Source organism: Actinomadura formosensis NBRC 14204, from assembly GCF_001552155.1.
Classification (GTDB): domain Bacteria; phylum Actinomycetota; class Actinomycetes; order Streptosporangiales; family Streptosporangiaceae; genus Spirillospora; species Spirillospora formosensis.
The window spans coordinates 1-57,671 of record NZ_BCQQ01000017.1 but is presented as its reverse complement, the minus strand read 5'-3'; the positions used below and the strand labels follow the sequence as shown (position 1 = coordinate 57,671).

The following is a 57,671-nucleotide window of genomic DNA, read 5'->3' as shown; positions in this document are numbered from 1 at the left end:
CGCCCGATTCGGCGTAGCACGGGGTCCGGGAGAGGATCACTTCGAGTTCGTCGCCCTCGGCCGCGCCGCGCAGTTCGCCGCCCGGGCCGAGGAGTGCGAGCACGGTTGTTTCCGCTGTTTCCGCGGCGTGGCCGACGAAGTCCGTGAGGCCGTGTTCGGCGGTGACGCGGCGGTAGACCTCCTGGCGGGCGACCGCGTCGCCCTTCCGGTCCTGGCCCGCCCGGTGCGCCTGGCGGCGCTGCTCGTCGAGGAGTTCCGCGAACGCGTCGGTGTCGACGGTGAGGCCCGCCGAGCGCGCCGCGTCGATGGTCAGGTCGATCGGGAAGCCGTAGGTGTCGTGCAGCTCGAACGCGGTGCGGCCGGAGATCGTCGAGGTCGTGCGGGTGATCGCCGCGTCGAGGAGCCGGGAGCCCTGGCGCAGCGTCCGCTCGAAGCCCTCCTCCTCGGCCGTGACCACCTGGCGGATCAGCTCGGACCGCCGGGTCAGTTCCGGCCACGTCCCGCCGAGGGTGCCGATCACGCTGGACGTCAGGTCCGGCAGCGCCGGGTCGATGCCGAGCCGGCGCGCGTGCCGGATCGCGCGGCGCATCAGCCGGCGCAGCACGTAGCCGCGGCCGTCGCGTGCGGGCATGACGCCGTCGGCGATGAGGAACGCGATCGACCGGGAGTGTTCCGCGACGATGCGGAAAGAGCTGGAGTCGTCGCTGCCGTCCCGTCCGGGATAGGGGCGTCCCGCCATTTCCTGGACGAGCTGGAAAGTGGGTGAGAGGAGGTCGGTTTCGCAGACCGTGTCCACGTCCTGCAATACAGCCGCGAGACGGTCGAGACCGAGCCCCGTGTCGATGTTCCGCGTGGGAAGTTCCCCCAGAATCGGATACTCGCCCTTGCCGGACCCCTCCCCGCGGAGGTTCTGCATGAAGACGAGATTCCACAGTTCCTGGTAGCGCTCGCCGTCCACCGCGGGTCCGCCCTCTCGCCCGAAGGACGGGCCCCGGTCGTAGTGCAGTTCGGTGGACGGCCCACATGGGCCGGGTATGCCCATTGACCAGTGGTTGTCCCCCATGCCGAGCCGCTGAATCCGCTCCGAGGGGACGCCGATGCGCCGCCAGAGCCGCACGGACTCCTCGTCGTCCAGGTACACGGTGACCCATAGGCGTTCCGGGTCGAGGTTGTAATGCCGGGTGAACAGCTCCCACGCCCAGGCGATCGTCTCCGCCTTGAAGTAGTCGCCGAACGAGAAGTTGCCGAGCATTTCGAAGAACGTCGCGTGCCGCGTGGTGCGGCCGACGTTTTCGATGTCGGACGTACGCGCGCACTTCTGCACCGATACCGCCCGCGGGTGCTCCGGCGTGGTTTCGCCCAGGAAGTACGGCTTGAACTGGTTCATCCCCGCGTTCGTCAGCAGCAGCGTGGGATCGGACGGAACCAGCGGGCTGGACGGCACGACGCGATGGTCGCGCTCTCGGAAGAAGTCCAGAAAGGTCGAGCGGATGTCAGTCGAAAGCATGGGACGGCCTCACGAGGTCGATGGGATGACGGCGCACACCGCCGAGCCGGGCCGGGCACGACTGCCCGTTCCCCAGCCCGGCGCGGCTAGCTCGCCGTCCCACCTCGTGAATGTCCATCACAGATCACGCTATCCCGCACCTCGCGTGACGGCACATGAATTTCCGGTGATCAGCCGAGGAGCCCGGGAAGGGCGGTCAGGGACGTGATGCGGGTGACCTCCAGGTCGGGCGGAGGATCGCCGGAACGGTCGAGCCATATGCCCCTCAGCCCCGCGGCGGCGGCGCCCCGGGCGTCGGTGACGAGGCGGTCGCCGACGTAGGCGGCCTCGCCGGGCGGGACGCCGAGGCCCGCGCAGGCCGTCCGGAAGATTCCGGCGGCCGGCTTGGCGGAGCCCGCCTCGCTGGACGCCACGACATAGGGCAGCAGGTCCGCGAGGCCCAGCCCTTCGACCTTCGCCCGCTGCTGCGCGGCGTCCCCGTTCGTGATCACCCCGAGCCGCAGGCCGCGTCCCGCCAGGACGTCCAGTGCGGCCCTGACATCGGGAAACGGACGCCACGCCGCCTCATAGAGCGCCACATACTCCGAAAGCCACGCGTCGGCGCGGGCGTCGCCCCACGTTCCGAGGCCCAGTTCCCGGGCGAGCCGGACGATCCGGCTGCGGCGCTGGGCGGTGAAGTCCAGGTCGCCCGCCAGGTACCGGTCGACGGCCTCCTCGGTCAGCTCCATCCAGCGCCGGACGAGCCACCCCGCGTCCGCGTCCGGGAACGACCGGACGATCGCCTCGCCCGCGGCCCCTTCGTGGTCGAGGAGCGTCCCGTCGAGGTCGAACAGCACCGTCGCCAGCACGGGCCCATTGTGCCGGGAGAATGGACGGGCCCCTGACCGGCGTCCGGTTGGTCAGGGGCCCGATGTCTCGGCCGTCTGAGGGGCTGGGGGAGTCCCCTCCTGCGAACAGCCCGGCCGAGACCGCTCATGCGGTCAGCCGAGACCGCCGCGCATCGCGGTGATCAGCTCACCGTCCGGGGTGTCGCCGCTGAGCTCCCAGAAGAAGGCGCCCGCCAGGCCCTGGTCCTTGGCGAAGGCCATCTTCCCGCGGATGGTGGACGGGGTGTCGTAGCTCCACCATTCGCTGCCGCACTTGGCGTAGGCGGTACCGGCGACGGTGCCGGTGGCGGGGCACTTGCCCTTGAGGACCTTGTAGTCCTCGACACCGGCCTCGTAGGTGCCGGGCGCGGTACCGGTCGCGGTGCCGCCGGGTTCGGACTGGGTGACACCCGTCCAGCCGCGGCCGTAGAAGCCGATGCCGAGCAGCAGCTTGCCCGCCGGGACGCCCTTGGCCTTGAGCTTGGCGATCGTGTCGGCCGAGTCGAACCCGGCTTGCGGGATGCCCGGGTAGGACGTGAGCGGCGAGTGCGGCGCCGTCGGTCCCTGGGCGTTCCAGGCGCCGAAGTAGTCGTAGGTCATGGGGTTGTACCAGTCGACGTACTGGGCGGAGCCCGCGTAGTCGGTCGCGTCGATCTTCCCGCCGTCGGCGGCGTCGGCGGCGATCGCGGTCGTGACGAGGTTGCCCGACCCGAACTTGGCCCGGAGCGCGGACATGAGCCTCCTGAACGCGTCCGGTCCGCTGGTGTCGCAGGTCAGGCCGCAGGCGTTCGGGTACTCCCAGTCGATGTCGATGCCGTCGAACACGTCCGCCCAGCGCGGGTCCTCGACCAGGTTGTAGCAGGACTCGGCGAACGCGGCCGGGTTCTGCGCGGCCTCGCCGAAGCCGCCGGACCACGTCCAGCCGCCGAACGACCACAGCACCTTCAGGTTCGGGTGCAGCTTCTTCAGCTTGCGCAGCTGGTTGAAGTTGCCGCGCAGCGGCTGGTCCCAGTTGTCGGCGACGCCGTCGACGCTCTGGTCGGCGGTGTAGGCCTTGTCGTAGGCGGCGAAGCCGTCGCCGACGGCGCACTTGCCGCCGGTGACGTTGCCGAACGAGTAGTTGATGTGGGTCAGCTTGCCGGCGGAGCCGCTCGTCTCGATGTTCTTGATGTGGTAGTTCCGCTGGTAGACGCCCCATTCGGCGAAGTAGCCGATGACCTTGCCGCCGGAGCCGGGGTCCCCGCCGCCGGTGCCGTCGTCGGTGGTGACCGACACGCTGTTGGACGCCGGGGAGGTGTTCCCGGCGGCGTCCTTCGCCTTGACGGTGAAGGTGTAGGCGGTCTTGGCGGACAGCCTGCCGATGGTGGCGCCGGTGCCGGTCACCGACGTCGCCTTGGTGCCGCCGTTGTAGACGTCGTAGCCGGTGACACCGACGTTGTCGGTCGCCGCGTTCCACGACAGCGACACGCTCGTGGCGGTCTTGCCGGTGGACGTGAGGCCGGACGGGGCGGTGGGAGCCTGCGTGTCGTCGCCGGGGGCACCCGACCCGTCGCAGGGCGCACCGTTGATCGTGCAGCCGGTGAACCAGCCGGAGCCGGTGCCGCCGAACCCGAAGCTGGCGCTGGCGCCCGCGGCGATCGTGCCGTTCCAGCTCGCATTGGTGAAGGTGTAGTGGTTCCCGGAGACGGCCTTGGCGGCGTCCCACACGCTCCCGATGGACGTTCCGGACGGCATGTCCGCTTCGAGTTTCCAGCCGTTGACGGCCGAGCCGGTCCCGTTGGTGATGGTGCAGCTTCCCTCGAAGCCGGTGCCCCAGTCGGAACTCTTCTTACAGGTGGCGGTGACGGTCCCCGCCGACGACGCCGGCGGCGCCGTGAGCAGGGCGGTGGCCACCGCCAGTGTTGCTGCGCCGGCGAGCGCGATGGCCCGCCGTCCGCCCGGTCCTGACATGATTCTCCGTTCGTCCGGCCCCCGAGCAAACAGGAATCCCCGCTCAATTCTTAGGAAAGTTTCCTAAGAATTGGAAGGATGGTAACCGGGCGGAACGGCGTGTTCAAGGGCTTGCGGCGAGCCCGTGAACCCCGCCGCGGGTGGTCTGAGCGCTTGCCTGGACCCGTACGGTCGCCGTCCCCGGAGAAGGTTTCCGCGGGAGGTTCAGGCCGTCCCGAACCAGCCGGGCATGTCGAGCCGCCACAGGTCGGCGGGCGTCATCCGGCGCAGGTCGTCCTCCAGGGCCCGGACGCGATCGGCGCCCAGCGCCTGGACCCAGTCGTCCCGGATCCGGTCGAAGATCTGCGCGGACCGGGCCAGCGAGTCCGTCCCGCGCGTGGTCAGCCGGACGATCTTGCGCCGGGCGTCCCGCGGATCGGCGCCGCGCTCGACGTACCCGGCCCGCTCCAGCGACTCGATCATCTTGCCCGCGGCCTGCTTGGACACCCCGAGCCGGCGGCCGAGCTCCACGGCCGTCGTGCCGTCCGGCCCGATGGCCTGGAAGACGAAGCCGTGCATCGGGCGCAGGCCGGGATGCCCTTCGCGGGCCAGTTCGGCGTGCAGCTCGTCGATGATCACGCGGAAGGCGAGGAAGAGCCGCAGCGGCAGCTCGAACCCGGGGGTGTCGCTTGACATGAAAGACAACCTCGTTGACTATATGGACAACCACTTTGTCTAAGTTAGGGGATCGGGGCCATGACGCTCATCCGCAACGCCGACAGCCGCCGTACCGAGACGCCGAACGGCGTCATGACGACGTTCGCCACGCCCACCCAGGGCGGCACCGAGGGTCTCGCCGTGTGGCGCGTCGACATGGCGCCGGGCAAGACCGGCCCGCTGCACGCCTTCGACACCGAGCAGGTGTGGACGTTCCTGGACGGCACCGCGACCATCGACCTGGACGGCCGCGAACTGGAGGCGAGCGCCGGCGACACCGTCGTCCTGCCCGCCGGCCGGCCGCGCCAGATGACCACCGCGGGCACCGGGTTCACCGCCGTCGTCGCCGCCCACGCCGGCTGCCTCGCCTACGACCCGGACGCGATCATCGACCCGGACAAGTGCGACCTCGCGCCCCAGGGGGACGAGCGCATCGTTCCGCCCTGGGCCAGGTGACCGGGAAGGGGGATCAGACGCCGAGATAGGCGAGGACGGCCGGCACCCGCCGGTTGTCGTCCCCGGACGGCGGCAGCCCCAGCTTGCCGAAGATGCTGTTGGTGTGCTTGCCGATCGCCTTCTCGGTGACGACCGGGTGGAGTTACCTCTACCCTCGTGAGCTTCGTTCAGGTGGTGAGGAGACAAGCGGGGCCATTGCCTGGACAATGCTCTGGCGACACTCAGGGGAGAAAGCGAATCCAAGCTGTGACAGCGACCATCAACCAGACGTCCGCCGGGCAGGACACGCCGCCCATTACCCAGCGCATCGCCGACGAGATCGGCGTCCGCGAGGGCCAGGTCCGGGTCGCGGTGGACCTGCTCGACGGCGGGGCGACCGTCCCGTTCATCGCCCGCTACCGCAAGGAGGTGACCGGAGCGCTCGACGACGCGCAGCTCCGCGCGGTGGAGGAGCGGCTGCGCTACCTGCGCGAACTGGACGAGCGCCGCGCCGCGATCCTGGAGTCGATCGAGTCGCAGGGCAAGCTCACCGACGAGCTCAGGGCCCGCATCATGCAGGCCGACTCCAAGGCGCGGCTGGAGGACATCTACCTCCCGTACAAGCCGAAGCGGCGCACCAAGGCGCAGATCGCCCGGGAGGCCGGACTCGAACCGCTCGCCGACCTGCTGCTGGACGACCCGTCCCGCGACCCGCAGGCCGAGGCCGCCGGCTACGTGGACGCCGAGAAGGGCGTCGCGGACGCGGCCGCCGCGCTGGAGGGCGCCCGCGCCGTCCTCGTCGAGCGCTTCGCCGAGGACGCCGACCTCATCGGCGCGCTGCGCGAGCGCATGTGGACCCGGGGACGCATGGTCTCGCGGGTCCGGGAGGGCAAGGAGGAGGCCGGCGCCAAGTTCTCCGACTACTTCGAGTTCTCCGAGCCGCTGGCGAAACTGCCCTCGCACCGCGTCCTCGCGCTGTTCCGGGGCGAGAAGGAAGAGGTCCTCGACCTCGACCTGGAGCCGGAGGAGGCCGGCGACGACCCGGCCGCGCGCAGCTCCTACGAGGTGGAGATCGCGCGCCGGTTCCAGGTCGCCGACCAGGGCCGTCCGGCCGACAGGTGGCTGTCGGACACGGTCCGCTGGGCCTGGCGCACCCGGATCCTCGTCCACCTCGGCATCGACCTGCGCACCCGGCTGCGGCAGGAGGCCGAGGACGAGGCGGTCCGCGTGTTCGCCGCCAACCTGCGCGACCTCCTGCTCGCCGCGCCCGCCGGGACCCGCGCCACCATGGGCCTCGACCCGGGCCTGCGGACCGGCGTGAAGGTCGCCGTCGTGGACGCCACCGGCAAGGTCGTCGCCACCGACACGATCTACCCCCACGAACCGCGCCGCAAGTGGGACGAGTCGATCGAGACGCTCGCCCGCCTCGCCCGCGAGCACAAGGTCGACCTGGTCTCGATCGGCAACGGGACCGCCTCGCGCGAGACCGACAAGCTCGCCGCCGACCTGATCGCCCGGCACCCCGACCTCGGGCTCACCAAGATCATGGTGTCGGAGGCGGGCGCGTCGGTGTACTCGGCGTCGGAGTACGCGGGACGCGAGCTGCCCGGCATGGACGTGTCGCTGCGCGGCGCCGTCTCCATCGCCCGCCGCCTCCAGGACCCGCTCGCCGAGCTGGTCAAGATCGACCCCAAGTCGATCGGCGTCGGCCAGTACCAGCACGACGTGTCCGAGGTGAAGCTGTCCCGATCCCTGGACGCCGTCGTCGAGGACTGCGTGAACGCCGTCGGCGTGGACGTCAACACCGCGTCCGTGCCGCTGCTCACCCGCGTGTCCGGCATCGGCGAGGGCCTCGCGGAGAACATCATCGCGCACCGCGACGCCAACGGCCCGTTCCGCGACCGCGCCGGGCTCAGGGGCGTCCCGCGGCTCGGCCCGAAGGCGTTCGAGCAGTGCGCCGGCTTCCTGCGCATCCCCGGCGGCGACGACCCGCTGGACGCCTCCAGCGTGCACCCGGAGGCGTACCCGGTCGTGCGCCGCATCCTGGACGCGGCCGGCAACGACATCAAGGGGCTCATCGGCAACACCGCCGTCCTGCGCTCCCTGAAGCCGGTGGACTTCGTCGACGACACCTTCGGGCTGCCGACCGTCACCGACATCCTCGCCGAGCTGGAGAAGCCCGGCCGCGACCCGCGCCCGGCGTTCCGGACCGCCACGTTCAAGGAGGGCGTCAACAAGATCGCCGACCTCGAGCCCGGGATGATCCTGGAGGGCGTCGTCACCAACGCCGCCGCGTTCGGCGCGTTCGTGGACGTCGGCGTCCACCAGGACGGCCTCGTCCACATCTCCGCCATGTCGGACAAGTTCGTGCAGGACCCGCGCGACGTCGCCAAGCCCGGCGACATCGTCCGCGTCAAGGTCCTGGACGTCGACCTCCAGCGCAAGCGCATCTCGCTCACGCTGCGTCTGGACGACGAGCCGGGCGGCGGGCGGCAGCAGGGCGGCGGGCGGCGCGGCGAGCAGCGCGACCGTGACGGACGCCCGAACCGCGGCGGCCAGAACCAGCGCGCCGCCGGCCGCGGCGGTCAGGCCCGTGGTGGCCAGGCCCGTGGCGGCCAGAGCCGTGGCGGCCAGGGCCGCGGTGGTCAGGGTGGTGGCGGCCAGGGCGGCGGCTTCTCGGGCGGCGGCGCCATGGCCGACGCCCTCCGCCGCGCGGGCCTCGACAAAGGTCTGCCCGGCAAGGACCGCAAGGGCCGCTGAGACGGACGATCCCCGGCCTCTGACCGGAGGCCGGGGGTCCTCGCGCCGTGGCGGCGCGGGGGCGCCCCGCGCCCCGGCGCGATGATCAGTCGCTGAAGCCGCGCCAGCGTCCGTCCGATCCGGTCTCGGTGGGGCTCTGCGGGCGGACGGGACGGCGCGGCGGCGTCCCGTCCCGGCGGTCGTGCCCGCCCTCCCGCCCCAGCGGCCCGCGTGCGAGCGAGGAACGCCGGGGCGGCACCTGCGCCTGCCCGAGCCGGGGGCCGCCCGGTACCGGACCGCCCAGTACCGGACCGCCGATCGCCGGGTCGCCGAACGGGTCACGCGCGGCGTGCACGTCCTCGCGGGACGCGGCCCGGGGCTCCTGCGCGACCGGCCGGTGCCGGGGGAACTGCAGGACGGCGATCGCCCCCAGCATCAGCGCGCCCAGCCGCATCGCGGAGTGCGCCGGGTCCTGCGGCCAGGGCTCCCCGTACAGGAACGTGCCCATGGTCAGCAGGTAGGACTTGGCGCTCACCGTCATGACCGTCGACACGATCGACACCCGGCAGCGCTGGAACGCCATCACCATGATCCCGAAACCGGCGGCCGCCGCGAGGACGGTCAGGTACGGCCACGGCGTCGCGGCGATCTTCAGGCTGGTGGCGCCGGGGTCGTCGCTCCACCCCTTGATCGCCAGTTCGGCGGTGCCGACCGGGAAACCCGAACCGAGCCCGTAGGCGATGCCGGTGACGGGGCGGGCGTGCCGGCCGTCCGGCCGGTGGTCGCCGAGAACGAAGATCAGCACCGGCACCGCGACCGCCGGGGCGGCCACGACCACGATCTTCCACAGCGGCGCGTCCGCCGAGCCGATCGGCTCGTCCCCGCTCAGCGACGCGGTCAGCAGCAGGATCGCCGCGCCGATCAGCACCAGGCTCAGCCACTCGCGCGGGGTGAGCCGCTCCCCGAAGAACACCAGCGCGATCACCAGCAGCGGCACCATGCCCGACATGAAGATCGGCACGGCGGTGGAGAGCGGCAGCCTGCCCAGCGCGAGGATCTGCAGGCCGAGCCCGCCGAGCACGAGGCCGAGCGCGATCAGGAAGATCCAGTTGCCGGCGGTCGTCCACGCCAGGTGCGGGATGCGGCTGCCTCGTACCGGGGGCATCCGGTCCGCCGCCAGCTTGAAGACGGCGAACCCGAGGTAGTAGAGACCGGTCGCACTGAAAGCCGCGGCTATCCCGTTCATCCCGGACGAGTATGGGGCTTCCGGCTCCTCATGTCACTCCGTGTGCAGGAGTGTTGACGCGGATTCGCCGGCCTTGTGAGCCTCCTATGTCCGCAGCCGGGGCCGCGACCCCATAGACTTGGCGCGCGAAGGCGCGGAGCCCTTCTTCGGCGTGCCCGCGCCCCTGACTGAGCACGCGTCGAACGCCGCGGCCGACACAGCGCCCGATCAAGGAGACCAACCCCAGTGAAGACCGATGTCGAGGAGCTGACCCCCACGAGGGTCAAGCTCACCGTCGAGGTTCCGTTCGACGAGCTCAAGCCGAACCTCGACAAGGCGTACAAGGAGATCTCGCAGCAGGTGCGGATCAAGGGCTTCCGGCCCGGCAAGGTCCCCGCCCCGCTGATCGACAAGTACGTCGGCCGGGGTGCGGTCCTGCAGGAGGCCGTCAACGACGCGCTTCCGGAGCTGTACGGCCGCGCCGTCGAGGAGTCCGAGATCTTCGTGCTCGGGCAGCCCGACGTCGAGGTGACCGAGCTGGAGGACGGCACCCAGTTCGCGTTCACCGCCGAGGTGGACATCCGGCCGAAGTTCGAGGTGCCCGACTACGACGGCCTTGAGGTCGTCGTCGAGGCCGCCGAGGTCACCGACGAGCAGGTCGAGGAGACCATCGGCAACCTGCGCGAGCGGTTCGCGTCCCTCACCACCGCCGAGCGCGCCGTCGAGGAGGGCGACTTCGCCACCGTCGACCTGGCCGCCGAGATCGACGGCGAGGAGGTCGAGGACGCGTCCACGACCGGCTACTCCTACGAGGTCGGCAGCAAGTCGGCGATCGAGGGCCTGGACGAGGCGCTCATCGGCCTGTCCGCCGGCGAGGACAAGACGTTCACCGGCACCCTGCCCGGCGGCGAGCACGCCGGCGAGGAGGCCGAGATCACCGTCACCGTGCAGAGCGTCAAGGTCAAGAACCTGCCCGAGCTGGACGACGAGTTCGCCCAGCTCGCCAGCGAGTTCGACACGATCGGCGAGCTGCGCGACGACGTCCGCACCCGGCTCGGCCGGCAGGTGAGGCTGCAGCAGCTGTCCGAGGCGCGCGACAAGGCCCTTGAGGCCCTGCTGGAGAAGGTCGACATCCCGCTTCCCGAGAAGGTCGTGGAAGAGGAGATCAGCCGCCGCAACCAGCAGCTGGAGCAGCAGCTCCAGATGGCCGGCATGACCAAGGAGGACTACCTCTCCGACGAGGAGAAGTCCGAGGAGGAGTTCGACACCGAGGTCGCCGACGCGGCCCGGCTCGCGGTCAAGGGCGGCTTCGTGCTCGACCAGCTCGCCGTCCAGGAGGAGCTGAGCGTCGAGAACGAGGAGCTCAGCGAGTACGTCGTCACGCAGGCCATGCAGATGGGCGTGCAGCCGCAGCAGCTCGCCGAGTACCTGACGCAGAACAACCAGCTTCCGGCGGTCGTCTCGGAGGTGCTGCGCAGCAAGGCGCTGAACCTCGTCGTCGAGCACGTCACCGTCAAGGACGAGTCGGGCAACGAGATCGACCTCGCCGCCGTGCAGCGCGAGCTGAACGGTGAGACCGCCCAGGCCGAGGAGGAGACCGAGGCCGAGGCCGAGGAGACCCCCGCGGAGACCGCTGAGGCCGCCGCTGAGGAGACTCCCGCCGCGGAACCGGCCGAGGAGAAGGACGCGAAGGACAAGGACGCCTGAGCCGTCCTCCGGCGCATCGAGAACGCCCCGCACCCGTCCCCGGGTGCGGGGCGTTCTGCCATGAGCGGAACGGATCAGGGCTGCGGGGGCGCCGGCCGGGTACGCCCCTGGCGAAAAGGCGGCCCCCCGGGCTTAAGCGGGCCCGCGAGCGCGTTAATGTCCAATCATCCGAACCGATTAAAAAGGACCGGAGGAACACCCGGTGAGCATGCCTCCGACTTTCGACGAGTCGTCGCGGATCCAGGCGCGGGTCGCCGAGGCGCCCCTGTTGCCTCTGGGCGACCAGCTGTTCCAGCGGCTGCTGCGCGAACGCATCGTCTTCCTCGGCCAGCAGGTCGACGACGACATCGCGAACCGCATCTGCGCCGAGCTCCTGCTGCTGTCGGCCGAGGACGGCCGCCGTGACATCACGCTCTACATCAACTCGCCAGGCGGCTCGGTCACCGCCGGCATGGCGATCTACGACATCATGCAGTACGTCCCGAACGACATCGTCACGGTGGGCATGGGGCTCGCCGCGTCGATGGGGCAGTTCCTGCTGTGCGCGGGCGCCCAGGGCAAGCGCTACGCCCTGCCGCACGCGCGCATCATGATGCACCAGCCGTCCGGCGGCATCGGCGGCACGGCCTCCGACATCAAGATCCAGGCCGAGCAGATGCTCTACGTGAAGCGGACGCTCGCCGAGAAGATCGCCGAGCACACCGGCCAGGAGCTCGACCAGATCGAGCGCGACTCCGACCGCGACCGCTGGTTCACCGCCGACGAGGCCAAGGACTACGGGTTCGTCGACCACGTGGTGCTCAGCGCCAACCAGGTGCCCTCCGAGGGCCCCGTCTCCTGACGCCTGAATACTCATCGGAGGCACAACCATGAGCGACCTGATTCGACCCGGTTTCACCGATATCGTCCGACCGGGCGCCGGTCCGATGCCGGTCGACAACCGCTACATCATTCCGTCGTTCGTCGAGCGCACCACGTACGGGGTCAAGGAGATGAACCCGTACAACAAGCTGTTCGAGGAGCGCATCATCTTCCTCGGCGTGCAGATCGACGACGCGTCCGCCAACGACGTCATGGCCCAGCTGATCACGCTGGAGTCCATCGACCCGGACCGTGACATCAGCATCTACATCAACTCGCCCGGCGGCTCCTTCACCGCCATGACGGCGATCTACGACACGATGCAGTTCGTCAAGCCCGACATCCAGACGGTGTGCATCGGCCAGGCGGCGTCCGCCGCGGCCGTGCTGCTCGCCGCCGGCACGCCGGGCAAGCGGGCGGCGCTGCCCAACGCGCGGATGCTGATCCACCAGCCCGCGACCGAGGGCACCTACGGCCAGTCCAGCGACATCGAGATCCAGGCCCGCGAGATCATGCGGATCCGCGAGCTGCTGGAGACGATCCTGGCCGAGCACAGCGGCAGGAGCATCGACCAGGTCCGCCGCGACATCGAGCGCGACAAGATCCTCACGGCGGACGAGGCGAAGGCTTACGGTCTCATCGACGACGTCTTCGCCAGCAGGAAGCGGAAGGCCGAGGTAGTGTCGTCCTGAGACGGCACGAGGACGCGGGAGTCCCAAGCCCGGACGCCACACTTCCGGGCGAGGGGCTTTCCAAGTCCGTTGGAGGCGGTAACGTCGAGTCCAACGTCGAGAGCCTTCGGGACGCAACTGAGCTGCGCCGCATCCTCCAAGGCGGGCGGCCCCACGAAAAGGAGACGGTTGGGTGGCACGCATCGGCGACGGTGGTGATCTGCTCAAGTGCTCGTTCTGCGGGAAGAGCCAGAAGCAGGTCAAGAAGCTCATCGCGGGTCCGGGCGTGTACATCTGCGACGAGTGCATCGATCTCTGTAACGAGATCATCGAGGAGGAGCTCTCCGAGACCTCCGACCTCAAGTGGGACAACCTGCCCAAGCCGCGGGAGATCTACGAGTTCCTCGACTCCTACGTCATCGGGCAGGACACGGCGAAGAAGGCGCTGTCCGTCGCCGTCTACAACCACTACAAGCGGATCCAGTCGGGCGACACGGGCCGGGACGACCCGGTCGAGATCGGCAAGTCGAACATCCTGCTGCTCGGCCCGACCGGATCCGGCAAGACGCTGCTCGCGCAGACGCTCGCCAAACTCCTCAACGTCCCGTTCGCCATCGCGGACGCCACGGCGCTGACGGAGGCGGGATACGTCGGGGAGGACGTCGAGAACATCCTCCTCAAACTGATCCAGGCGGCCGACTACGACGTCAAGAAGGCCGAGACCGGGATCATCTACATCGACGAGGTCGACAAGGTCGCCCGCAAGAGCGAGAACCCGTCGATCACCCGGGACGTCTCCGGAGAGGGCGTCCAGCAGGCCCTGCTGAAGATCCTGGAGGGCACCACCGCGAGCGTCCCGCCGCAGGGCGGCCGCAAGCACCCGCACCAGGAGTTCATTCAGATCGACACCACCAACGTGCTGTTCATCTGCGGCGGCGCGTTCGCCGGGCTGGAGAAGATCGTCGAGTCCCGGGTCGGCAAGCAGGGCATGGGCTTCGGTGCGCAGATCCGCTCCAAGTCCGACTTCGAGGAGTCGTCCGCCGTGCTCGGCGACGTGATGCCCGAGGACCTGCTGAAGTTCGGGATGATCCCCGAGTTCATCGGCCGGCTCCCGGTGATCACGTCCGTGCACAACCTGGACCGCGACGCCCTCATCAACATCCTCACCGAGCCGAAGAACGCGCTGGTCCGCCAGTACCACCGCCTCTTCGAACTCGACGGGGTCGACCTGGAGTTCACCGACGACGCGCTGGAGGCGATCGCCGACCAGGCCATCCTGCGCGGCACCGGGGCCCGCGGCCTGCGCGCCATCATGGAGGAGGTCCTCCTCTCGGTGATGTACGAGGTCCCGAGCCGCCAGGACGTCGCCCGCGTCGTCATCACCCGCGAGGCCGTCCTGGAGCACGTCAACCCGACGCTCGTCCCGCGGGACCGCCCCAAGCGCGAACCGCGGGAGAAGAGCGCGTAAACACGGGGAACGCCCCCGGCCGCCTCGGCCGGGGGCGTTCTCGGTCCCGGTGGTCAGCGGAGGGTGGATTCGCCGAGGCCGGCCTCGCGGGCCTTGACGATGGCCTGGGCGCGGTCCGCGACGTGCAGCTTCATGAAGATGTTCGAGACGTGGTTGCGGACGGTCTTCTGGCTGAGGAAGAGCGTCCCGGCGATCTCGGCGTTGCTGCGGCCCTGCGCGATCAGTTCGAGGACCTCGCGCTCCCGCTCGGTCAGTTCGGGGAACGCGGCCTGCCTCGGGTCGGGCATGTCGGTGAAGTAGGTGAGGACCCGGCGCGCGATCTCCGGCCCGTAGATGGCCTCGCCCGCCGCGACCGCGCGCACCGCGCGGGCGATCTCCTCGGCGCCCGACTCCTTCAGCAGGTAGCCGCGGGCGCCGGCGCGCATCGCCGCGAAGACCGAGTCGTCGTCGCGGAACATGGTGAGCACCAGCACGCCGATGCGCGGGCTGGTGCGGGTGATGGTGCGGGTGGCCTCGATGCCGTTGCCGCCGGGCATGTGCAGGTCCATGACGACGACGTCCGGCTGCAGTTCCGCGGCCAGCTTCACCGCGTCCGGCCCGTTCTCGGCCTCGCCGACGACCTCCACGCCCAGCGCCTGCAGGAGACCCTTCAGGCCCTGCCGGAACACCGGATGGTCGTCGGTGATGAGGACCCGGATGGTCTCCGTCATCTACGCCCGCCTTCTGCCGACCGAAGGACGATGGTACCCGGCGGCGGTCTGCGCGGCGGCGAGCGGCAGCCGGGCGGCGACGATGGTGCCACCGCCGTTCCGGGAGGTGATCACGCAGCTGCCGCCGACCTCGGCCGCCCACTCCTTCATCGCGGCCAGACCGCGGCGCGGCTTCGGCCGGCCGCCGCCCCGCGCGGCGTCCGGCAGGCCCGGCCCGCTGTCGGCGATCATGAGGTGCAGTTCGGTGTCGCGCTTCAGCCGGACGGTCGCGCGGCTCCCGGGCGCGTGCAGCCGGATGTTCGTCAGCGCCTCCTGCGCGATCCGGTACGCCGCGACCTCCACGGCCGCGGGCAGCCCCGCGGGCTCGCCGTCGAACCGGACGTCCACCCGCTCGCAGCAGCCGTCCGCGAACGACTCGATGGCGGCGACGAGACCGAGATCGTCCAGCGCGGGCGGCCGCAGCCCGTGCGCCAGCTCGCGGATCTCGCCGACGGCGGTGGCCAGCCGGTCCCGGACGTCGGCGAGCAGCGGATCGGTCCGCTCCGGTTCGCAGGCGAGGGTGATGCGGGCCGCGTCCAGCGACATGGCGAGGCTCGCCAGCGTCGGCCCGAGCCCGTCGTGCAGGTCGTGCCGCAGCTGCCGGCGCTCCTCCTCCCGGCTGGCGAGGATCTGCTCCCTGGAACGTTGCAGGTCGGCGGTGAGCCGGTGGAGGTGAGGGATGGTCGCAGCACGTGCCGCCACGGCCCCCGCGGTGAACGCGCCGGCAAGCACGGCGGCGCGTGCCAGTACCGCTCGCATCCCGTCCCTCTCTCTCCGCCCCGGTGCGCGGGCCTTCCGCAGCCACCTTTGCGGGTGAGGCGACCCGGTGTCAGGTGACCTGTGTCCCGACCGCGACGGGAAAACGCTCTGGCGCGGGATTCCCGGTCTCCGGCGCCCTCGCGGACGCCGGGCGCCCGCGCACGTCCCCGGGGCGTTCCACCCTTGCCGCCCCCGTAGAATCGTCAGCCGTGACACAGCCCAGCAGTGAGCGCGGCCAGGGGGCCGCCGCGGACGTCGACCTGCCCACCCAGTACCGACCGGCCGAGGTAGAGGGCCGGCTCTACGAGCGGTGGGTATCGGCGGGGCTGTTCACCGCCGACCCCCGGCGCGCGCCGGAGCGTCCCGCGTACTCGATCGTGATCCCGCCGCCGAACGTCACCGGCTCGCTGCACATGGGGCACGCCCTCGACCACTCCATCCAGGACACCCTCATCCGGCGGCGCCGCATGCAGGGGCATGAGACCGTGTGGGTGCCCGGCATGGACCACGCGGGCATCGCCACGCAGAACGTCGTGGAGCGTGAGCTGGCCAAGGAGGGCCTGTCGCGGCACGACCTCGGCCGCGAGGCGTTCGTGGAGCGGGTCTGGCAGTGGAAGGCGGAGTCCGGTGGCCGCATCCTCGGCCAGATGCGCCGCCTCGGCGACAGCGTCGACTGGACGCGCGAGGCGTTCACGATGGACGACGACCGCGCGAAGGCCGTCCGGACGATCTTCAAGCGGCTGTTCGACGACGGGCTGATCTACCGCGCCGAGCGCATCATCAACTGGTGCCCGCGCTGCCTGACCGCCCTGTCCGACATCGAGGTGGAGCACGAGGAGGTCGACGGCGAGCTGGTCTCGATCCGGTACGGCTCCGGCGACGACGAGATCGTCGTCGCGACCACGCGGGCGGAGACGATGCTCGGCGACACCGCCGTGGCCGTCCACCCGGACGACGAGCGGTACGCGCACATGGTCGGCCGGGAGATCGAGCTTCCGCTGACCGGCCGCCGCATCCCGGTCGTCGCGGACGAGCACGTCGACCCGGAGTTCGGGACGGGCGCGGTCAAGGTGACCCCGGCGCACGACCCGAACGACTTCGAGATCGGACGCCGGCACGACCTGCCGTCGGTGTCCGTCATGGACGAGCGCGGCGTCGTCACCGCGTCCGGCCCGTTCGAGGGCCTCGACCGGTTCGAGGCGCGCCCGGCGGTCGTGGCCGCGCTGCGCGAGCAGGGCCGGATCGTCAAGGAGATCCGCCCCTACAAGCATTCGGTCGGGCACTGCCAGCGCTGCGCCACGGTCGTCGAGCCGCGCGTGTCGCTGCAGTGGTTCGTGAAGGTGGAGTCGCTGGCGCGGGCCGCCGGCGACGCCGTCCGCGACGGCCGCGTCGCCATCCACCCGCCGGAGATGGCGCCCCGCTACTTCGAGTGGGTCGACAATATGCACGACTGGTGCATCAGCCGGCAGCTGTGGTGGGGGCACCGCATCCCGGTCTGGTACGGGCCGGACGGCGAGGTCGTCTGCCCCGGGCCGGACGAGGAGCCGCCCGCCGGCTGGACGCGGGACACCGACGTCCTCGACACCTGGTTCTCCTCGGCGCTGTGGCCGTTCTCCACGCTCGGCTGGCCGGACAAGACCCCCGAGCTGGAGCGGTTCTACCCGACGTCCGTGCTGGTGACGGGCTACGACATCCTGTTCTTCTGGGTCGCCCGGATGATGATGTTCGGCCTGTACGCGATGGACGGCGTCCAGCCGTTCCAGACCATCGCCCTGCACGGGATGGTCCGCGACCAGTTCGGCAAGAAGATGTCCAAGTCGTTCGGGAACGTCATCGACCCGCTCGACTGGGTCGACGCGTACGGCGCGGACGCGACCCGTTTCACGCTGCTGCGCGGCGCGAACCCGGGCGGCGACGTCCCGGTGGCCGAGCAGTGGGCGCAGGGCTCGCGCAACTTCTGCAACAAGCTGTGGAACGCGACCCGGTTCGCGCTCATCAACGGCGCGCACGTCCGCGGCGACATGCCGGCGGACGTGACCACGGTGGACGCCTGGATCCTGTCGCGCCTGCAGGCCGTCATCGCCGAGGTGGACGAGCACCTGGAGTCCTACGACTTCGCGAAGGCGTGCGAGGCGCTCTACCACTTCGCGTGGGACGAGGTCTGCGACTGGTACGTGGAGCTGGCGAAGGTCCAGCTGGCCGACGAGCGCGCCGAAGCGACGCGCCGTGTCCTCGGCGAGGTCCTCGACAAGCTGCTGCGGCTGCTGCACCCGGTGATCCCGTTCGTCACCGAGGAGCTGTGGACGTCCCTGACCGGCGGGGACACGATCGTCACCGCGCCGTGGCCGGCCGCCGAGCCGGGCCGCGCCGACCGGGACGCCGAGGCCGTCGTCGAGTCGCTGCAGCGGCTCGTCACCGAGGTCCGCCGCTTCCGCGCCGACCAGGGCCTCAAGCCCGGCCAGCGGGTCGCCGCCGCGCTGGAGTGGCACGGCTCGCCGCTGGCCGCGCACGAGGAGGGCGTCCGCGTCCTGCTGCGGCTCACCGAGCCGGGCGAGGCGTTCGCCGCGACCGCGTCGCTGTCGGTCGAGGGGGCCGCGGTCCGGCTCGACACCGCCGGCGCCATCGACGTCGCCGCCGAGCGCAAGCGGCTGGAGAAGGACCTGGCCGCCGCCCGCAAGGAGGTCGACCAGGCGCGGCGCAAGCTCGGCAACGAGGCGTTCATGGCGAAGGCCCCGGAGGCGGTCGTCGCGAAGAACCGCGATCGGCTGGCCCAGGCGGAGGCCGACATCAGCCGGCTGGAGGCGCAGCTGACCGCGCTGCCGGCGGGCTGAACCGGCCGTCTCGTCATCGGGCAGGTCACGAGCGCGTGAACCGTCGGCGCGGCGGGCCCGCCGCCGTTACGATCCGGTTGGGCCCGCGGGCTTTGGCGGTACATGAACCATCGGGAGTGCAATGGCCGAATCACCCCCTCGGTCCGGCACGCCGGACTTCGCGTCCGGTGATGACCTGGGCGCGGCGGAGGTCAGCGAGGACGGGTCCGCGCCGAGGGCCGCGGCTTCGGCGCCCTGGGGCCGGATGCGCCCGTGGTGGTCGGCCGACATCGGTGAGGCGACGGGCCCGCGTCCGGTGGTGAACGGCACCGGGCCGCAGGTCCTGCCCCGCCCGCCGGGCGGCACGGGCCCGTTTGCGCGGGTGGGCGGCTCGGGCGCGCATCCCGTGGCCGGCACCGGCCCGCCGCCGGTGGCGCCCGGCGGCCCGGCGGCGAGGGAGCGGGGGCTCCCGAGGCTGCTGCCGGTCGCGGGCATCACCGTGGTCGCCGTGGTGCTGCTGCTCGCGGGCGCGCTCGCCTTCCGGGCGGGCGGCGGCGACGCCAAGGACGCCCGCCGGGCGGCCGTCCCCGCGTCCAAGAAGATCATCAATGCCGGTCCGGCGGCCGGTGGGCTGCACAGGGACGGCCTGGTGGCGCCGCAGGCGAGCGCCGCGTACCCGTTCATCGCGGGTGCGGTCGAGGCGGGCGGCGTCCCGGTCGCCGAGCACGGTACGGCCGTTTACGCCGAGGGGCCGGTGCGCGGGATCAACGTCCTGTTCATGGGCGGGACGGGCGCGGTCGGCGACCCGGCGGACTTCCTGCAGAAGGCGCAGCCCACCACGTTCATCGCGGGGCAGGACGCCGCGCCGGGCGGCAGGGGCGGGAAGGCGGTCTGCGGCACGTTCGCCGTCCTGGCCGAGACCCACACGTACTGCGCGTGGGCGACCGCGGACTCCTACGGCATCGTCGCGTCCAACCGGCCGACGCTGAACCCCCAGTTCTCGCTGATGGCCGACGTGATGCACCGGATCAGGAGGGACGTCGAGCGGCCGAGGTGACGAAGAGCCGCTCGGTGTCGGCGCCGACCACGCCGAGGACGCGCCCGGTGAAGTAGCCGGTGCCGAGCACGACCACGCGGTGCCCGAGCGTCGCGAGCGACTCCGGTGTGATGGCGCCCGCGCCGACGACGTCCCAGCCGGGCGGCGTCGGGCGGGTGAAGCGCAGGTGCGGCAGCGGCAGCCGGACGGACGTCACGGGCAGCGCGCCGAGTTCGGCGATGGCCCCGGCGAGGTCCTTGTGGTCGGGGAGGCAGACGACGACGTGGTCGATCGTCCCCCAGGCGTCCCGCGCGGCGGCCAGGGCGGCGGCGACGCCGGCGCGGTCGATGGCGGAGTCGACGAGCAGCCTTGTCGCCGACCCGGGCACGTCGTGCCAGGACAGCCGTCCGGGCAGGACGATCGAGGACATCACCTCCCGCAGCGTCCCGGCCGGCGGTTCGGGCACCTCCGGCATGCGGCGGGCCGCGGCGACGCCGAGTTCGGCGCCGGCCCGTCCGAGCCCGGCGGGCAGCAGGCCGGCGGGCAGCCCGCTGCCTCCCGGCCCGACGATCTCGGCGTCCCGCAGCACCTCGGCGACCCGCGGCGATTGCGGCGCGGACAGCACGACCGTCTCCGGCCCGGCCACGCCGAGTTTCTCCTCCGCGATCTCCGCCTCGGTGTCCCCGAGCACGCCGGCGTGCTCCCGGAAGATCGGCGTGATCGCGGCGACGGCGGGCGGGAACAGGCTCACCTCGTCCGAGCGTCCGCCCATCCCGGCCTCCAGGACGAGCGCGTCGGCGCCGGCCCGCCGCGCGTGCAGGACGCCCGCGAGGGTGAACAGGCCCGACGGCGACAGATAACCGCCCGAGGCCGGCGGAAGAGTGCCGATGGCCGCGTCGAGGGCGCCGGCCAGGAAGGCGAGTTCCTCCGGCGAGACGGCGCGCCCGTCGATCCTGATCCGGTCCCGGTTCGTGCGCAGGCCGGGGCTTGTGACGGTGCATACGCGACGCCCGGCGGCGGCGAGAAAGGCCGACGCGTAGATCGCGGTCGTGCCCTTCCCCTTGGACCCCACGACCGTCAGGACGGGAGCGCCCGGGGCGAGGACGCCCAGCGCGCGGGCCAGGGCGCGGGCCCGTCCGATGTCGCGGGTCTCGCCCGGCGCACGCCGCTCCCATTCCCGGAAGAACACGTCCATGCCTTCCAGTGTGGGGCTTGCGGCATGGGGCCGGACGGAGCCCCGGCCGTCGCCGAGTAGGCTCTGAGACCGTGAGTCAGGGAACCGAACCGGCCGGCTACCGGGCGACCGTAGGCGCGATCATGGCCCGTGGGGTCGAGTGGGAGATCGATCCCACCCTCGACCGCATCCGCGATCTGGTCGATGTCCTGGGGGAACCGCACCGCGCGTATCCGGTGATCCACATCGCCGGGACGAACGGCAAGTCCAGCACGGCCCGGCTCATCGAGTCGCTGCTCCGCGAGCGCGGGCTGCGCACGGGCCTGTACACCAGCCCCGAGCTGACCACGTTGCGCGAGCGCATCGCGATCGACGGGGAGCCGATCAGCGAGGAACGGTTCGTCGAGACGTTCAACGACGTCCTGCCCTACGTGGAGCTGGTCGACGGCAAGCACACGGCGCGGCTGTCGTTCTTCGAGGTCCTGACGGCGATGGCGTTCGCCGCGTTCGCGGACGCGCCGGTCGACGTGGCCGTGGTCGAGGCGGGCATGGGCGGCGCGTGGGACGCCACGAACGTCGCGGACGGCACCGTCGCCGTGATCACCCCGATCGGGCTGGACCACACCCGCTACCTGGGCGACACGCTGGAGGAGATCGCCGGGGAGAAGTCCGGGATCATCAAGACCGGCGCGGTCGTGGTGCTGGCGCAGCAGCCGGTCGAGGCGGCCGAGGTGCTGCTGCGGCGGATCGTGGAGACCGGTGCGGCGGCGGCACGCGAGGGCATCGAGTACGGCGTGCTGAGCCGGGACGTCGCCGTCGGCGGCCAGCAGCTCCGGCTGCAGGGCCTGCACGGCGTCTACGACGAGATCTTCCTGCCGCTGTTCGGCGAGCACCAGGCGGGCAACGCCGCGACGGCCCTCGCCGCCGTGGAGGCGTTCGCGAGCGGCGCGCCGACCAGGGGAGAGGCGGACCTGGAGGCCGCGACCCGCGTCGCGCCCGGCGAGCCCTATCTCGGCGGGAACGAGGGGCAGCTCGATCCGGCGCTGGTGCGCAGCGGCTTCGCCAAGTCGGCCTCGCCGGGACGGCTGGAGGTCGCGCGGACGGGCCCGACCGTCCTGCTGGACTCCTCGCACAACCCGGCCGGGATGGCGGCGACCGTCGCGACGGTCACCGAGTCGTTCGGCTTCACCCGGCTCGCCGGGGTGCTCGCCATCGCCGCCGACAAGGACGTCGCCGGCGTCCTGGACCAGCTCGAACCCGTGCTGGCCGAACTGGTGGTGACCCGTAACTCCTCGCCGCGCTCGATGCCGCCGGAGGAACTGGCCGAGATCGCCGAGGGCGTGTTCGGCCCCGAGCGCGTGCATGTCGCGGCGCGCCTGGACGACGCCATCGACCGGGCGATCGGGTTCGCCGAGGAGACCGGCGAGTACCGGGGCGCCGGGGTGCTGGTCACCGGGTCGGTGGTCACCGCCGGCGACGCCCGAACCCTGCTGCGTGTGGAGGACCGGTCATGAGCTCCGATACCGCCGGGAACCCGGCACGGCGGCTGTTCGCCACGGTGCTGGGATGCGAGGCCATCGTCATCGCGTTGGCGATCCCGGTCGCCGTCGCCGTGCTGAAGGTGGACGGCGCGACCGCCGGCGCTGTGTGCGGGAGCCTCGCGGCCGCCTGCCTGGTGCTGGCCGGGCTGCTGCGCCGCCCGTGGGCGATCCCGGCCGGCACCGGCCTGCAGGTGCTCATCATCGCGACCGGGTTCATGGTGCCGGCGATGTTCTTCCTCGGCGCCGTGTTCGGGGCGCTTTGGGGGACGGCCATTTGGCTCGGCCGCAAGGCGATGAGCGCGCAGCCGCGCTGAGTCCGGCGGGGCGGTGGCCATTTCACCGCTGATTACCGCAAATTACGGTTATCGCCATAATTTGGACACCCCTCTCGTCCGGGAAATGCGCGTCCGGCGGGCGTCCCTCCGCGGGAACCGGCCGCGCCCTCGTCCGCAGGCGAAGACCGGCCGCCCGGCGCGTTCCGGCGTCCCGCACGGCCGTGGCCGTCGCCGCGCCCCCCGACGTGGTCACTCCCCGTGTTCGCGGCGGGACTCCCGGCGTGCGGCGCCCCGGGAATTCCGCCTCCGCTCCGCGAGCCGGGTAGTATTCGCGCGCTCACCGAATCCGAAATTCCGCAAGGAGAACCACCCGTGTCCGAGCGCACTCTTGTCCTGGTCAAGCCCGATGGCGTCCGCCGCGGAGTCATCGGCGAGGTCATCTCCCGGATCGAGCGCAAGGGCCTGAAGCTCGTCGCGCTGGAACTGCGCACCCTCGCCCGCGAGACCGCCGAGGCCCACTACGAGGAGCACGCGAGCAAGCCGTTCTTCGGCGAGCTGGTCGACTTCATCACCGGCGGCCCGCTCGTCGCCATGGTCGTCGAGGGCCCTCGCGCCATCGAGGCGTTCCGCTCCCTGGCCGGTGCCACCGACCCGGTCAGCGCCGCCCCCGGCACCATCCGCGGCGATTTCGCCCTGGAGATCGGTGAGAACATCGTGCACGGTTCCGACTCCACCTACTCCGCCGAGCGCGAGATCAAGCTCTTCTTCCCCGAACTGGGCTGAGGAGCGCCCGGAGGGGCGACGCTCGAGCGCGGGCCGGATCTTCCGGCCCGCGTCTTCTTTAGCCAAAATCGAGCTGGTCAGAACGTGTTTTTTCGGCGACGCGCGACGGCGGGGTGACTGCCCGCGGGTGGGGGCGCACGTTACGATGGACGCGCCGCTATACACGCCCGTCAATCATGAAGGGCTCCCTTTCTTCATGGGCAACAAGCTGTCGTTTCTTGGCCGTGACATGGCCGTCGATCTCGGTACCGCCAACACACTGGTGTACGTGCGCGGGCGTGGCATCGTCCTGAACGAACCCTCCGTGGTGGCGATCAATACCAACACCGGGAAGATCGTCGCGGTGGGCATCGAGGCGAAACGGATGATCGGCCGCACGCCCGGCAACATCGTTGCCGTCCGCCCGCTCAAGGACGGGGTCATCGCCGACTTCGACGTCACCGAGCGCATGCTGCGGTACTTCATCCAGAAGGTCCACAAGCGCCGGCACTTCGCCAAGCCGCGGATCGTCGTGGCCGTCCCGAGCGGGATCACCGGGGTGGAGCAGCGCGCGGTGAAGGAGGCCGGCTACCAGGCCGGCGCCCGCCGCGTCTACATCATCGAGGAGCCGATGGCCGCCGCGATCGGCGCCGGGCTGCCGGTCTACGAGCCGACCGGGAACATGGTCGTCGACATAGGGGGCGGCACCACCGAGGTCGCGATCATCTCGCTCGGCGGCATCGTCACCAGCCAGTCCGTCCGCGTGGGCGGCGACGAGCTGGACCAGGCCGTCATCTCGTTCTCCAAGAAGGAGTACTCCCTGATGCTCGGGGAACGTACCGCCGAGGAGATCAAGATGGCGATCGGGTCGGCCTATCCCGGCGGCGACGAGGAGCCGCACGCCGAGATCCGGGGCCGCGACCTCGTGAGCGGGCTGCCGAAGACCGTGGTGATCTCCGCGGAGGAGGTGCGGCGGGCGATCGAGGAACCGGTCAACGCCGTGGTGGACGCGGTGAAGACCACGCTCGACAAGTGCCCGCCCGAGCTGTCGGGCGACATCATGGATCGCGGCATCGCGCTCACCGGTGGCGGTGCGCTGCTGAAGAACCTCGACGAGCGCCTCCGCGAGGAGACCGGGATGCCCATCCACCTGGTGGACAACCCGCTCGACTCGGTCGTGCTCGGTACCGGCAAGTGCGTGGAGGACTTCGAGTCGCTGCGCCAGGTCCTCGTACCGGAGCCGCGGCACTGAGCTCCCGGCGGACTAGGAAACCGGAGGTCGCTGCGTGAAGGACACCCGGCGCACCCGCATGGTGCTCGGCGGGCTGCTCGTCGTGGCGCTCATGATGATCACTGTCGACTACCGCGGCGGGGCGAACTCCCCGCTGCGCGGCCTGCGCGATTTCGGCGCCACCGTGTTCGGCCCGGTGGAGCGGGTCTCGGCGTCCATCGTCCGGCCGGTGGGCAACACCCTCGGCGCGATCACCGACGCGCCCGGCGAGCGGCGCCGCGCCGACCAGCTCGAACGGCAGAACCAGCGGCTACGCGAGCAGTTGCGCTCCGCCCACCTGGACAAGGACCGGTCGGCGCAGCTGGAGCGGCTGCTCGGCACCGCGGGAATGGGCGGCTACAAGGTCCACGCCGCGCAGGTCATCTCCGCCGGGCAGGGCTTCGAGGACACCGTCACGATCGACGTCGGCAGCAGCAGCGGCATCAAGCCCGACATGACCGTGATGAGCGCGGACGGGCTCGTCGGCCGCGTCACCCGCGTCGGGCCCGCCACCTCGACCGTCCTGCTCGCCACCGACCAGACCTCCTCCATCGGCTCCCGCCTGGAGGACTCCAAGGAGATCGGGATCACCCAGGGCCGCGGCCGCCGCGGCATCGGCCGGGGCGGCGACACGCCGCTGCGGTTCCAGTTGCTGGACGCCGCCGCGCCGATCCACGTCGGCCAGCGGATCGTGACGCTCGGGTCGCAGGGCCAGCGCCCGTACGTGCCCGGCCTCCCGATCGGCGTGGTCGAGCGGATCGAAAAGCCCACCGGCGGGCTGACCCGCACCGCCTACATCCGGCCGTTCGTCCGGTTCACCAGCCTGGACGTCGTCGCCGTCGTGGTCGCCCCGCCGAAGACCGATCCGCGGGACGCGGTGCTGCCGCCGAAGCCGAGCCCGACGGCGACACCGAGCCCGAGCACGAGCCCGAAGGCGAGCGGGAGCCCGAAGGCGAGGCCGCGCGGCTCCAAGAGCCCGACCACGAATCCGACTCCGGGGGAGTGACGTGCTGAACCCGCCCGAGGCGTCGCCGGCCGGCCGCATCGCGGTCACCGCGGTGGTGATCGCCGTAACGCTGATCCTGCAGGTGTCGGTGGCGAACCGCCTCCCGCTGCCCGGCGGCGTCCAGCCCGACCTGGTGCTGCTCGCCGTCGTCGCGCTCGCCCTGGTCGCCGGGTCGATGACCGGCATGGTCGCCGGGTTCCTCGCCGGGCTCGCCGCCGACATCGTCCCGCCCGCCGACCACACCCTCGGCCGGTACGCGCTCGTCTACTGCCTGATCGGGTTCCTGTGCGGCGCCGCGTCCGCCGAGATGGACCGCCAGTCCGTCGTGCCGTTCTTCGCCGTCGCCGCCGGCGCCACCGCCGGGACCGTGCTGTACGCGGCGACCGGGATGATCCTCGGCGACCCGCGCGCCGAGTGGGCGACGGTGTCGAGCATGGTCCCGCTGCAGGTCCTCTACGACGTCCTCGCAAGCCCGTTCGTCGTGTGGGCGGTGCTGCGCGTCACCCGCCGGTACGAGCGCGGCGAACGGTCCCGCGGCGACCGTCTCGCGGTGCCCGCCGCCCGCTACCGCGCGATGTCGGGGCGGGGCGGGAACCTGTGAACCCGAGGACCCACTTCCGTCTCGTCGTCCTCTACGTGCTCGTCGGCGCGATGCTGCTCATCCTGGTCGGACGCATGTGGGCACTGCAGGTCATGGAAGGCGGGCACTACAAGGAGATCGCCGCCCAGAACCGCACCCGCGACATCGTCGTCCCCGCCGTCCGCGGCATGATCCTGGACGACCGGGGCCAGCCCCTCGTCCGCAATCGCAGCGCGCTCGTCGTGTCCGTCAACCGGACGACGCTGATGCGGCGCAAGGACGGGGGCGAGACCGTCCTGAGACGGCTCGCCGGCGTCCTCGGGACGAGTTACCAGGAGATCTCCAAGCGGATCCGGCTGTGCGGGCCCACCGTCAAGCGGCCGTGCTGGCCCGGCTCCCCGTACCAGCCGATCCCCGTCGAGGACCACGTCGACCCCAAGCGCGCCCTGCAGATCATGGAGCGCCAGGAGGACTTCCCCGGTGTCACCGCGCAACTCCAGGCCGTCCGCGACTACCCGGAGCCGGGGGGCGCGAACGCCGCGCAGGTCCTCGGGTACCTGCAGCCCGTCACCCAGGAGGAACTCGACAAGCGCAAGGGCCTGAAGGTCACCGGGTACAGCGGCGTCGACCTCGTCGGGCGCGCCGGGCTGGAGGCGCAGTACGACGCGGCGCTGCGCGGCGAGCCCGGATTCCGCAAGGTTCTCGTCGACAGCCAGGGCCGCGTCACCGGCACCGCCGCCGAGCAGCCGCCGACGTCCGGCAGCAACCTCGTCACCAGCATCGACGCCGGCGTACAGGGTGCGGCGGAGAAGGCGCTCAAGCGTACGATCGACAATGCGCGCAGGGCCGGCCGCCCGGCCGACGCCGGCGCCGCGGTCGTGATGGACGTGCGGACAGGCCGGATGGTCGCGATGGCCAGCTACCCGACCTACAACCCCACCATCTGGACCGGCGGCATCTCCCAGGAGCAGTACGACGCGCTGCTCGGCAAGAAGGAGGGCGAGCCGCTGATCTCCCGGGTCACCCAGGGGCAGTTCGCGCCCGGCTCCACGTTCAAGATCTCCTCGGTGGCCGCGGCGGTGGCGGACGGCAACGGCCTGAACGGCATCTACGACTGCCCCGGCTCCTACAACGTCGGCAACCGCGCGTTCCGCAACTTCGAGGGCGAAGAACTCGGCCCGATGACGCTGCACACGGCGCTGGTGAAGTCCTGCGACACGATCTTCTACCGCTTCGCCTACGAGGAGTGGCAGCGCGACGGCGGGACGAGTCCGAAGAAGAACCCGTCCGACCCGATGGTGAAGATGGCCCGCCGCTTCGGGTTCGGCGCCAAGACCGGCATCGACCTCCCCAGCGAGAGTTTCGGCCGCATCCCCGACCGCGGCTGGAAGAAGGACTTCTGGGAGATCACCAAGAAGGCCAACTGCAAGGGGGCCAAGGAGGGCTACCCCGAGGTCGCGAAGACCGACCCGGCGCGCGCCGCCTACCTGAAGGCGGTCGCGGCGGAGAACTGCGTCGAGGGCTATGTGTGGCGGCCCGGTGACGCCGCGAACTTCTCCGTCGGGCAGGGCGACGTGCTGGTGACGCCGCTGCAGCTCGTCCGCGCGTACGCGGCGGTCGCGAACGGCGGCAAGCTGTTCGCGCCCCGGCTCGGCGTCGCGGTCGTGCGGCCGGACGGCACGCTCGTCCGCAGGATCGACGCGCCGCCGCCGGAGCGGCTGCCCGTCGACGGGAAGGTGCTGAAGTACATGCGCGCCGCCCTGGGGGACGTGACGAAGAGCGGTACGGCGTCCGGCGCGTTCTCCGGGTTCGACTTCAAGCGCGTCGACGTCGGCGGCAAGACCGGTACCGCGGAGGTGTACGGCAAGCAGGACACGTCCTGGTTCGCCTCGTTCGGGCCGGTGAAGGACCCGCGTTTCGCGGTCGTCGTGATGGTCTCGCAGGGCGGCCAGGGAGCGCAGACGGCCGCGCCGGCCGTCCGGGAGATCTGGGAGGCCATGTACGGGACGAAGGGCGGCAAGCCCCTCCTCAAGGACGGAAGGCTCCCCTCCGAACTGCCGAAGATGCCCGGCGTGGGAGCCGCCCCGTGATCACCGGTACGGGCGTGGGGTCCGTTGAGGGATACGGCGCGCGGCGGACGTGGGGGAGCCGGCTCGCCGGGCTGCGGCGGCTCGACTGGCCGCTGTTCGTCGCCGTGCTGGCGCTGTCGGTGGTGGGCGCGATGCTGGTGCGCTCGGCCACGTTCCACCTGCTGACCGAGCAGGGCAAGGACCCGGAGGGCCTGCTCAAGCGGCACATCCTGAACCTGATCATCGGGTTCGTGCTCGGCGGCGTCATCACCGTCCTGGACTACCGGCTCCTGCGCGCCTACGTCCCGATCCTGTACGGGCTGGCGTGCGTGGGGCTGCTCGCCGTGCTGACCCCGCTGGGCTCGACGATCAACGGCTCGCACTCGTGGATCGTGATCGGCGGCGGGTTCCAGGTGCAGCCGTCGGAGTTCGCGAAGGTCGGCCTCGTGGTGCTGCTCGCGATGATCCTGGGCGAGCCGCGGGACGGCGAGATCGGGCCGGGCCGCCGGGACGTGCTGCTCGCGCTCGCCCTCGCCGGGGTGCCCGGCCTGCTGATCATGCTGCAGCCGGACCTCGGCACCACGCTGGTGTTCATCGCGGTCGTGCTCGGCATGCTGGCGATCTCCGGTGCGCAGAAGCGCTGGCTGTTCGGCCTGGTCGGCGGCGGAGTCGCCGCGGCCGCCGCCGTCTGGTTCTTCGGGCTGCTGGAGTCCTACCAGATCGACCGGTTCACCGCGTTCATCAACCCGGAGGCCGACCCGCGCGGCGCCGGCTACAACGCCCAGCAGGCGCGGATCGCGATCGGGTCGGGCGGCGCGCTCGGCAAGGGACTGTTCCACGGCGAGCAGACCAGCGGGCATTTCGTGCCCGAGCAGCAGACCGACTTCATCTTCACGGTGGCGGGGGAGGAACTCGGCTTCGTCGGCGCCGCGATCATCGTCGCGCTGCTCGGCGTGGTGCTGTGGCGCGGGCTGCGGATCGCGACCCAGGCCGCCGACCTGTTCGGCACGCTCGTCGCGACCGGCGTCGTGTGCTGGCTGGGGTTCCAGACGTTCGAGAACGTCGGGATGACGATCGGGATCATGCCGATCACCGGGCTGCCGCTGCCGTTCGTGTCCTACGGCGGCTCCGCCACCTTCGCGAACATGATCGCTTTCGGGCTGCTGCAGGCCGTGCACGTGCGCCGCCGCGCATTCGATTAGCGGCGGGCGACCGCGTAGGCTGGGCGTTCATCCCACGTCCCCTGCACGGAGGGTTCCGTCATGCCGGTCGAGTCGCTCTTCCCGCGCCTGGAGCCGCTGCTCCCGAGCGTGCAGAAGCCGATTCAGTACGTTGGCGGCGAGCTGAACTCCCAGCTCAAGGACTGGGACGAGGCCGAGGTCCGGTGGGCGCTGATGTACCCGGACGCCTACGAGGTCGGGCAGCCGAACCAGGGCGTCCAGATTCTTTACGAGATCCTGAACGAGCGCGACGGCGTGCTCGCGGAGCGGACCTACTCGGTCTGGCCCGACATGGAGGCCGTCATGCGCGAGCACGGCATCCCGCAGTTCACCGTGGACGCGCACCGCCCGGTCGCGGCGTTCGACGTGTTCGGCGTGTCGTTCTCCACCGAACTCGGCTACACCAACCTGCTCACGGCGCTGGACCTCGCCGGCATCCCGCTGGAGGCCGCCGACCGCACCGATGACCACCCGATCGTCATCGCGGGCGGGCACGCCGCGTTCAACCCCGAGCCCATCGCCGACTTCCTCGACGCCGCCGTGCTCGGCGACGGCGAGGAGATCGTCCTCGCCATCACCGAGGTGATCCGCGAGTGGAAGGACGAGGGGGAGCCCGGCGGGCGGGACGGACTGCTCCTGCGGCTCGCCGCGTCCGGCGGCGTGTACGTCCCCCGCTTCTACGACGTCACCTACCTGCCGGACGGCCGCATCCAGCGGGTCGCGCCGAACCGTCCGGGCGTCCCCTGGCGGATCGAGAAGCACACCGTCATGGACCTCGACCAGTGGCCGTACCCGAAGAAGCCCCTGGTCCCGCTGGCCGAGACCGTGCACGAGCGGTACAGCGTGGAGATCTTCCGCGGCTGCACCCGCGGCTGCCGGTTCTGCCAGGCCGGGATGATCACCCGTCCGGTGCGGGAGCGGTCGATCACCACGATCGGGAACATGGTCGAGCAGGGCCTCAAGGAGTCCGGCTTCCAGGAGGTCGGGCTGCTCAGCCTGTCCAGCGCCGACCACAGCGAGATCGGCGACATCGCCCGGGGTCTCGCCGACCGGTACGAGGGCACGAACACCTCGCTGTCGCTGCCGTCCACCCGCGTGGACGCCTTCAACATCACGCTCGCGGGCGAGTTCTCGCGCGGTGGCCGGCGTTCCGGGTTGACGTTCGCGCCGGAGGGCGGCTCCGAGCGGATGCGCAAGGTGATCAACAAGATGGTCACCGAGGACGACCTGATCCGCACCGTGAGCACCGCCTACGAGAACGGCTGGCGTCAGGTCAAGCTCTACTTCATGTGCGGCCTGCCCACCGAGGAGGACGAGGACGTCCTCGCGATCGCGGACATGGCCCGCCGCGTCATCGCGGCGGGGCGCGAGGCGACCGGCCGCAAGGACATCCGCTGCACGGTGTCCATCGGCGGGTTCGTGCCCAAGCCGCACACTCCGTTCCAGTGGGCCGCCCAGTGCGACCACGAGACCGTCGACCGCCGCCTGCACGCGCTCAAGGACGCCCTGCGCGGCGACAAGGAGTACGGCCGCGCCATCGGCCTGCGCTACCACGACGGGAAGCCGTCCATCATCGAGGGGCTGCTGTCGCGCGGCGACCGCCGCGTCGGCAAGGTCGTCCGCGCCGTCTGGGCGGACGGCGGCCGCTTCGACGGCTGGAGCGAGCACTTCTCCTACGAGCGCTGGACGGTCTGCGCCGAGAAGGCGTTCGCCGACGAGCCCGTCGACCTCGCCTGGTACACCGTCCGGGAGCGCGACGAGGTCGAGGTGCTGCCCTGGGACCACCTCGACGCCGGTCTCGACCGCGAGTGGCTCTGGCAGGACTGGCAGGACGCCATCGACGAGACCGAGGTCGAGGACTGCCGCTGGACGCCCTGCTACGACTGCGGCGTCTGCCCGACCATGGGCACCGAGATCCAGATCGGCCCGACCGGCAGGAAACTCCTCCCGCTGTCGGTGGTCTGACCGGCGCGCGGCCGGGCGACCCGCGCGGGCGTCCCGCTGCCGGAAGCGGTTGCGGAAACGCCTTGAGCTGCGGGGGCCCGGCCTCTACATGACCCGCGCTTGGCAGAACGAGGCTCGGGGACCCGTACTCTATAGGGAGACCTTGTTTTTCGACTCAACACGAGTAGGAAGGACCAGAACCCTGGCACCCATGCCGGAGGGTCCGGCGCCGGCCCCCGTGACCCAGCGACTGCGCGTCCGCTACGCCAAGCGGGGCAGGCTGCGGTTCACGAGCCACCGCGACATTTCCCGGGCCGTGGAACGCGCCGTCAGGCGCGCCGGGATCCCTGTCGCGTTCAGCGGCGGATTCACCCCCCACCCGAAGATCTCGTACGCGGGTGCGGCGGCGACAGGGGTGGCCAGTGAGGCCGAGTACCTCGAGATCGGGCTCACCGAGACCCGCGACCCTGCGCGGGTCCGGGCCGATCTGGACGCGGCCCTGCCCCCCGGGCTCGACATCGTCGATGTCGTGCCGGTCGGGACGGGACGCGGTGACGCGGCGGCGAAGCCGGGCGCGTTCACCGATCGGCTTGAGGCGTCCGAATGGCGGATCAGGCTGGACGGCGTGGCCGAGAGCGACGCCGCCGCCGCCGTGGCCGCCTTCATGGCCGCCGCGATCATCGAGGTCGAACGCCTCACGAAGAAGGGACGGCGCCGTTTCGACGTGCGCGCCGCCGTGTCCGCCTGCGAGCTGGACCGGCGCGCCGCGGAGGCGGCGGATGCCCCTTGTGCGATACTTCGAATGGTTGTTCGGCATTCCACACCGGCCGTACGACCCGACGACATCCTCACCGGACTGCGCCAGGTCGCCGACCTCGCGCCGCCGTCACCGCCGCTGGTGACCAGGCTGGCGCAGGGGCCCCTCGACGCGGACACCGGTGGCCTCGCGGATCCCCTGGATCCCGACCGGGAGACCGGCCTGCCGTCCGGCGACGACGCCGGGACGGCACACGGCCACGAGCGGCCGAGGCCCGGGGACACCGCGAGCGCGGATGCCGTCAGCGCCTGACCGTGGGACCGAAGCCGTGGGAGCACGGAACCGGTCCCGCAGGGTACGGCGGGCGCGCCCCCGACGACTTCGTCGGCATGGCCGGACCACGGTCCGGCGGTGCTGACGCCGATGACTGATGAGGTGCTCTCGTGCGGCGCACCGCACCGATCCGTCCCCGGGCGGAGCGGGCGGACGCGCCCGGGAGCCTGACGGGAGATTGCCCGGATGCTTGAGAACGAAGTCGATTCGGCCGCGGCCGAAGGCACCGACGAGGAGACGACCGATACCGCGACCACCCGGAACGGGGGCGCGGAGAGCGCGAGCGCGCGGGTGACCTCGCGTCCCCGCCGGGCGAGCCGCCCCGCCGGCCCGCCGCCCGACGTGGACGACACCCCGGCCGAACCCGCCGCGCCCGCCGAACCCCCCGCGGCCGCCGAGGAACCGGAGACCGCCGAGGAATCCGAGACCGCCGGGGAACCGGAGACCGCCGGGGAGCCCGCGGCCGAGGAGCCGGAAGCGGCCGAGGCTCCCGAGCCGCCGAAGCGGACCAGGACCCGCACCCGCACGAGAAGCGAGAAGGCCGCCACCGAGACGCCCGAGCCCGTTCCGATGACCGGCGCCGAGACCTCCCCGGAGGCCGCACCCGAGGCCGCACCCGAGGCCGCGGCGGCGGAGAAGCGGCCCGCCGAGCAGGCGCCCGCGCCCCGCACCCGGACCCGCCGCCGCTCCACCGCCGCCGAGGTGCCGGCCGTCCCGCCGGTGCCGGAGGTCCCCGCCGCCCCGGTCGCGGGAGCCGAGGTGTCCGCCGAGCAGGTGTCGGAGCTCGAACCCGCGAGCGGCGTCGGCGTCCCGGGCGTCATGTTCCAGCCGCCGATGGTCGTCTTCCAGCCGCCGGAGCCGAAGGCCGAGGCCCCCGCGCGCCAGAAGCCCGCCGACACCGAGCCCGCCGAGCGCGACACCGGCGACGACGACCACGAGCACGGCCCGTCGGACGAGGACGAGTCCGAGGACCGTCCGTCCCGGCGGCGCCGCCGCCGCGGTGGCCGCGGCCGCGGCCGGGGCAAGGACGGCGCCGAGGACGAGGCACTGACCGAGGAGCCCGGGGACGAGGAGCCCAAGGACGAGGAGCCGAAGGACGAGCAGGGCGGCAAGCCCGCCAGGGCAGCCAAGCCCGCCAAGGCCGCCAGGGGAGCCAAGTCCGGCAAGAAGGAGCCCAAGGCCGAGGAGGCCGAGCAGGAGACCGCCGAGGACGAGGGCGAGGGTGAGGACGCCGAGTCCGGGACGAGCCGCCGCCGTCGCCGCCGCAGGCGCCGCTCCGGGGCCGACACCGACGCCGGGGGCGGCTCGGACGACCCGCCGAACACCGTCGTGCACGTGCGCACCGCCCGCGAGGAGCGCGCGGCCGCCGAGGACGAGGTCCAGTCCGTGCGCGGCTCGACCCGGCTGGAGGCCAAGAAGCAGCGCCGCCGCGAGGGCCGCGAGCAGGGCCGCCGCCGTCCGCCGGTGATCACCGAGGCGGAGTTCCTGGCGCGCCGCGAGTCGGTCGAGCGGGTCATGGTCGTCCGGCAGGAGGGCGAGCGCACCCAGATCGCCGTCCTGGAGGACGACGTCCTCGTCGAGCACTACGTCAACCGCGCCACGCACCAGTCGTACGTGGGCAACGTCTACCTGGGCAAGGTCCAGAACGTCCTGCCGTCGATGGAGGCGGCGTTCGTCGACATCGGCAAGGGCCGCAACGCCGTCCTGTACGCGGGCGAGGTCAACTGGGACGCCTCCGGCCTGGAGGGGCAGCCGCGCCGCATCGAGTCGGCGCTGAAGTCCGGCCAGTCGGTGCTGGTCCAGGTCACCAAGGACCCGCTCGGCCACAAGGGCGCCCGGCTGACCAGCCAGGTGTCGCTGCCCGGCCGCTACCTCGTGTACGTGCCGGACGGCTCGATGACCGGCATCAGCCGCAAGCTGCCCGACAAGGAGCGCAGCCGCCTCAAGTCGATCCTGAAGAAGGTCATGCCGGAGAACGCCGGCGTGATCGTCCGGACCGCCGCCGAGGGCGCGACCGAGGAGGAACTGGCCCGCGACGTGTCGCGCCTCGCCGCGCAGTGGGAGAGCATCCAGAAGAAGGTCAAGACGGCCTCCGCCCCCTCCCTCCTGTACGGCGAACCCGACCTGACGATCCGGGTCGTCCGCGACATCTTCAACGAGGACTTCTCCAAGCTCGTCGTGTCGGGGGACGAGGCCTGGGACACCATCTCCGAGTACGTCCAGTACGTGGCGCCGCATCTCGCCGACCGCGTCGAGCGCTGGACGGGCGACCAGGACGCGCTGTCGGCGTTCCGCATCGACGAGCAGATCGCGAAGGCGATGGACCGCAAGGTGTGGCTGCCGTCCGGCGGCTCGCTGGTGATCGACCGCACCGAGGCCATGACGGTCATCGACGTCAACACCGGCAAGTTCACCGGGCAGGGCGGCAACCTGGAGGAGACCGTCACCCGCAACAACCTGGAGGCGGCCGAGGAGATCGTCCGCCAGCTGCGGCTCCGCGACATCGGCGGCATCGTCGTGATCGACTTCATCGACATGGTGCTGGAGAGCAACCGGGACCTGGTGCTGCGCCGGCTGGTGGAGTGCCTGTCGCGGGACCGTACCAAGCACCAGGTCGCCGAGGTCACCTCGCTGGGCCTGGTCCAGATGACCCGCAAGCGCGTCGGCCAGGGCCTGCTGGAGGCGTTCTCGGAGACCTGCGAGTCCTGCAACGGCCGCGGCATCCACGTCCACCTGACGCCGGTCGAGCCGAAGCCGGACAAGGTGGCCGGCAAGGAGAGCGGGCGCCGCCGCAAGCGCAAGGGCGAGGTCGAGAAGGCCGTCGAGGAGAAGCTGGCCCGGCACGAGGTCAGGCCGAAGGAGACCGAAGCGGAGGAGGCCCCGGCCGAGGCTCCGGCGGAGGCTCCGGTCCCCGCCGCGGAGACGAAGCCGAAGCCGGTGCGTTCCCGGAAGAAGTCGGGCCCGGCCAAGCGTCCGGCGGGCCCGCCCCCGGAGGTCGACGAGTCCCCGGCCCAGGCCGCCGTGGAGGCCGCCGACGCCGCCGAGGAGGCCGCCGAAGCCTCCCCGGGCGCCCTCGACTCCGCCGAGCCCGTCCCGGTCAACGGCAACGGCTCCGGCCCGGACCTGAACGGCGCCGAGGTGTCCGCGGAGGTGCCCGCCGCCGAACCGAACGGCTCCGCGCCCACCGAGGGCGAGGAAGGCGAAACGGCCACCCGCCGCCGCCGGACCCGCCGCCCCCGGGCCGCCGCCGAAGCCGCCGAGTCCGCGGACTGACGGGTCACCGGGCCCCGGGCGGACGCGTTCGCGTTCCGCTCGGGGCATCCGGTACCCTTGGGCTTCGGCGCGTCGTGGGCGCGTCACCCGAACTCGCACCGCGAACCCCGTCCGGGGATCGGCCGGTGCTCACCTCGCCGATCCGGTGAGGCCAAGCAGAGAGCGCCAGGGTCGCTCCTGGTGTGCCGCCCTCGGCCCGGTGCCGGGGGCAGGCCCCCATCCGGGGGCTGGTTAGCCACGCGCGGGACCGGTTCAGTCCGGAAGCGCGCGCAGACGAAGGGTTTCCGCGGTGTACGCGATTGTCCGCGCAGGCGGCAGGCAGGAGAAGGTCACCGTCGACGACGTGCTGACCGTCGACAAGCTGGCCGGTGAGGTCGGCTCGACCGTCACGTTCCCGGCGGTGCTCGTCGTGGACGGCGACAACGTCGTCAGCGGCGCGGCCGACCTCGCGCGTTACGAGGTGACCGCCGAGATCCTCGGCGCGGTCAAGGGCCCGAAGATCAACATCATGCACTACCGGAACAAGACCGGGTACAAGCGGCGGATGGGTCACCGTCAGCCCTACACCGAGGTCAAGATCACCGGTATCAAGGCCGGGAAGTAAGGGAGAGCGGTCTCATGGCACACAAGAAGGGCGCATCGTCCAGCCGTAACGGTCGCGACTCCAACGCCCAGCGGCTCGGCGTGAAGCGGTTCGGCGGCCAGGTCGTCAACGCCGGCGAGATCATCGTCCGCCAGCGCGGCACCCACTTCCACCCCGGGCCGGGCGTCGGCCGCGGCGGCGACGACACGCTGTTCGCGCTGGTCGCGGGCGCGGTGCAGTTCCGCCGCTACCGCGGTCGCAACGCGGTGAGCGTGGTCCCGCCGGCGGAGTAGTCCGCCTGCGCGTTGAACGTTCGTTGAAGGGGCGGACCGGTTCCGGTCCGCCCCTTCGCCGTTTTCACCGAGGGTTTCACTGAGGAGAGTCACCGTGGCCGCTGGAGCGGGATCGGGCGCGCAGTTCGTGGACCGGGTGGTGCTGCACGTCGCCGCGGGCAACGGCGGCAACGGGTGCGCCTCGATCCACCGGGAGAAGTTCAAGCCGCTCGGCGGCCCGGACGGCGCGAACGGCGGCCGCGGCGGCGACGTCGTCCTCGTCGTCGACTCGGGTACCGCGAGCCTGCTGGAGTACCACCGGCGCCCGCACCGCAAGGCGGGCAACGGCAAGCAGGGGCAGGGCAACCTCCGGACGGGCGCGGACGGCGGCGATGTGATCCTGTCCGTCCCGGACGGCACCGTCGTGAAGGAGGGTGACCGGGTGCTGGCCGACCTGGTCGGCGAGGGCACCCGGTACGTGGTCGCGAAGGGCGGCCACGGCGGGCTCGGGAACGCGGCACTGGCGACCGCCAAACGCAAGGCGCCGGGCTTCGCGCTGCTCGGCGAGCCGGGTGAGGAGCGGAACGTCGTCCTGGAGTTGAAGAGCGTCGCCGACGTCGCGCTCGTCGGGTTCCCCAGCGCGGGCAAGTCGTCGCTGATCGCCGCGCTGTCCGCGGCGAAGCCGAAGATCGCCGACTACCCGTTCACGACGCTGATCCCGAACCTCGGCGTGGTCAGCGCGGGTGACACCACGTTCACGGTCGCGGACGTGCCCGGCCTGATCGAGGGGGCGAGCGAGGGACGCGGCCTCGGCCTGGACTTCCTCCGCCACATCGAGCGGTCCTCCACGCTCGCGCACGTCCTCGACTGCGCCACGATGGAGCCGGGCCGTGACCCGGTCAGCGACTTCGAGGTCGTCGAACGGGAACTGCGGGCGTACGACCGGGTGCTGGGCGACCGTCCGCTGTCGGACCGGCCGCGCATCGTCGTCCTGAACAAGGTGGACGTACCGGACGGCCGCGAACTCGCCGAGATGGTCCGGCCCGAATTCGAGGCGCGCGGGCTGAAGGTGTTCGAGGTGTCGGCGGCGACGCACGAGGGCCTGCGGGAACTGTCGTTCGCGATGGCGGCGATGGTGGCCGAGCACCGCGCGTCGCTGCCGCCGGCGGAGCCGACCCGCATCGTCATCCGGCCGGAGCCGGTCGGCGGCGACACCGACTTCGAGGTGCGGGACCTCGGCGACAACACCTACCTGATCACCGGCACCAAGCCCGTCCGGTGGCTGCGGCAGACCGACTTCGCCAACGAGGAGGCCGTCGGCTACCTCGCCGACCGGCTCGCCCGGCTCGGTGTGGAGGACGCGCTGGCCGGGGCGGGCGCCAGCGCGGGCGCCACGGTCCTGATCGGCACGATGGACGACTCGATCGTCTTCGACTGGGAGCCGGAGGTCCCGGCCGGCGAGGGCGCGATGGGCCCGCGCGGCACCGACCGGCGCCTGGACGGACGATAGGAAGCGGAGTCATGAGTGACCGCGCGGCGATCGCGAAGGCCCGCCGCATCGTGGTGAAGGCGGGTTCGTCGTCGCTGACCACCCCGCGGGGGACGATCGACGCGGGCCGCATCGACGCGCTGGTCGACGTCCTCGCCGCCCGGCGCGCCGACGGCACCGAGATCGTGTTCGTGTCGTCCGGTGCGATCGCCGCCGGTCTCGGCCCGCTCGGGCTGACCCGCCGTCCGCCGGACCTCGCGACCCAGCAGGCGGCGGCGAGCGTCGGGCAGGGGCTGCTGTTCGCACGCTACACCTCGTCCTTCGCCCGGTACGCGCTGACGGTCGGGCAGGTGCTGCTCACCGCCGACGACATGATGCGCCGCTCGCATCACCGCAACGCGCAGCGCACGCTCGGCCAGCTCCTCGCCATGGGCGTCCTGCCGATCGTGAACGAGAACGACACCGTCGCCACCGACGAGATCCGGTTCGGTGACAACGACCGGCTCGCCGCGCTCGTCTCGCACCTGATCCGCGCGGACGCGCTGATCCTGCTGTCGGACGTCGACGCCCTCTACACTGGCGACCCGCGCCAGCCCGGCGCCCGCCGCGTCGACGAGGTCCACGGGCCGGACGACCTGAAGGACGTCAAGCTCGGCCGGTCCGGACGCGTCGGAACCGGCGGCATGGTCACCAAGGTCGAGGCGGCCCGGATCGCGGGCGTCCCCGTCGTGCTGACCAACGCCGCGTCCGCCGCGCACGCGCTCGCCGGAGACCGGGTCGGCACGCTGTTCCACCCGGGTGAGGGCCGCCGCATGTCGACGCGGAACCTGTGGCTCGCGCACGCGACCACCGGCCAGGGGCGGGTCATGCTGGACGCGGGCGCGGTCGAGGCGGTCGTGCGGCGCCGCAAGTCCCTGCTGCCGGCCGGGGTGACGGGCGTGGACGGCGACTTCGCCGCGGGCGATCCGGTCGACCTGTGCGATACCGGCGGCCGCGTCGTCGCGCGCGGCCTGGTGAACTACGACGCGTCCGAGATCCCCGACCTGATGGGCCGCTCGACGCGCTGGCTGGCCCGTGAGCTGGGCGCCGGGTACGAACGCGAGATAATTCACCGGGACCATCTGGTGATACTGGAATAGCGGGGGTCTGGGGGCCGTCCCCTCGGAATGACTGGAATGGCGGGGGTTTAGGGCGTCCCCCGGAATGAGTCGATTGAGGAGCGTTGTGATGAGCGACGAGCGCGAGGAGTTCCTCCGGGTGGCGCGGCGCGCCAAGGCGGCGGCGGCCGGGCTGGCGCCGCTGCCGCGCGCGGCGAAGGACGCGGCGCTGCACCGCATCGCGGAAGCGCTGGTCGCCGCCGCTCCCGAGATCATCAAGGCGAACCAGACCGATGTCGCGCGGGCCCGGGAGAGCGGCACCTCGGAGTACATGATCGACCGGCTGAGCCTGTCGGAGCAGCGCATCGAGGCGATCGCGGAGGCCGTCCGGAAGGTCGCGGCGCTGCCGGACCCGGTGGGGGAGACGGTGCGCGGCACCGTGCTGCCGAACGGGCTGGAACTGCGGCAGGTGCGGGTGCCGCTCGGCGTCGTCGGGATGATCTACGAGGGCCGCCCGAACGTGACCGTGGACGCCGCCGCGCTGTGCCTGAAGAGCGGCAACGTGGCGATGCTGCGCGGCTCGTCGTCCGCGCACGACTCGAACACGGTGCTGGTCCAGGTGATGCAGGGTGCGCTGGCCGAGACCGAGGTCCCGGCGGATGCGGTGCAGCTCGTCCCGGGCACGTCCCGCGAGTCGGTGAAGCACCTCATGCGGGCGCGCGGGCTGGTGGACGTGCTGATCCCGCGCGGCGGCGCGTCGCTGATCAACTCGGTGGTGGAGGAGTCGACCGTCCCCGTGATCGAGACGGGTGTCGGGAACTGCGCCGTCTATGTGGACGCCGCCGCCGACGCGGACATGGCCGTCGACATCCTGCTGAACGCCAAGACGCAGCGTCCTTCCGTGTGCAACGCCGCAGAGACGTTGCTGGTGCACGCCGACATCGCGGACACGTTCCTCCCGCGTGCGCTTGAGGCGCTCAAGACCGCCGGGGTGACCGTCCACGGCGACGACCGCGTCCGCTCGTACAGCGGCGATGTCGTGGAGGCCACCGAGGACGACTGGTACGCCGAGTACCTGTCGCTCGACATCGCCGCCCGCGTGGTCGGCTCCCTGGACGACGCCGTCGCGCACATCCGCACGTACGGATCGGGCCACACCGAGGCGATCGTCACGGCGTCGCAGCCCGCCGCGAAGCGGTTCGTGGCGCTGGTCGACTCGGCGGCCGTGATGGTGAACGCCTCGACGCGGTTCACCGACGGCGAGGAGTTCGGGTTCGGCGCGGAGATCGGCATCTCGACGCAGAAGCTGCACGCCCGCGGCCCGATGGGGCTGCCGGAGCTGACGTCCACCAAGTACGTCGTGACAGGTGAGGGTCATACCCGCGGCTGAGCCTCCAACTTGTGACGTTTTTGCCATTGCTGTCACGTTGTGGGTGTGGTCTGATTCACGATTGTGACTCGTGAGTACAGCCGCCGCCGCGTGCTGAAGGGTGCCGCCCTCGGCGCCGGGATCGCCTCCACCGGGCTGGCCGCGTTCCCCGCGCGTCCCGCCACCGCCGCCGCGGCGCCCGCGCTGCGCGGCCCCGCCGTCGGGACCACCCTCGACCGGACGTATGTGCTCGGCGCGCCGGGCACCGGCGGCTACCGGCCCGTGACCATCGGGCCGGCCGAGCCGCATCTGCTGCGCCGCGACCTCGGCGGCACCGCCGCCGCGCGGCGCGCCGCGACCCGGCGGGGCGTCCTGGCGTTCGGTCATCTCACCGACGTGCACGTCATCGACGGGCAGTCCCCGGCCCGCGTCGAGTTCGTCGACCGGCTGAAGGACGCGGTCGACATGCTGCCCATCGAGGGCGCGTACCGGCCGCAGGAGATCCTGTCGACGCAGGTCGCCGAGGCGATGGTGCGGGCGGTGAACAGGGTCGGCCGCGGGCCCGCGACCGGCCTGCGCCTGGCGTTCACCATCAACACCGGCGACGCCGCCGACAACGTCCAGTACAACGAGATCCGCTGGATCATCGACCTGCTGGACGGCGGGCGCATCCGTCCCGACTCCGGCGACCCGAACCGGTACGAGGGCGTCATGGACTGGGCGTCCTACGACCGGGCGTACTGGCATCCCGAAGGCCCGCCGTCCGGCGCCCAGGCCGACGTCGCGATCGCCAAGTACGGGTTCCCGCGGGTGAAAGGTCTGATCGAGGCCGCACGCCGGCCGTTCCAGGCGACCGGCCTGAGCATGCCGTGGCTCGCGGTCTTCGGTAATCACGACGGCCTCATCCAGGGCAACCTGCCGGTGAACCCGCTCGTCTCGGGCCTCGCCACCGGCGGCATCAAGATCGGCGCCCCGGCGGACGCGGGCCAGGCCGAACGCCTCGCCCGCATGATCACCAATGCGGACTCCGCCGAGCTCGTGCGGCTGAGCCGCGAGCAGGGCGGCGCCGGCGGGCTGCTCCGTCCCGTGACACCCGACCCGAACCGCCGGATGCTGTCGCGCGCCGAGGTCGTCGCCGAACACTTCAAGACGAGCGCGGCCCTGCGCGGCCACGGCTTCACCGCCGCCAACCTCCGCGACGGGACGGCCTATTACGCGTTCGACAGGGGCGTGGTGCGCGGTCTCGTCCTCGACACCGTCAACCCGAACGGCTACTCCGAGGGCTCCCTCGACAGGAAGCAGTTCGCGTGGCTGGAGGCGCAGCTGAAGGCCGGCAGCGGCCGCTACTTCGCCCCGGACGGCTCCACCGTGCGGCACGCGGTGAAGGACCGGCTGTTCGTCCTGTTCAGCCACCACCCGATCGGCTCGCTGGAGAACTCGCTGGGCGGCGACCGCGTCCTCGGCGACGAGGTGCGGGCGCTTCTGCTGCGCCACCCGAACGTCATCCTGTGGGTGAACGGCCACACGCACCGCAACGAGGTCATCCCGCACGCCCGCGTGAAGGGGGCAGGGGTGGCGGGTGGGGGAGGGTTCTGGGAGGTCAACACGGCCGCGCACATCGACTTCCCGCAGCAGAGCCGCATCGTGGAGCTGGCCGACAACCGCGACGGCACCCTGTCGATCTTCGCGACGATCCTCGACTCGGCCGGACCCGCGTCCTACGGCGGACGGCTCACCGACCCCGTCCGGCTCGCGTCACTGTCCCGCGAGCTGGCCGGCAACGACTGGCAGGACCGCGACGCCAACCGCCGCGGCGAGGCCGCCGACCGCAACGTCGAGCTTCTCGTCCCGGCCCCCTTCTAGCGGCGCGAAGGGCCGCCGCGCCGCTGGCGCGGCGGCCCCGGCCCGTTCCCGCCGGGTCACGGCCCGCTAGTTGCGGTCCGTGGGCCCGTTGTCCCGCCGGGTGAACCGGTCGAACAGCCCGCCGGCCGCGCCCGCCGCCGCGTCCGCCATGTCGCGCACCTTCCCGACGAACGGGTCGGCGGTCCGCTCCCACGACTCCCGGTAGGAGCGCGCCGCGTCCTTGATCCCGTCCCGGACGGACGCGTCCTCGTCGTCGCCGCGGTGCGGGTAGTCCCCGGCCAGGATGCGCTCGTACTCGCCGCTGCGCGCCCACCGGTCGATCTCCGCGAACCGGATCACCGCGAACGGGTGCGACTGCCCGAGCAGGTTCAGGAACTTCAGGATGCCGTCCCGCACATCGCCGGCCGCGTCGTACTCGCGCGCCTGCTGCAGGAACGCCTCGGCGCTCATCTCGCCGAGCCGGACCCCGCCGGCGAGCTTCATGTTGACCCGCTTCGCCGCGTCCACGTCCTGCCCGGTGAGCAGCCCCGCCCGGTCGGAGGACAGCTCCGCCTTCCGGAACCACTCCCGCAGCCCGATGATGATCGTCGCGATGCCGACGTTGCCGAGCGGCAGCCACGCCAGCCGCGCGCCGAGCTGCAGCAGGACCTGCATCATCGTCTGGTACACCGCGTGCCCGGACAGGATGTGCCCGACCTCGTGGCCGATGACGAACCGCAGCTCCTCGTCGTCCAGCAGGTCGATCAGGCCGGTGTTCAGCACGATGAACGGGTGGTCGGAGCCGAGCGCCATCGCGTTCGGCGCCGGGTCCTGCCGGATGTACAGCTCCGGCACCTCCGGCATGTCCAGGATGTAGCAGGCGTCGCGGACCATGTCGTGGATGTGGCGGAACTGGTCCTCACCGACGCGCACCGTCCCGCCCAGGAACATCAGGCGCAGCGACCGCTCGTTGATGAGTCCCGACATCTTGCGCAGGACGACGTCGAACCCGGAGAGCGACCGCAGCGCCACCAGCGCCGATCGGTCCGCCGGGTGTTCGTAGGCCCGGGAGCTGATCCCCGGGAAGCGCGTGCGTGCTCGATCCGGTGTGTTCTCCGTCATATCTGGCATGGTAGTTCCGACGAACCGCCGTGCCGGAGGGTTCCCCCGCCGCAGAGCCCTCGGCCCGCTCCGGCCGCGCCTGGGAGGCAGCCATGTTCGACCCCAAAGCCGAGGCGATGTCCGTGGACGAACGGGCCGCACTGCAGCGGCACCGGCTGTGGGGCCTGGTCGACCGGCTCCTCGCCGCCGGCGGCGTGCAGGGACGGCGGCTGAAGGAGACCGGCGTCACCGGCGGCTCGGACGTGACGCTCGCCAACCTCCGCGACCTCCCCTTCACCACCAAGCAGGACCTCTGGGAGCACTACCCGTTCGGGATGCTCACCGCCCCGCGGGACCAGGCCGCCGCCGTGCACGGCTCCAGCGGGACGCGGGGACGCCCCACACTCGTCGCCTACACCAAGGCCGACCTCGACCTGTGGGCGGCGATGTGCGCGCGTTCCCTGGCGTGCGCCGGGGCGTCGCCCGGCAGCATCGTCCACAACGCCTACGGGTACGGGCTGTTCACCGGCGGCATCGGCATCCACCAGGGCGCCGTGGCGCTCGGCGCGACCGTCGTGCCGATGTCGGGCGGCATGACCGACCGGCAGGTGCGGATGCTCATCGACCTGCACGCCGACATCCTCACCTGCACCCCCGCCTACGCACTGCGGCTCGGCGAGGCCGTCGCCGCGGAGGGCGTCGAACTGCCCGCGCTGAAAGCCGGGCTGTTCGGCGCCGAACCCTGGTCGCAGGAGCTGCGCGCCGCCATCGAGGACGTGCTGCCCATCAAGGCGATGGACATCTACGGCCTCTCCGAGGTCATCGGCCCCGGCGTCGCCACCGAATGCCTGGAACAGGACGGCCTGCACGTCAACGAGGACCACTTCATCGTCGAGGCCGTCGACCCGTCCACCGGCGAACCCGTCGAGGACGGCACCCCCGGCGAACTCGTCTTCACCACCCCGACCAAGCAGGCCCTGCCCCTGCTGCGCTACCGGACGGGCGACATCGCCTCCCTCGACCGCGCCGAATGCGCCTGCGGGCGGACCCTGGTCCGGATGAGCAAGGTCGTCGGACGCGCCGACGACATGCTCGTCGTGCGGGGCGTCAACGTGTACCCGAGCGAGGTCGAACGCGTCCTGCTCGGCTCCGGGCTCGTCCGGCCGCACTACCAGCTCATCGTGGACCGGCGCAGCCCGTCCGTCCGGCTCCTGATCGCCTGCGAGGCCCTGTCCGGCGACCCGAAGGACCGTCTCGTCCACGCGCTGCACGAGGCGCTCGGCCTGACCGCCGAGGTGTTCCTGCTGCCCGCCGGCACCGTGCCGAGGGTCGAGGTCGGCAAAGCCGTCCGCGTCGTGTCCTGGGAGGACGGCCACCCGCCGCTACCCGGCCTCAGATGACCCGGACGTGCCGCGCATCCACCCGGCTGACTATTCTCGTCGCCATGACGCAAAAGCGGCGGGTGGGGATCATGGGCGGCACGTTCGACCCCATCCACCACGGGCACCTCGTGGCCGCCAGCGAGGTCGCGCACTTCTTCTCCCTCGACGAGGTCGTGTTCGTGCCCACCGGCGTCTCGGCCCACAAAGAAGAACGCAAAGTCGCCCCCGCCGAGGACCGCTACCTCATGGCCGTCATCGCCACCGCGTCCAACCCCCGCTTCTCCGTCAGCCGCATCGACATCGACCGGCCCGGCCCCACCTACACCGTCGACACCCTCCGCGACATGCGCGCGATCCAGGGCCCCGACACCGACCTGTTCTTCATCACCGGCGCCGACGCGCTGGAGAAAATGCTCACCTGGCACGACACCGGCGAACTGTTCGAACTCGCCCACTTCATCGGCGTCACCCGTCCCGGCCACCGCCTCGCCGACCCCGGCCTGCCCAACGGGCGCGTCTCCCTCATGGAGGTCCCCGCCCTGTCGATCTCCTCCACCGAATGCCGCGAACGCGTCCACGCCGGCGAACCCATCTGGTACCTCGTCCCCGACGGCATCGTCCAGTACATCAACAAACGCGGGCTGTACTAGCGAGGCGAGACCGGCCACCGCACGGCGCGGAGGCGGGCGGACCGGGGCGCCTACCCTGGAGGAGGAAGGGCCGCATGAGCATTGCGGTCGTACAGCGACACAGGGGTCAGCCGGCCGCCGCCCATGAGAGGGTGTCAACGGAGATGACCCCTACAGGGAGGATCGCGAGCGCACCGTGACCGCATCCGAGAGGGCGGTACAGCTGGTCCGGATCGCCGCCGAGGCGGCGGGCGACAAGCTGGCCGACGACATTCTTGCCTACGACGTGAGCGAGCAGCTCGTCATCACCGACGCGTTCGTGCTCTGCTCCGCCCCAAGCGACCGCCAGGTCCGCGCCATCGTGGACGAAGTCGAAAAACGCCTCCGCGAAGAGGCGGACGCCAAACCCGTCCGCCGCGAAGGCGAGCGCGAGGGCCGCTGGGTACTGCTGGACTACGCCGACATCATCGTGCACATCCAGCACGAAGAAGACCGCATGTACTACGCCCTCGAACGGCTGTGGAAAGACTGCCCCCTCATGAAGCTGCCGGAGAGCGTCACCGCCCACCAGGCACAGCGCGCCCGCGCCGTCGGGAGCCCGAGTGAGTGACACCCGGCCCACCCGCGAACCCGGCCGCCGCCGCCTCGTCCTCTGGCGGCACGGCCAGACCGCCTGGAACGTCGAACGCCGATTCCAAGGCAAGACCGACATCCCGCTCGACGAGACCGGCGTCCAGCAGGCCCGGCGCGCCGCCCGGCTCCTCGCCGGGCTCCGCCCCACCCACCTGCTGGCCTCCCCGCTCCGCCGCGCCGCCGAAACCGCCCAGGCCCTCGCCGACATCACCGGACTCCCCGTCCGCTACGACAAGGACCTCATCGAACGCGACGGCGGCGAATGGGAGGGCCTCACCGCCCAGGAGATCCGCGAACGCTACCCCGCCGAACACGCCGCCTGGCAGCCGCCCGGCGGTGAGACCAGCGCCCAGGTCGCCAAACGCGTCGGCGCCGCCCTCGAACGCGCCCTCGACGACCTGCCCCCCACCGGCCAGCTCGTCGTCGCCTCCCACGGCGCCGCGCTCCGCCTCGGCATGTCCCACCTCATCGGCCTCCCCGAAGAGACCTGGGAACGCCTCGGCGGCCTGTCCAACTGCTGCTGGTCCGTCGTCACCGAAATGCGCGACGGCGGCTGGCGCCTCGCCGAACACAACGCCGGCACCCTCCCCGAACCCGTCCTCAGCGACGACCGGCCCGACGCCGGAACCTGACCCGCAAACGATTCGAGACCAGCCCCGTCCGTCCTATACACTGGCGGGGCGCTGCGGGATGAACGTCCACGCAGCGGCGGGGCTATGGCGCAGTTGGTAGCGCGCCTCCATGGCATGGAGGAGGTCTGGGGTTCGAATCCCCATAGCTCCACTCGGAGTTGGGAGTGGTGTGGTCGGAGCCTGGGGGCTCCTTCCCCGCCACTCCTTCGTCGTGTTTGCCCGGGGGGCGACCCCCGGACCCCCGGCGTGGGGGCTCCGCCCCCACGCCCCCTGCCGGTTCCCTTGCTGCGTCCGCTCGGGCCGCTGCCGCTTGCCCCCTTGTTTGGGGCTTCGCCCCTTGCCCCCTGCTGGTTTCGGGTGGTGTGTTCGCTCGGGTCTTTGGTGCTTGGGGTTTCCCCGGGCTTCGCCGGGGTTTTGGGGCTTCGCCCCTTGCCCCCCTTGGCTGGGGGAATGGGGCATCAAGGTCCCCACCTTCAACGGGGGCTGCACACGGCCCGCGCGTCTCAAGCGCTCCCAATGTGCACTAAGCTTTTCCTTGACCGAGGGGCTATGGCGCAGTTGGTAGCGCGCCTCCATGGCATGGAGGAGGTCTGGGGTTCGAATCCCCATAGCTCCACCCAGTGTTTCCCTGTGTCTCGACCCGGGGGTCTTGCAGGGGCAGTCTTCGCCCGGGTGGCTGAACGCCCTGATCAGAGGTCGCCTGAGAGGTTCTCATCCCGTAGGTCGCCTGCCGGCGCCGAGGGACGCGGTCGGGCCGGTCTGCGGCGCTCAGGGCTTCGCGGTGATCTTTCCCCGCCAGCCGAGATCATGACTGGTTCGAAGGACTTCGCCGAACCCGGTGGGCCTCACCGGTGATGGTTGGACCGTGATGATGGGGCCGTGGTCGCCGAACGGCTGTCCGATCACCTGAGCGTCAGCGGGCGCCGTTGTGTCCGGCCGGCCGGCGGCTGCTCCACGGTGGCCGAGCGGTCCCCGGGTACGGTCACGATCGCCGCGGGCCCCGCCTGGCGTGCTCGTCCACCGGCGGGCGGGTGGGACGTGGTCATCTGGTTGCGCACCCACCGTGCCCCCGACGGGGACGCTGAGAACGACGCGGACATCGTGATCGACCTGCACGATACTTCCTGGCCGGTGATCCGCCACGTCGCGCTGCGCCTGGCCGGGAACGGCGACTGGTACATCACCGAGAGCCGGGCGTTCTTCGCCCCCCGCGCCGCCACCTGGGACGCCAGGTTCGGTGACGACATGCCCGCCTACGCCGCCGCGGTCGGCCAGGCCGCCATCCCGGCCGGTGGGGCCGTCCTGGACGCGGGCTGCGGTACCGGCCGCGCCCTGCCCGCATTGCGCGATGCCGTCGGCCCCATCGGGAAGGTGATCGGCCTGGACATCACCCCCCAAATGCTCACGGTCGCCAGGGCGACGGGCCGCGCGCAGCACGCCGCCCTGGTCCTGGCCGACGCCCGCCGGCTACCGTTCGCCGACGCCCGATTCGACGCGGTCTTCGCCGCCGGGCTGGTCCCCCACCTGCCCGACCTCGCCGCCGGGACGGCCGAACTGGCCCGCATCACCCGGCCCGGTGGCAGGCTGGTCATCTTCCACCCCTCCGGACGCGCCGCACTGGCCGCCCGCCACGGCCGTACCCTGCGTCCCGATGAGCCCCTGGCCGAGACCTGCCTCCAGCCGTTGCTGGCCTCCGCGGGATGGCGCCTGGACCGCTACGACGACCCGCCCCACCGGTTCTTCGCCCTGGCCGTCCGCCTGTAGCCCTGTTTTCGCCCCAAGGCGGTCGACGCCCCGGACGCTTCGGCGCGGAGCGGCGGGCCGCATCATGGAAGGCGAGGTTCCATGTCGCCGGGCCAGGTCACGATGACCTTCCGCCGGCCAATCCGGGCGATGTTGCATAGGGAACATCGCCCCGGATCCCGGTAGTGCACGCCCCCTTTCCCCTCCTGGCCCGCTGCCGGGTGGGCCAGGAGGCGGGGGGCTCAGGGGGTGTCGAAGCCGGCCGCGGTCAGTGTGGTCCGACCCTGCGCCGAGACCACCAACCCGAGGAACTCCTTGGCCAGGGCGGGCTGCGGGGCCTTGGCCAAGGTGACGATGGGATAGTCGTTGATGGCCTTGGCCGCCTCGGGGAAGTCGATGCCGTGCACCTTGGCGCCGGCGGCCTTGACGTCGGTGCGGTACACCAGGGCGGCATCCGCCTCACCGAGGGTGACCTTGTTCAGGGCACCCTTGACGTCCTTTTCCAGCGAGACAGGCTTGACGGTCACGCCGGCGGCGGCCAGAGCCTTGTTGGCAGCCGCTCCGCACGGAACCTGTTCGGCGCACAGCACCACCTTGACCTTGGGGCTGGCCAGGTCCTTCAACGCGGTGACCTTGCCGGGGTTGTCGGCCGGGGTGGCGATCTGGAGCCGGTTGCGCACGAAGATCTGCGGCTGCCCGTCCGCCAGATGCGCGTCGGTGACCGTCTTCATGGTGGCCGGGCTGGCGGCGGCGAACACGTCGGCCGGGGCGCCCTGAGTGATCTGCTGGGCCAGGGCGGAGCTGCCACCGAAGTTGAACCGGACCTTGACCCCCGGGTGGGAGCCTTCGAAGGACCTGCCGAGCGTGGTGAAGGTCTCGGTCAGCGACGCGGCGGCGAACACCGTCACCGTCTTACCGCTCCCGCCTCCGGAGGAGGTGCCGCCGCAGCCGGCGGCGGCTCCTGCGAGCAGGGCCAGGCCGGTGACTCCGATGGTCAACCGGGCGGCCACGGGGGCGGCCAGGCGGGTGATCAGGTGCTTGAGCGGCACGGCGAACTCCTCCGAATGGGGGGAAGGCGATAGGTCAGCCGGGGGTTGGGCGTTCGACGACGACGTTGGTGGACTTGATCACCGCTTCGGCGATCACGCCGACCTGCAGGTCGAGCTGGTCGGCGGCCTCCCGGCTCATCAGCGACACCACCCGGTAGGGGCCCGTGGCGATCTCGACCTGGGCCATCACGTGGTCGCGCACGACCTCGGTGATGATGCCCCGCAGGCGGTTACGCGCAGAGGACATGACGTACTCGGTCTGCCCGGGGGCCATCTGGGCGCGGGCAAAGGCGGCCAGGTCGGTGCCCTGGACCATCCGCCGTCCGCCCTGGTCCCGGCGTGCGGGCAGCCGGCCGGCGTCGATCCAGCGGCGTACGGTGTCGGGGCTGACTCCCAGCACCGTCGCGACCTCGTTGATCCGATACTCCGCCACAATCCTCACCCTACTCTCGCACAATCCATGCTTCACACGATATGAGCCGGGCATGTGCCACCTTGGGGAGGTCAAGATGTTCGTATTTAAGCGACTCTCCGAAGAGGTGTCCCTGCCCGGGCTCCGTGTCCGCTCTCATCATGGCGATGATCGCAGCCGTACCGGTGGGACGCGCGGAGTGTGATCAGGTGAAAGCGGTGGCGGGACCGGTCCAGATCGAGGTGATCCGGGACACGTACCGGCTGCCCGCAGTGTCTCCGGGCACGACCAGCTGGGGCCCCTCGGCGTCCAGGGGGCGTCCGTCCACGCTGGTGGCCAGCAGTATCCCCGCGTCGCCGTAGCGCGGGTCGACCTCTCCCCACGACACACCGCGTGGTGCGGGCCCTGGTGCTCGTCGGCCGGCGGCCGACGAGCACCAGGGCCCGCGGAGGTATTTCGGGTACCGGTCGCTACTCGGAGGATTCGGCGCATTCGGCGGGGCCGGCCGTGGTCCCGGGGGGAGAGCGATCTGCGCGCCGACCCTGTCCGCTGCTGGTAGGAGGCTCCGCCCCCGTACCCTGGCGGCTCAGGTTCGGGGTTCGGGGGTCGTCGTGTAGCGGAGGACGGCGCCCACCCGGGTGGCGCCGTTGGGCGGGAGGACCACCAGATCGCTGTCGGTCGCCGCAGCGGCTCTCACCAGAGCCGCATCCGCTCTGTCCTCGTACGGGTCGGTGATGCCGAACTCCTCGCGGAGTTCGCCGGGGGTCGCGGCCACCTGGGCGGGGTCTGGGCCGATCCACAGGCGGGCGTCCGAATCGCGGTCGTCGGTCAGGATGAGTGTCTCCACCTGGCCGTGCCGGAGAGCCGTGGTGGTCTCGGATAGGCCCGAGACGGCTCGCTCGCCGTTGGCCAGTTCGCGGTCGAAGCGTTCGGCGACCGTCATGACGCGTTCGGTGGTCTTCAGGTTCAGGAGACGGCGCACCTCGGCGTCGAGGTCCGGGTCGTCGACCGTGGTGTTCTTGTCCGCCTCGACCGTGTGCTCCAGGACGCTCTCCGAGACCTCCTCCATGACGGCGCTGCGGGCGCGCGTGTCGCCGGCGATCACGACGGCCTCGGCGCCGCAGCGGTCGGCGGCGCGGTCGATCTCGTGGGCGACCTTCTTCGCGTTGGTCTTCCAGACGTTCTCCGAGGAGCGCTGGAAGCGGGACTGGTTCCAGTCACCCGCCTTCACCTTGCGGATGGGATAGTCCTCGTCGCCCCGCACGTCGATGTGCTGGTGGCGCCCGTCGGCCGTCACACAGTCGATCGCGCCTCCGCGGCGGTCGACGACGGCCAGCAGGTGCGGGAACCTCTCGCCGCGTTCGGCCAGATACGGCAGGACGTCCGGGAGCGGCGCGAGGACGGCGCGCGTGGTCCGGGGCGGCCGGGGGAGCCGTTCACTGTGCACCACCTCGCCGTCCGCCGCGAAGATCACGATGCCCTCGGAACGGCGCTCACCCAGATCCTCTTCGATGACCCGCTCGATCGCGCGGAGGGTGGGCTTCGGGGTGTTCTGGTCCTCCAGGTCCGCGCGCAGCGCCCGCCACCGCAACTCGGCCGCCTTCGCCGCGTCCTCGGTGGTCCGGGTCAGATCGGCGTACACCGACGCGTACGGGCCCGGACGTTGATACAGCGTCTTGAGGAATGCCAGATCCATGGGAATGGCGGTACCCGTTTTTGTTGGGGCAAACATGAAGAAAGCGACGGTTGGGGCGAGTGGGACGCCAGCTCTCGGCGGCCTGCCGCGGACGCACGTAGCCGAGTGCGGCGGCCCAGCACGAAAACGAGCTCCATCTAGTGGTCGCGCAGCGCCTTGACCAACTCGGACTTGCTCATCGAGGAACGCCCCTTGACGCCGATCTCGCGGGCCCGTTTCAGCAGCTCGTCCTTCGTCCAGTCGTCATAGGACGGGCTCTTGCCGCCCTTGCGGCCGACGTTCTTCTTGCCGCGGCTCGCGGAGGCGTTGGCGATGCGCGCGGCCTTCTCCTTGCTCTCGCCCTTGTCGCGGAGCTTCTGGTACGTCTTCTCGTCCTTGATCTGCGCTCTCGGCATATCCGGACAAGTACCCGGCACGCGTGGTCCACACATCAGAGACAATGACACCCGGGAAGGGGACTTGTGCGCATCGGCATCCTGGGCCCGCTCATGGTGCGGGACGAGGCGGCGCGGCCCGTCGAGGTCGGCGGCCGGCGGCTGCGCGCCCTGGTGGTGCGGCTCGCGGTCGAGGCGGGGCGGCCGGTGTCGGCCGAGCGGCTGCTGGACGACCTGTGGGACGGCGCGCCGCCCGCCGGCGGAGGCAACGCGCTGCAGGCCCTCGTCTCCCGGCTGCGCGGCGCCGCCGGACGGGACGTCGTCGAGCACGGCCCCGGCGGGTACCGGCTCGGCATCGACCCGGCCGGGGTCGACACGGTCGCCTTCGAACGCGGCGTCGCGGCGGCACGCGCGCAGGACGATCCCGCGCGGCGGGCCGACGGGCTGCGGGCGGCGCTCGCGCTGTGGCGCGGCCCGGCTCTCGCCGACGTCGCCGACGCCGACTTCGCCTACGGGACCATCACCCGCCTGGAGGAACTGCGGCTCGCCGCCGTCGAGGACCGGGTGGACGCCGAGCTCGCCGCCGGGCTGCCCGTCCCGCCGGTCGCCGAACTGGAGCCGCTCGCCGCCGCGAACCCGCTGCGCGAACGGCTGCGCGGGCAGCTCATGCGCGCCCTCTACGCGGCGGGACGGCAGGCCGAGGCGCTGGAGGTGTACGAGGAGACGCGGCGGACGCTCGCCGACCGGCTCGGCGTCGACCCGTCCCCGGAACTGGCCGCCGTGCACCTGTCGATCCTGCGCCGCGACGCACCGGCGCCCGCCGCCCCGGATGCCGCGTCTTCACCGCGCACCAACCTGCCCGCGCAGCTCACCAGCTTCGTCGGACGGGAGGAGGAGTCGCGGCGCGTCGGCAAGCTGCTCCGCGAGACCAGGCTCGTCACCCTCACCGGCCCGGGCGGCGCCGGCAAGACACGGCTGGCGGGGGAGAGCGCCACCGCGGTCGTGGAGGAGATGCCGGACGGCGTGTGGTTCGTCCCGCTCGCGCCGGTCAGCGATCCGGGCGACGTCGCGCAGGCCGTGCTGTCGGCGCTCGGCGTGCCCGAGGCCGTCCGTCCGGGCGAGACGCGGGTGGTGGTGCGGCCCCTCGACCGGCTGACCGACTTCCTCACCGCCAAGCGGATGGTCGTCGTCCTCGACAACTGCGAGCACCTCATCGACGCCGTCGCGCGGCTCGTCGACCACGTCCTCGCGAAGGTACCGGGCGTCCGGATCCTCGCGACGAGCCGCGAACCGCTCGGCATCACCGGCGAGGCGCTGTGCCCCGTCCCGTCGCTGCCGCTGCCGGACGACGATGTCACCGACCCCGCCGAGGCGCTCCGCCACGCGTCGGTGCGGCTGTTCGCCGACCGCGCCGCGGCCGTCCGCCCCGGCTTCGGCGTGGACGCCGGAACCGTCGCCGACGTCGTCGCGATCTGCCGCGCGCTCGACGGCATCCCCCTCGCGATCGAACTGGCCGCCGCCCGGCTGCGGTCCCTCACCTGCGGCCAGGTCGCGGCGCGGCTCGGCGACCGGTTCCGGCTGCTCGCCGGCGGCAGCCGCGCCGCACTGCCCCGCCACCGGACGCTGCGCGCCGTCGTCGACTGGAGCTGGGACCTGCTGGACGATGTCGAACGCGCCGTCCTGCGCCGCCTGTCGGTGTTCGCCGGCGGCGCCACCCCGGACGCCGCCGTCCACGTGTGCGGGCTGGACGCGCCGGACGCGCCCGAACCCCACGACGTCATCGACGTGATCGCCGCCTTGATCGACAAGTCGCTGGTGATCGCGGACGGCGACACCGACGTCCGCTACCGGCTGCTGGAGACCGTCCGCGTGTACGCGGGGGAGCGGCTGGAGGAGGCCGGCGAGACCCGGCGCGTCCGGGACGCACACGCCGCCCACCTCGTCGGGCTCGCTCAGCGCGCCGAGCCGGAGCTGCGCCGCCGCGACCAGTTGCGCTGGGCCGAACGGATCGCCGCGGAACGCGGCAACATCGCCGTCGCGTTCCGCCATGTGGCCGACACCGGTGATGCCGGGACGGGCCTGCGGCTCGTCGCGGCGCTCGTGTGGTTCTGGATCCTGCGGGACATGGAGCGGGAGGCCGGCGGCTGGTCGATCGTCGTCCGCGCCATGATCGGTGACACCCCGCCGCCCGGATTGGACGAGGAGTACGCCCTGTGCGTCATCTCGTCCAGCCTCTTCAGCGAGATGTCCAGGGACGAAGGGCCGACCCCGGAAACACTGCGCGCGACACTGACCGAGGCCGCCGCCGTCGTGCCCGAAGCACCGGTGCATCCGGTCCTCGCCCTCGCCGACACCGCGAGCTGCCTCTTCAGCGGGGACATGAACGAGGTGAGGAGGCGTCTGCGGCGCCGCCAGGACCACCCCGACCCGTGGGTCCGCGCCGTCGTCCGTGTCATCCTCGGGCACATCGGCGTCAACACCGGGAACATCGACGAGGCCGCCACGCAGACCGCCGACGGCTACGCGCGCTTCCGCGCGCTGGGCGACCGGTTCGGGATGATCCTCGGGCTGAGCGGGCTGATGCAGGTGGCCATGGCCCGCGGCGAACTCGCGGAGGCCGTCCGGCTCGGCGAGGAGGCGTACGGCTACGCGACCAGCGGGGTCAGCCCCGAACAGGGCGGGACGCTCCTCGTCCATCTGGCGCGGGCGCGGGCCCAGCGGGGCGAGATGGCCCGGGCCCGCGCGGACCTCGGCAACGCCATGGCGCAGCTGGAACGGATCGGCGAGTTCGCGGATGCGGCCGGCGCGTCGCTGATGCTGTGCGAACTGGCCCTGTGGGAGGGCGACCGCGAGGCCGCGCGCCCGCACGCCGACCGGGCCCACCGGTGGGTCGAGTCGCGCGCGCACCGCCCCGACTTCGCGCAGACCGCCCGCCGCACCTACAGCCGCCTCGGCTGCCTCGCCGAGGAGGACGGCGACCTCGAAACGGCGAAACGCCGGCACGTCCAGGCCCTCACCGGCCTGACCGACGGCGCGCTCATGGGCAACCCGACGGTGGCCTCCCTCGTCGAGGGACTCGCCGCCTACGCCGCCGCACGCGGCAACTTCGCCCGCGCCGCCGAACTCCTGGGCACCGCGCACAGCCTGCACGGCTACCGCGACACGGCCTGCCACGAAGTCCGCCGGACGGTGCCCGCCGCGACCCGCGCACTCGGCGAAGACGCCTTCACCGCCGCCTACGACCGTGGCCGCAGGGTCACGCGGGAAGACGTCTTCGCCCAGGGCGCCGACCTGGTGGAGTCCGTCTGACGGCTCCTTCAGACCCTCCGTGAGTACATGCGCATGGCCAGCGGGAACGTGACGAGAACGATCCCCGCCGCCCACGCGAGCGTGTACCAGACGTGGTTCCCGACCGTGCCGCCGACCGTCAGCGCGCGCACCGCCTCCGCCAGATGCGTGACCGGGTTCACCTTCGTCCACGCCTCCAGCCAGCCCGGCATGGTGGAGGTGTCCGGGACGAGGATGCTGCTGCCGAACGTCAACGGCATCAGCCAGATGAACGAGAACCCCTGAACCGTCCCCGGTGTCGGCGCGATCAGGCCCACCAGCACCGACAGCCAGGAGACGGCCAGGTAGAACACGTACGCCAGCGCGAACGCGGCCACCACCGACAACGGGTCGGTGTGGAACCGGAACCCCAGCAGCGACCCGAACCCGACGAGCACCGTTATCACGACGAGGAACCGGACCGTGTCCCCGAGGACGGTCCCGACCAGCGGAGCCGAACGCGCGATCGGCAGGCTCCGGAACCGATCGAACACCCCCTTGTGGATGTCCTCGTTCAGGGCCGTCCCAAGCCCCATCGTCGCGAACATCGCCATCTGCGCGACCAGCCCCGGAAGCAACTGCTGCAGATAGGAGTGCGTGTCGCCGGCCACCGCACCGCCGAACACGTACAGGAACAGCAGCAGGAACACGATCGGCATCAGCGTCGTGTCCAGCAGCTTCTCCGGCGAGTGCTTCAGCTGGGCGACGTTGCGCCACGCGAGCGTCAGGCCGTGCCGCAGCGTCCGCCGCGGGCTGACGCGTCCGGGTGGCTCCGCCGCGGTGCGGCGAGCGTCAACGGTCATCGCGGTCATGCCAGGCTCCCTTCGAGTTCGGATCCGGTCTCTTCGGCGAGGTGGCCCGTCAGCGTGAGGAACACCTCGTCCAGGCTCGGCATCCGCAGCGCCAGCTCGGCCGCCACGATGGACGCCTCGTCCAGCCGCCGGACCAGCACCGACAGCAGCCGCCGGTCGTCCACCGGCGCAGTGACGAGCCCGGCCGCCTCCTGCACCTCGGGCTGCTCCCCGGTCAGCTCGGCGACGATCGCGGTGAGCTGGGAGATCCGGTACGGCTCAGCCGTGCGCACCACGAGCGTCTGCCGCCCGACCCGCCCCTTCAGGTCGTCGGACGTCCCTTCGGCGATGACCCGGCCGTGGTCGAACACCACGATCCGGTCGGCGAGCGCGTCGGCCTCCTCCAGGTACTGCGTGGTCAGCAGCACCGTCGCGCCGTCGGCGACGACATCGCGCACTGTGTCCCACACCTCGTTGCGGGCCCGCGGGTCGAGGCCGGTCGTGGGCTCGTCCAGGTAGATGACCTCGGGGTGGTTGATCAGGCTCGCCGCGAGGTCGAGCCGCCGGCGCATACCGCCGGAGTACGTCTTCACGGCGCGCGCCGCGGCGTCGGTCAGCCGGAACTGGTCGAGCAACTGCTGTGCCCTGGCCTTCGCCTCCCGCCTGCCGAAGTCCAGCAGCCGGGCGATCATCACCAGGTTCTCGGTGCCGGTCAGCTCCTCGTCGACCGATGCGTACTGCCCGGTGAGCCCGATCTTCGCCCGGACGCGCGCCGCGTCCTCGACCACGTCGTAGCCGCACACCTCGGCCCGTCCGGCATCGGGCTTGAGCAGTGTCGCCAGCACCCGCACGGCGGTGGTCTTGCCGGCGCCGTTCGGCCCCAGCACCCCGAGCACCGTGCCTCGGCGAGCCGTGATGCCGACACCGTCCAAGGCCCGTGTCTCGCCGAACCTCTTGCGCAGCCCTTCGGCCCGGATCACTTCGTCCATCGATCTGCCTGCCTTCCGCCTGGGCATCTTCTGTGACGGTCACCACCGTCGGGGAAGGCGCTGACAGGCCGCGTACATCGGCGCCCGGCCGCTGACACGCCGCTGACGCGCTACTGATCTTGACCGCTCGATACCGCGACGACCAGCAAGTTCGCCGAGTACACGCCAGAACACCGCTGATGCCCGGGGCGATGAGGCGACGGACGCGTAGAGAGGTCAACGACCTCCTCTGCCGGGCGTTGTACGGCCGTGTCGATTTGACGGACCGTCCGCGGCTGCTAATGTCTGTCGTGCCCCAAGGGGATGCGGGACGCCGACAGGCGGACGGCCCCGGGGGGAAGCCAACAGAGAGAACGGTTCGTAGCTTGCTCCGGGCCGAGGTACTCTTAAAAGGCAAGCTCGGACGGGATGCAGGACACCGCAAGGTGGCCGACCCGCAGGGCACCTCCTACGAGATGGTCTTCGCCAGGTCTTCGGCCTGGGGGTGAGTCGTCGCGTGGGGGGCTGGGACGCCTCCGACCGTCAAAAAGATCTTCGCTGATCGGCTTGACAACGGGAGCGAACCGGGTAAGTTAGAA

The 57,671-nt window shown here is 71.7% G+C and carries 47 protein-coding genes and 2 tRNA genes (1 of these 49 running past the window's edge); 33 read left to right on the top strand and 16 right to left on the bottom strand.

Translation table 11 applies throughout. The annotated features are described in order from the left end of the window. The 4 genes from alaS to AF1_RS06745 form a co-directional block, all read right to left on the bottom strand. On the bottom strand, positions 1–1,507 hold the 5' portion of the coding sequence (alaS, locus tag AF1_RS06760) for an alanine--tRNA ligase (protein WP_067794138.1). 1,118 nt of this gene lie to the left of the window's left edge; only the first 1,507 of its 2,625 coding nucleotides appear in the window; the start codon lies at positions 1,505–1,507; the stop codon falls past the left edge of the window. A gap of 170 nt (positions 1,508–1,677) precedes the next feature. Further along, a complete protein-coding gene (locus AF1_RS06755; protein WP_067794137.1) occupies positions 1,678–2,355 on the bottom strand; it encodes an HAD family hydrolase in 678 nt (225 codons plus the stop codon). Positions 2,356–2,487: 132 nt separating this feature from the next. Then, positions 2,488–4,323 (bottom strand): glycosyl hydrolase family 18 protein, encoded by a 1,836-nt coding sequence (locus tag AF1_RS06750; protein WP_084262515.1) that lies wholly within the window; start codon positions 4,321–4,323, stop codon positions 2,488–2,490. 204 nt (positions 4,324–4,527) lie between these two features. Beyond that, a complete protein-coding gene (locus AF1_RS06745) occupies positions 4,528–4,998 on the bottom strand; it encodes a MarR family winged helix-turn-helix transcriptional regulator (RefSeq protein WP_067794136.1) in 471 nt (156 codons plus the stop codon). Positions 4,999–5,058: 60 nt separating this feature from the next. Between AF1_RS06745 and AF1_RS06740 the strand changes: the two genes are divergently transcribed. Beyond that, positions 5,059–5,475 (top strand): cupin domain-containing protein, encoded by a 417-nt coding sequence (locus AF1_RS06740; RefSeq protein ID WP_067794135.1) that lies wholly within the window; start codon positions 5,059–5,061, stop codon positions 5,473–5,475. Positions 5,476–5,721: 246 nt separating this feature from the next. Beyond that, positions 5,722–8,214, top strand: a complete 2,493-nt coding sequence (locus AF1_RS06735) for a Tex family protein (protein WP_067794134.1) — start codon at positions 5,722–5,724, stop codon at positions 8,212–8,214. A gap of 85 nt (positions 8,215–8,299) precedes the next feature. On the opposite strand, the gene AF1_RS06730 is transcribed toward AF1_RS06735, so the two are convergent. Beyond that, positions 8,300–9,439 (bottom strand): DMT family transporter, encoded by a 1,140-nt coding sequence (locus AF1_RS06730; protein WP_067794133.1) that lies wholly within the window; start codon positions 9,437–9,439, stop codon positions 8,300–8,302. Positions 9,440–9,664: 225 nt separating this feature from the next. Between AF1_RS06730 and tig the strand changes: the two genes are divergently transcribed. From tig to clpX, 4 genes are all read left to right on the top strand, one after another. Continuing rightward, complete coding sequence (tig, locus tag AF1_RS06725; RefSeq protein WP_067794132.1) at positions 9,665–11,125, top strand: trigger factor; 1,461 nt, start codon at positions 9,665–9,667, stop codon at positions 11,123–11,125. Between the two features lie 208 nt (positions 11,126–11,333). Further along, the gene (locus AF1_RS06720) at positions 11,334–11,966 is read left to right on the top strand and encodes a ClpP family protease (RefSeq protein WP_084262514.1); all 633 of its coding nucleotides are present in this window, start codon (positions 11,334–11,336) and stop codon (positions 11,964–11,966) included. Positions 11,967–11,994: 28 nt separating this feature from the next. Continuing rightward, positions 11,995–12,678 carry an ATP-dependent Clp protease proteolytic subunit gene (locus AF1_RS06715; RefSeq protein ID WP_067794131.1) on the top strand — a complete coding sequence of 228 codons (684 nt, stop codon included), beginning with the start codon at positions 11,995–11,997 and terminating at the stop codon, positions 12,676–12,678. A 172-nt stretch (positions 12,679–12,850) separates the two neighbouring features. Then, the gene (clpX, locus tag AF1_RS06710) at positions 12,851–14,125 is read left to right on the top strand and encodes an ATP-dependent Clp protease ATP-binding subunit ClpX (protein WP_067794130.1); all 1,275 of its coding nucleotides are present in this window, start codon (positions 12,851–12,853) and stop codon (positions 14,123–14,125) included. A gap of 53 nt (positions 14,126–14,178) precedes the next feature. On the opposite strand, the gene AF1_RS06705 is transcribed toward clpX, so the two are convergent. Further along, complete coding sequence (locus AF1_RS06705; RefSeq protein WP_067794129.1) at positions 14,179–14,835, bottom strand: response regulator transcription factor; 657 nt, start codon at positions 14,833–14,835, stop codon at positions 14,179–14,181. After that, on the bottom strand, positions 14,836–15,633 hold the full coding sequence (locus AF1_RS06700) for a sensor histidine kinase (protein WP_084262513.1): 798 nt from the start codon (positions 15,631–15,633) through the stop codon (positions 14,836–14,838). 209 nt (positions 15,634–15,842) lie between these two features. Between AF1_RS06700 and AF1_RS06695 the strand changes: the two genes are divergently transcribed. Further along, complete coding sequence (locus AF1_RS06695; RefSeq protein WP_067794128.1) at positions 15,843–18,464, top strand: valine--tRNA ligase; 2,622 nt, start codon at positions 15,843–15,845, stop codon at positions 18,462–18,464. A gap of 121 nt (positions 18,465–18,585) precedes the next feature. After that, positions 18,586–19,500 (top strand): hypothetical protein, encoded by a 915-nt coding sequence (locus AF1_RS06690; RefSeq protein ID WP_067794127.1) that lies wholly within the window; start codon positions 18,586–18,588, stop codon positions 19,498–19,500. Here the strand turns inward: AF1_RS06690 and AF1_RS06685 are convergent. After that, positions 19,472–20,674 carry a folylpolyglutamate synthase/dihydrofolate synthase family protein gene (locus AF1_RS06685; protein ID WP_067794126.1) on the bottom strand — a complete coding sequence of 401 codons (1,203 nt, stop codon included), beginning with the start codon at positions 20,672–20,674 and terminating at the stop codon, positions 19,472–19,474. The two genes, AF1_RS06690 and AF1_RS06685, sit on opposite strands and share 29 nt — an antisense overlap. Before the next feature lie 71 nt (positions 20,675–20,745). On the opposite strand from AF1_RS06685, the gene AF1_RS06680 reads away from it, so the two are divergent. From AF1_RS06680 to AF1_RS06600, 17 genes are all read left to right on the top strand, one after another. Further along, entirely contained in the window at positions 20,746–22,167 is a 1,422-nt protein-coding gene (locus tag AF1_RS06680) for a bifunctional folylpolyglutamate synthase/dihydrofolate synthase (protein WP_407642234.1), read from the top strand. Beyond that, positions 22,164–22,508 carry a DUF4233 domain-containing protein gene (locus tag AF1_RS06675; protein WP_067794125.1) on the top strand — a complete coding sequence of 115 codons (345 nt, stop codon included), beginning with the start codon at positions 22,164–22,166 and terminating at the stop codon, positions 22,506–22,508. The genes AF1_RS06680 and AF1_RS06675 overlap by 4 nt, the downstream gene beginning before the upstream one ends. A 333-nt stretch (positions 22,509–22,841) precedes the next feature. Further along, positions 22,842–23,252: a nucleoside-diphosphate kinase gene (gene ndk / locus AF1_RS06670; protein WP_067794124.1), complete on the top strand. Its 411-nt coding sequence runs from the start codon at positions 22,842–22,844 to the stop codon at positions 23,250–23,252. A 196-nt stretch (positions 23,253–23,448) separates the two neighbouring features. Continuing rightward, a complete protein-coding gene (locus AF1_RS06665; RefSeq protein WP_067794123.1) occupies positions 23,449–24,483 on the top strand; it encodes a rod shape-determining protein in 1,035 nt (344 codons plus the stop codon). Between the two features lie 34 nt (positions 24,484–24,517). Continuing rightward, entirely contained in the window at positions 24,518–25,507 is a 990-nt protein-coding gene (gene mreC, locus AF1_RS06660; RefSeq protein WP_067794122.1) for a rod shape-determining protein MreC, read from the top strand. 1 nt (position 25,508) lies between these two features. Further along, complete coding sequence (mreD, locus tag AF1_RS06655; protein ID WP_067794121.1) at positions 25,509–26,108, top strand: rod shape-determining protein MreD; 600 nt, start codon at positions 25,509–25,511, stop codon at positions 26,106–26,108. Beyond that, complete coding sequence (gene mrdA / locus AF1_RS06650; RefSeq protein WP_067794120.1) at positions 26,105–28,177, top strand: penicillin-binding protein 2; 2,073 nt, start codon at positions 26,105–26,107, stop codon at positions 28,175–28,177. Before mreD ends, mrdA begins: the two co-directional genes overlap by 4 nt. Further along, positions 28,174–29,358, top strand: a complete 1,185-nt coding sequence (gene rodA / locus AF1_RS06645) for a rod shape-determining protein RodA (RefSeq protein WP_242608972.1) — start codon at positions 28,174–28,176, stop codon at positions 29,356–29,358. Before mrdA ends, rodA begins: the two co-directional genes overlap by 4 nt. A 60-nt stretch (positions 29,359–29,418) precedes the next feature. Further along, entirely contained in the window at positions 29,419–31,341 is a 1,923-nt protein-coding gene (locus tag AF1_RS06640; RefSeq protein WP_067794119.1) for a TIGR03960 family B12-binding radical SAM protein, read from the top strand. A 190-nt stretch (positions 31,342–31,531) separates the two neighbouring features. Further along, positions 31,532–32,389, top strand: coding sequence for a TIGR03936 family radical SAM-associated protein (locus AF1_RS06635; RefSeq protein ID WP_067794118.1), 858 nt, complete (start codon positions 31,532–31,534; stop codon positions 32,387–32,389). A gap of 207 nt (positions 32,390–32,596) precedes the next feature. Further along, entirely contained in the window at positions 32,597–35,683 is a 3,087-nt protein-coding gene (locus AF1_RS06630) for an Rne/Rng family ribonuclease (protein ID WP_067794117.1), read from the top strand. A gap of 289 nt (positions 35,684–35,972) precedes the next feature. After that, positions 35,973–36,287, top strand: coding sequence for a 50S ribosomal protein L21 (rplU, locus tag AF1_RS06625; protein WP_067794116.1), 315 nt, complete (start codon positions 35,973–35,975; stop codon positions 36,285–36,287). A gap of 14 nt (positions 36,288–36,301) precedes the next feature. Beyond that, positions 36,302–36,559 (top strand): 50S ribosomal protein L27, encoded by a 258-nt coding sequence (gene rpmA, locus AF1_RS06620; RefSeq protein ID WP_067640985.1) that lies wholly within the window; start codon positions 36,302–36,304, stop codon positions 36,557–36,559. Positions 36,560–36,653: 94 nt separating this feature from the next. Beyond that, positions 36,654–38,048 carry a GTPase ObgE gene (gene obgE, locus AF1_RS06615; RefSeq protein WP_067794115.1) on the top strand — a complete coding sequence of 465 codons (1,395 nt, stop codon included), beginning with the start codon at positions 36,654–36,656 and terminating at the stop codon, positions 38,046–38,048. 11 nt (positions 38,049–38,059) lie between these two features. After that, positions 38,060–39,166, top strand: coding sequence for a glutamate 5-kinase (proB, locus tag AF1_RS06610; RefSeq protein WP_067794114.1), 1,107 nt, complete (start codon positions 38,060–38,062; stop codon positions 39,164–39,166). Positions 39,167–39,254: 88 nt separating this feature from the next. Next, positions 39,255–40,514 (top strand): glutamate-5-semialdehyde dehydrogenase, encoded by a 1,260-nt coding sequence (locus AF1_RS06605; protein WP_067794113.1) that lies wholly within the window; start codon positions 39,255–39,257, stop codon positions 40,512–40,514. 63 nt (positions 40,515–40,577) lie between these two features. Continuing rightward, on the top strand, positions 40,578–42,356 hold the full coding sequence (locus tag AF1_RS06600; RefSeq protein ID WP_067794112.1) for a TIGR03767 family metallophosphoesterase: 1,779 nt from the start codon (positions 40,578–40,580) through the stop codon (positions 42,354–42,356). A gap of 66 nt (positions 42,357–42,422) precedes the next feature. Here AF1_RS06600 and AF1_RS06595 read toward each other — a convergent pair whose 3' ends face one another. Then, positions 42,423–43,457: a M48 family metallopeptidase gene (locus AF1_RS06595; RefSeq protein ID WP_084262511.1), complete on the bottom strand. Its 1,035-nt coding sequence runs from the start codon at positions 43,455–43,457 to the stop codon at positions 42,423–42,425. 92 nt (positions 43,458–43,549) lie between these two features. On the opposite strand from AF1_RS06595, the gene AF1_RS06590 reads away from it, so the two are divergent. From AF1_RS06590 to AF1_RS06560, 7 genes are all read left to right on the top strand, one after another. Beyond that, positions 43,550–44,836, top strand: a complete 1,287-nt coding sequence (locus AF1_RS06590) for a phenylacetate--CoA ligase family protein (RefSeq protein ID WP_067794110.1) — start codon at positions 43,550–43,552, stop codon at positions 44,834–44,836. 44 nt (positions 44,837–44,880) lie between these two features. Beyond that, a complete protein-coding gene (gene nadD / locus AF1_RS06585) occupies positions 44,881–45,468 on the top strand; it encodes a nicotinate-nucleotide adenylyltransferase (protein ID WP_174548826.1) in 588 nt (195 codons plus the stop codon). A gap of 175 nt (positions 45,469–45,643) precedes the next feature. Beyond that, positions 45,644–46,057 (top strand): ribosome silencing factor, encoded by a 414-nt coding sequence (gene rsfS / locus AF1_RS06580; protein WP_067794108.1) that lies wholly within the window; start codon positions 45,644–45,646, stop codon positions 46,055–46,057. After that, the gene (locus tag AF1_RS06575) at positions 46,050–46,712 is read left to right on the top strand and encodes a histidine phosphatase family protein (RefSeq protein WP_067794107.1); all 663 of its coding nucleotides are present in this window, start codon (positions 46,050–46,052) and stop codon (positions 46,710–46,712) included. Before rsfS ends, AF1_RS06575 begins: the two co-directional genes overlap by 8 nt. 78 nt (positions 46,713–46,790) lie before the next feature. Next, positions 46,791–46,863, top strand: a tRNA-Ala gene (locus AF1_RS06570). Between the two features lie 392 nt (positions 46,864–47,255). After that, positions 47,256–47,328: transfer RNA gene (locus tag AF1_RS06565), tRNA-Ala, on the top strand. A gap of 263 nt (positions 47,329–47,591) precedes the next feature. Further along, positions 47,592–48,476, top strand: coding sequence for a class I SAM-dependent methyltransferase (locus AF1_RS06560; protein WP_217999804.1), 885 nt, complete (start codon positions 47,592–47,594; stop codon positions 48,474–48,476). Positions 48,477–48,697: 221 nt separating this feature from the next. Here AF1_RS06560 and modA read toward each other — a convergent pair whose 3' ends face one another. From modA to AF1_RS06535, 5 genes are all read right to left on the bottom strand, one after another. Next, on the bottom strand, positions 48,698–49,504 hold the full coding sequence (modA, locus tag AF1_RS06555) for a molybdate ABC transporter substrate-binding protein (protein ID WP_306303153.1): 807 nt from the start codon (positions 49,502–49,504) through the stop codon (positions 48,698–48,700). Positions 49,505–49,538: 34 nt separating this feature from the next. After that, entirely contained in the window at positions 49,539–49,937 is a 399-nt protein-coding gene (locus tag AF1_RS06550) for a TOBE domain-containing protein (RefSeq protein ID WP_067794106.1), read from the bottom strand. Positions 49,938–50,121: 184 nt separating this feature from the next. Further along, positions 50,122–50,304, bottom strand: coding sequence for a hypothetical protein (locus AF1_RS06545; protein WP_067794105.1), 183 nt, complete (start codon positions 50,302–50,304; stop codon positions 50,122–50,124). A 198-nt stretch (positions 50,305–50,502) separates the two neighbouring features. Next, entirely contained in the window at positions 50,503–51,612 is a 1,110-nt protein-coding gene (locus AF1_RS06540; RefSeq protein WP_067794104.1) for a baeRF2 domain-containing protein, read from the bottom strand. Positions 51,613–51,749: 137 nt separating this feature from the next. Beyond that, positions 51,750–52,007, bottom strand: a complete 258-nt coding sequence (locus AF1_RS06535) for a DUF7218 family protein (RefSeq protein ID WP_067794103.1) — start codon at positions 52,005–52,007, stop codon at positions 51,750–51,752. A 66-nt stretch (positions 52,008–52,073) separates the two neighbouring features. Between AF1_RS06535 and AF1_RS06530 the strand changes: the two genes are divergently transcribed. Then, the gene (locus AF1_RS06530; RefSeq protein WP_067794102.1) at positions 52,074–55,295 is read left to right on the top strand and encodes a BTAD domain-containing putative transcriptional regulator; all 3,222 of its coding nucleotides are present in this window, start codon (positions 52,074–52,076) and stop codon (positions 55,293–55,295) included. Positions 55,296–55,303: 8 nt separating this feature from the next. On the opposite strand, the gene AF1_RS06525 is transcribed toward AF1_RS06530, so the two are convergent. Continuing rightward, positions 55,304–56,125 (bottom strand): ABC transporter permease, encoded by an 822-nt coding sequence (locus tag AF1_RS06525; RefSeq protein WP_067794101.1) that lies wholly within the window; start codon positions 56,123–56,125, stop codon positions 55,304–55,306. Further along, positions 56,122–57,093, bottom strand: a complete 972-nt coding sequence (locus tag AF1_RS06520) for an ATP-binding cassette domain-containing protein (protein ID WP_067794100.1) — start codon at positions 57,091–57,093, stop codon at positions 56,122–56,124. Before AF1_RS06520 ends, AF1_RS06525 begins: the two co-directional genes overlap by 4 nt. Between the last annotated feature and the right edge of the window lie 578 nt (positions 57,094–57,671).

Excerpts from the sequence above, each read along its gene's own strand:
- AF1_RS06750 (WP_084262515.1), bottom strand. The coding sequence starts at position 4,323 with ATGTCAGGACCGGGCGGACGGCGGGCCATCGCGCTCGCCGGCGCAGCA.
- AF1_RS06745 (WP_067794136.1), bottom strand. The coding sequence starts at position 4,998 with ATGTCAAGCGACACCCCCGGGTTCGAGCTGCCGCTGCGGCTCTTCCTC.
- AF1_RS06740 (WP_067794135.1), top strand. The coding sequence starts at position 5,059 with ATGACGCTCATCCGCAACGCCGACAGCCGCCGTACCGAGACGCCGAAC.
- AF1_RS06730 (WP_067794133.1), bottom strand. The coding sequence starts at position 9,439 with ATGAACGGGATAGCCGCGGCTTTCAGTGCGACCGGTCTCTACTACCTC.
- AF1_RS06720 (WP_084262514.1), top strand. The coding sequence starts at position 11,334 with ATGCCTCCGACTTTCGACGAGTCGTCGCGGATCCAGGCGCGGGTCGCC.
- AF1_RS06715 (WP_067794131.1), top strand. The coding sequence starts at position 11,995 with ATGAGCGACCTGATTCGACCCGGTTTCACCGATATCGTCCGACCGGGC.
- AF1_RS06705 (WP_067794129.1), bottom strand. The coding sequence starts at position 14,835 with ATGACGGAGACCATCCGGGTCCTCATCACCGACGACCATCCGGTGTTC.
- AF1_RS06700 (WP_084262513.1), bottom strand. The coding sequence starts at position 15,633 with ATGCGAGCGGTACTGGCACGCGCCGCCGTGCTTGCCGGCGCGTTCACC.
- AF1_RS06690 (WP_067794127.1), top strand. The coding sequence starts at position 18,586 with ATGGCCGAATCACCCCCTCGGTCCGGCACGCCGGACTTCGCGTCCGGT.
- AF1_RS06685 (WP_067794126.1), bottom strand. The coding sequence starts at position 20,674 with ATGGACGTGTTCTTCCGGGAATGGGAGCGGCGTGCGCCGGGCGAGACC.
- AF1_RS06675 (WP_067794125.1), top strand. The coding sequence starts at position 22,164 with ATGAGCTCCGATACCGCCGGGAACCCGGCACGGCGGCTGTTCGCCACG.
- AF1_RS06665 (WP_067794123.1), top strand. The coding sequence starts at position 23,449 with ATGGGCAACAAGCTGTCGTTTCTTGGCCGTGACATGGCCGTCGATCTC.
- AF1_RS06640 (WP_067794119.1), top strand. The coding sequence starts at position 29,419 with ATGCCGGTCGAGTCGCTCTTCCCGCGCCTGGAGCCGCTGCTCCCGAGC.
- AF1_RS06635 (WP_067794118.1), top strand. The coding sequence starts at position 31,532 with ATGCCGGAGGGTCCGGCGCCGGCCCCCGTGACCCAGCGACTGCGCGTC.
- AF1_RS06630 (WP_067794117.1), top strand. The coding sequence starts at position 32,597 with ATGCTTGAGAACGAAGTCGATTCGGCCGCGGCCGAAGGCACCGACGAG.
- rpmA (WP_067640985.1), top strand. The coding sequence starts at position 36,302 with ATGGCACACAAGAAGGGCGCATCGTCCAGCCGTAACGGTCGCGACTCC.
- proB (WP_067794114.1), top strand. The coding sequence starts at position 38,060 with ATGAGTGACCGCGCGGCGATCGCGAAGGCCCGCCGCATCGTGGTGAAG.
- AF1_RS06605 (WP_067794113.1), top strand. The coding sequence starts at position 39,255 with ATGAGCGACGAGCGCGAGGAGTTCCTCCGGGTGGCGCGGCGCGCCAAG.
- AF1_RS06595 (WP_084262511.1), bottom strand. The coding sequence starts at position 43,457 with ATGACGGAGAACACACCGGATCGAGCACGCACGCGCTTCCCGGGGATC.
- AF1_RS06590 (WP_067794110.1), top strand. The coding sequence starts at position 43,550 with ATGTTCGACCCCAAAGCCGAGGCGATGTCCGTGGACGAACGGGCCGCA.
- nadD (WP_174548826.1), top strand. The coding sequence starts at position 44,881 with ATGACGCAAAAGCGGCGGGTGGGGATCATGGGCGGCACGTTCGACCCC.
- AF1_RS06540 (WP_067794104.1), bottom strand. The coding sequence starts at position 51,612 with ATGGATCTGGCATTCCTCAAGACGCTGTATCAACGTCCGGGCCCGTAC.
- AF1_RS06535 (WP_067794103.1), bottom strand. The coding sequence starts at position 52,007 with ATGCCGAGAGCGCAGATCAAGGACGAGAAGACGTACCAGAAGCTCCGC.
- AF1_RS06525 (WP_067794101.1), bottom strand. The coding sequence starts at position 56,125 with ATGACCGCGATGACCGTTGACGCTCGCCGCACCGCGGCGGAGCCACCC.
- AF1_RS06520 (WP_067794100.1), bottom strand. The coding sequence starts at position 57,093 with ATGGACGAAGTGATCCGGGCCGAAGGGCTGCGCAAGAGGTTCGGCGAG.